The sequence below is a fragment of the Streptomyces sp. SID5643 genome (genome assembly GCF_009872555.1).
Classification (GTDB): domain Bacteria; phylum Actinomycetota; class Actinomycetes; order Streptomycetales; family Streptomycetaceae; genus Streptomyces; species Streptomyces iakyrus.
Genome location: NZ_WWIC01000251.1, coordinates 1 through 54,593, shown reverse-complemented (window position 1 = coordinate 54,593; position 54,593 = coordinate 1). Strand labels below are relative to the sequence as shown.

55 protein-coding genes and 6 pseudogenes are annotated in these 54,593 nt (G+C 70.9%); 32 read left to right on the top strand and 29 right to left on the bottom strand.

Annotation, left to right across the window (positions count from 1 at the left end; all coding sequences use genetic code 11):
- Positions 1-61: 61 nt before the first annotated feature.
- Positions 62-244, top strand: coding sequence for a hypothetical protein (locus tag GTY56_RS28175; protein WP_161368126.1), 183 nt, complete (start codon positions 62-64; stop codon positions 242-244).
- Positions 235-489, top strand: a complete 255-nt coding sequence (locus GTY56_RS28170; protein WP_161368124.1) for a nuclear transport factor 2-like protein — start codon at positions 235-237, stop codon at positions 487-489. Before GTY56_RS28175 ends, GTY56_RS28170 begins: the two co-directional genes overlap by 10 nt.
- A gap of 38 nt (positions 490-527) precedes the next feature.
- Here the strand turns inward: GTY56_RS28170 and GTY56_RS28165 are convergent, their stop codons facing one another.
- The 5 genes from GTY56_RS28165 to GTY56_RS28145 form a co-directional block, all read right to left on the bottom strand.
- Positions 528-1,019: a DUF2975 domain-containing protein gene (locus GTY56_RS28165; RefSeq protein ID WP_161368123.1), complete on the bottom strand. Its 492-nt coding sequence runs from the start codon at positions 1,017-1,019 to the stop codon at positions 528-530.
- A gap of 337 nt (positions 1,020-1,356) precedes the next feature.
- Positions 1,357-1,479 carry a hypothetical protein gene (locus GTY56_RS41210; RefSeq protein ID WP_272923401.1) on the bottom strand — a complete coding sequence of 41 codons (123 nt, stop codon included), beginning with the start codon at positions 1,477-1,479 and terminating at the stop codon, positions 1,357-1,359.
- Complete coding sequence (locus GTY56_RS28155) at positions 1,476-1,781, bottom strand: TetR family transcriptional regulator (RefSeq protein WP_161368121.1); 306 nt, start codon at positions 1,779-1,781, stop codon at positions 1,476-1,478. Before GTY56_RS28155 ends, GTY56_RS41210 begins: the two co-directional genes overlap by 4 nt.
- A 6-nt stretch (positions 1,782-1,787) precedes the next feature.
- Complete coding sequence (locus tag GTY56_RS28150) at positions 1,788-2,279, bottom strand: SRPBCC family protein (protein WP_161368120.1); 492 nt, start codon at positions 2,277-2,279, stop codon at positions 1,788-1,790.
- Positions 2,276-2,668 carry a metalloregulator ArsR/SmtB family transcription factor gene (locus GTY56_RS28145; RefSeq protein ID WP_161368118.1) on the bottom strand — a complete coding sequence of 131 codons (393 nt, stop codon included), beginning with the start codon at positions 2,666-2,668 and terminating at the stop codon, positions 2,276-2,278. The genes GTY56_RS28150 and GTY56_RS28145 overlap by 4 nt, the downstream gene beginning before the upstream one ends.
- A 185-nt stretch (positions 2,669-2,853) precedes the next feature.
- On the opposite strand from GTY56_RS28145, the gene GTY56_RS28140 reads away from it, so the two are divergent.
- Positions 2,854-3,294 (top strand): hypothetical protein, encoded by a 441-nt coding sequence (locus GTY56_RS28140; protein ID WP_161368117.1) that lies wholly within the window; start codon positions 2,854-2,856, stop codon positions 3,292-3,294.
- A gap of 100 nt (positions 3,295-3,394) precedes the next feature.
- On the opposite strand, the pseudogene GTY56_RS41420 reads toward GTY56_RS28140, so the two are convergent.
- Positions 3,395-3,559: pseudogene (locus GTY56_RS41420) on the bottom strand (transposase); the annotation flags it as partial.
- A 199-nt stretch (positions 3,560-3,758) separates the two neighbouring features.
- On the opposite strand from GTY56_RS41420, the gene GTY56_RS28130 reads away from it, so the two are divergent.
- On the top strand, positions 3,759-3,947 hold the full coding sequence (locus GTY56_RS28130; protein WP_161368115.1) for a DUF6223 family protein: 189 nt from the start codon (positions 3,759-3,761) through the stop codon (positions 3,945-3,947).
- A gap of 48 nt (positions 3,948-3,995) precedes the next feature.
- On the opposite strand, the gene GTY56_RS28125 is transcribed toward GTY56_RS28130, so the two are convergent.
- Positions 3,996-4,718 carry a dienelactone hydrolase family protein gene (locus tag GTY56_RS28125; protein ID WP_161368114.1) on the bottom strand — a complete coding sequence of 241 codons (723 nt, stop codon included), beginning with the start codon at positions 4,716-4,718 and terminating at the stop codon, positions 3,996-3,998.
- Positions 4,719-5,031: 313 nt separating this feature from the next.
- Between GTY56_RS28125 and GTY56_RS28120 the strand changes: the two genes are divergently transcribed.
- Complete coding sequence (locus GTY56_RS28120; protein WP_161368113.1) at positions 5,032-6,555, top strand: alpha/beta hydrolase; 1,524 nt, start codon at positions 5,032-5,034, stop codon at positions 6,553-6,555.
- Here GTY56_RS28120 and GTY56_RS28115 read toward each other — a convergent pair.
- Positions 6,518-6,976, bottom strand: a complete 459-nt coding sequence (locus GTY56_RS28115; protein WP_161368112.1) for an SRPBCC family protein — start codon at positions 6,974-6,976, stop codon at positions 6,518-6,520. The genes GTY56_RS28120 and GTY56_RS28115 overlap by 38 nt on opposite strands.
- 43 nt (positions 6,977-7,019) lie before the next feature.
- Positions 7,020-9,548, bottom strand: a complete 2,529-nt coding sequence (locus tag GTY56_RS28110; protein WP_237525073.1) for an AMP-binding protein — start codon at positions 9,546-9,548, stop codon at positions 7,020-7,022.
- 341 nt (positions 9,549-9,889) lie between these two features.
- Here GTY56_RS28110 and GTY56_RS28105 point away from each other — a divergent pair, with 341 nt between their 5' ends.
- Genes GTY56_RS28105 through GTY56_RS28095 form a run of 3 tightly spaced genes read left to right on the top strand, consistent with a single transcriptional unit; the run spans position 9,890 to position 13,624 of the window.
- Positions 9,890-10,936 carry an iron ABC transporter substrate-binding protein gene (locus GTY56_RS28105; RefSeq protein ID WP_161368110.1) on the top strand — a complete coding sequence of 349 codons (1,047 nt, stop codon included), beginning with the start codon at positions 9,890-9,892 and terminating at the stop codon, positions 10,934-10,936.
- Positions 10,937-10,973: 37 nt separating this feature from the next.
- Positions 10,974-12,569: an ABC transporter permease gene (locus GTY56_RS28100; RefSeq protein ID WP_161368109.1), complete on the top strand. Its 1,596-nt coding sequence runs from the start codon at positions 10,974-10,976 to the stop codon at positions 12,567-12,569.
- Positions 12,566-13,624 (top strand): ABC transporter ATP-binding protein, encoded by a 1,059-nt coding sequence (locus GTY56_RS28095; protein ID WP_161368108.1) that lies wholly within the window; start codon positions 12,566-12,568, stop codon positions 13,622-13,624. The genes GTY56_RS28100 and GTY56_RS28095 overlap by 4 nt, the downstream gene beginning before the upstream one ends.
- A 12-nt stretch (positions 13,625-13,636) precedes the next feature.
- Here GTY56_RS28095 and GTY56_RS28090 read toward each other — a convergent pair whose 3' ends face one another.
- Positions 13,637-13,873: a hypothetical protein gene (locus GTY56_RS28090; protein WP_161368107.1), complete on the bottom strand. Its 237-nt coding sequence runs from the start codon at positions 13,871-13,873 to the stop codon at positions 13,637-13,639.
- A 138-nt stretch (positions 13,874-14,011) separates the two neighbouring features.
- Positions 14,012-14,914: a class I SAM-dependent methyltransferase gene (locus GTY56_RS28085; protein ID WP_161368105.1), complete on the bottom strand. Its 903-nt coding sequence runs from the start codon at positions 14,912-14,914 to the stop codon at positions 14,012-14,014.
- 112 nt (positions 14,915-15,026) lie between these two features.
- On the opposite strand from GTY56_RS28085, the gene GTY56_RS28080 reads away from it, so the two are divergent.
- Genes GTY56_RS28080 through GTY56_RS28065 form a run of 4 tightly spaced genes read left to right on the top strand, consistent with a single transcriptional unit; the run spans position 15,027 to position 18,631 of the window.
- Positions 15,027-16,022 (top strand): branched-chain amino acid ABC transporter permease, encoded by a 996-nt coding sequence (locus GTY56_RS28080; RefSeq protein ID WP_161368104.1) that lies wholly within the window; start codon positions 15,027-15,029, stop codon positions 16,020-16,022.
- A gap of 11 nt (positions 16,023-16,033) precedes the next feature.
- Entirely contained in the window at positions 16,034-17,026 is a 993-nt protein-coding gene (locus GTY56_RS28075) for a branched-chain amino acid ABC transporter permease (protein ID WP_161368103.1), read from the top strand.
- Positions 17,016-17,888, top strand: coding sequence for an ATP-binding cassette domain-containing protein (locus tag GTY56_RS28070; RefSeq protein ID WP_202510837.1), 873 nt, complete (start codon positions 17,016-17,018; stop codon positions 17,886-17,888). The genes GTY56_RS28075 and GTY56_RS28070 overlap by 11 nt, the downstream gene beginning before the upstream one ends.
- A 2-nt stretch (positions 17,889-17,890) precedes the next feature.
- Positions 17,891-18,631, top strand: coding sequence for an ABC transporter ATP-binding protein (locus tag GTY56_RS28065; RefSeq protein WP_161368101.1), 741 nt, complete (start codon positions 17,891-17,893; stop codon positions 18,629-18,631).
- A gap of 22 nt (positions 18,632-18,653) precedes the next feature.
- On the opposite strand, the gene GTY56_RS28060 is transcribed toward GTY56_RS28065, so the two are convergent.
- The 3 genes from GTY56_RS28060 to GTY56_RS28050 all read right to left on the bottom strand — a co-directional run bounded on the left by GTY56_RS28060 (position 18,654) and on the right by GTY56_RS28050 (position 22,328).
- Entirely contained in the window at positions 18,654-19,901 is a 1,248-nt protein-coding gene (locus GTY56_RS28060; protein ID WP_161368099.1) for an ABC transporter substrate-binding protein, read from the bottom strand.
- A gap of 170 nt (positions 19,902-20,071) precedes the next feature.
- Entirely contained in the window at positions 20,072-21,448 is a 1,377-nt protein-coding gene (locus GTY56_RS28055) for a pyridoxal phosphate-dependent decarboxylase family protein (RefSeq protein ID WP_161368098.1), read from the bottom strand.
- Between the two features lie 304 nt (positions 21,449-21,752).
- Positions 21,753-22,328: a CGNR zinc finger domain-containing protein gene (locus tag GTY56_RS28050; protein ID WP_161368097.1), complete on the bottom strand. Its 576-nt coding sequence runs from the start codon at positions 22,326-22,328 to the stop codon at positions 21,753-21,755.
- A 102-nt stretch (positions 22,329-22,430) separates the two neighbouring features.
- Here GTY56_RS28050 and GTY56_RS28045 point away from each other — a divergent pair, with 102 nt between their 5' ends.
- Positions 22,431-23,603, top strand: coding sequence for an epoxide hydrolase family protein (locus tag GTY56_RS28045; RefSeq protein WP_161368096.1), 1,173 nt, complete (start codon positions 22,431-22,433; stop codon positions 23,601-23,603).
- 176 nt (positions 23,604-23,779) lie between these two features.
- Here the strand turns inward: GTY56_RS28045 and GTY56_RS28040 are convergent, their stop codons facing one another.
- From GTY56_RS28040 to GTY56_RS28030, 3 genes are all read right to left on the bottom strand, one after another.
- Complete coding sequence (locus GTY56_RS28040) at positions 23,780-24,166, bottom strand: hypothetical protein (protein ID WP_161368095.1); 387 nt, start codon at positions 24,164-24,166, stop codon at positions 23,780-23,782.
- Positions 24,167-24,252: 86 nt separating this feature from the next.
- Positions 24,253-24,711, bottom strand: a complete 459-nt coding sequence (locus tag GTY56_RS28035) for a hypothetical protein (protein WP_161368094.1) — start codon at positions 24,709-24,711, stop codon at positions 24,253-24,255.
- Between the two features lie 142 nt (positions 24,712-24,853).
- On the bottom strand, positions 24,854-25,453 hold the full coding sequence (locus GTY56_RS28030) for a TetR/AcrR family transcriptional regulator (protein WP_161368093.1): 600 nt from the start codon (positions 25,451-25,453) through the stop codon (positions 24,854-24,856).
- A 212-nt stretch (positions 25,454-25,665) separates the two neighbouring features.
- Here GTY56_RS28030 and GTY56_RS28025 point away from each other — a divergent pair, with 212 nt between their 5' ends.
- Both GTY56_RS28025 and GTY56_RS41205 read left to right on the top strand, forming a co-directional pair.
- Positions 25,666-27,195, top strand: a complete 1,530-nt coding sequence (locus GTY56_RS28025) for an FAD-dependent monooxygenase (RefSeq protein ID WP_237525072.1) — start codon at positions 25,666-25,668, stop codon at positions 27,193-27,195.
- Positions 27,196-27,290: 95 nt separating this feature from the next.
- A complete protein-coding gene (locus GTY56_RS41205; protein WP_272923400.1) occupies positions 27,291-27,419 on the top strand; it encodes an alpha/beta fold hydrolase in 129 nt (42 codons plus the stop codon).
- Positions 27,420-27,435: 16 nt separating this feature from the next.
- Here GTY56_RS41205 and GTY56_RS28020 read toward each other — a convergent pair whose 3' ends face one another.
- Positions 27,436-28,944, bottom strand: a complete 1,509-nt coding sequence (locus GTY56_RS28020) for a cryptochrome/photolyase family protein (protein WP_161368092.1) — start codon at positions 28,942-28,944, stop codon at positions 27,436-27,438.
- 243 nt (positions 28,945-29,187) lie between these two features.
- Here GTY56_RS28020 and GTY56_RS28015 point away from each other — a divergent pair.
- Both GTY56_RS28015 and tpg read left to right on the top strand, forming a co-directional pair.
- Positions 29,188-29,427 (top strand): annotated as a pseudogene (locus GTY56_RS28015) (telomere-associated protein Tap); the annotation flags it as partial.
- Between the two features lie 28 nt (positions 29,428-29,455).
- Positions 29,456-30,012, top strand: a pseudogene (gene tpg, locus GTY56_RS28010) (telomere-protecting terminal protein Tpg).
- A gap of 510 nt (positions 30,013-30,522) precedes the next feature.
- Here tpg and GTY56_RS28005 read toward each other — a convergent pair.
- Entirely contained in the window at positions 30,523-31,431 is a 909-nt protein-coding gene (locus GTY56_RS28005; RefSeq protein ID WP_161368091.1) for an SDR family oxidoreductase, read from the bottom strand.
- 36 nt (positions 31,432-31,467) lie between these two features.
- Entirely contained in the window at positions 31,468-32,244 is a 777-nt protein-coding gene (locus tag GTY56_RS28000) for an SDR family oxidoreductase (protein WP_161368090.1), read from the bottom strand.
- 79 nt (positions 32,245-32,323) lie between these two features.
- Between GTY56_RS28000 and GTY56_RS27995 the strand changes: the two genes are divergently transcribed.
- The 4 genes from GTY56_RS27995 to GTY56_RS27980 are packed head-to-tail and all read left to right on the top strand — an operon-like array spanning position 32,324 to position 35,890.
- The gene (locus tag GTY56_RS27995; RefSeq protein WP_161368089.1) at positions 32,324-33,196 is read left to right on the top strand and encodes an enoyl-CoA hydratase family protein; all 873 of its coding nucleotides are present in this window, start codon (positions 32,324-32,326) and stop codon (positions 33,194-33,196) included.
- A complete protein-coding gene (locus GTY56_RS27990; protein WP_346345604.1) occupies positions 33,193-34,059 on the top strand; it encodes a CoA transferase subunit A in 867 nt (288 codons plus the stop codon). Before GTY56_RS27995 ends, GTY56_RS27990 begins: the two co-directional genes overlap by 4 nt.
- A complete protein-coding gene (locus GTY56_RS27985; RefSeq protein ID WP_161368088.1) occupies positions 34,056-34,829 on the top strand; it encodes a CoA-transferase subunit beta in 774 nt (257 codons plus the stop codon). Before GTY56_RS27990 ends, GTY56_RS27985 begins: the two co-directional genes overlap by 4 nt.
- Positions 34,826-35,890, top strand: a complete 1,065-nt coding sequence (locus GTY56_RS27980; RefSeq protein ID WP_161368087.1) for an NAD(P)H-dependent flavin oxidoreductase — start codon at positions 34,826-34,828, stop codon at positions 35,888-35,890. Before GTY56_RS27985 ends, GTY56_RS27980 begins: the two co-directional genes overlap by 4 nt.
- A gap of 16 nt (positions 35,891-35,906) precedes the next feature.
- On the opposite strand, the gene GTY56_RS27975 is transcribed toward GTY56_RS27980, so the two are convergent.
- From GTY56_RS27975 to GTY56_RS27965, 3 genes are read right to left on the bottom strand one after another with little or no spacing between them, the layout of a single operon-like run.
- The gene (locus GTY56_RS27975) at positions 35,907-36,908 is read right to left on the bottom strand and encodes an acyl-CoA dehydrogenase family protein (RefSeq protein WP_161368086.1); all 1,002 of its coding nucleotides are present in this window, start codon (positions 36,906-36,908) and stop codon (positions 35,907-35,909) included.
- Positions 36,908-38,083, bottom strand: coding sequence for an acyl-CoA dehydrogenase family protein (locus GTY56_RS27970; protein WP_161368085.1), 1,176 nt, complete (start codon positions 38,081-38,083; stop codon positions 36,908-36,910). Before GTY56_RS27970 ends, GTY56_RS27975 begins: the two co-directional genes overlap by 1 nt.
- Positions 38,083-38,940, bottom strand: coding sequence for an enoyl-CoA hydratase (locus GTY56_RS27965; protein WP_161368084.1), 858 nt, complete (start codon positions 38,938-38,940; stop codon positions 38,083-38,085). The genes GTY56_RS27970 and GTY56_RS27965 overlap by 1 nt, the downstream gene beginning before the upstream one ends.
- A gap of 377 nt (positions 38,941-39,317) precedes the next feature.
- On the opposite strand from GTY56_RS27965, the gene GTY56_RS27960 reads away from it, so the two are divergent.
- The 4 genes and pseudogenes from GTY56_RS27960 to GTY56_RS27945 all read left to right on the top strand — a co-directional run.
- Positions 39,318-40,106 (top strand): SDR family oxidoreductase, encoded by a 789-nt coding sequence (locus GTY56_RS27960; protein WP_161368083.1) that lies wholly within the window; start codon positions 39,318-39,320, stop codon positions 40,104-40,106.
- Between the two features lie 15 nt (positions 40,107-40,121).
- Positions 40,122-40,748, top strand: a complete 627-nt coding sequence (locus GTY56_RS27955; RefSeq protein WP_524540151.1) for a TetR/AcrR family transcriptional regulator — start codon at positions 40,122-40,124, stop codon at positions 40,746-40,748.
- A gap of 48 nt (positions 40,749-40,796) precedes the next feature.
- Positions 40,797-41,954, top strand: a complete 1,158-nt coding sequence (locus GTY56_RS27950; protein ID WP_161368082.1) for an acetyl-CoA C-acetyltransferase — start codon at positions 40,797-40,799, stop codon at positions 41,952-41,954.
- Between the two features lie 167 nt (positions 41,955-42,121).
- Positions 42,122-42,334: pseudogene (locus GTY56_RS27945) on the top strand (restriction endonuclease); the annotation flags it as partial.
- A 121-nt stretch (positions 42,335-42,455) separates the two neighbouring features.
- Here the strand turns inward: GTY56_RS27945 and GTY56_RS27940 are convergent.
- From GTY56_RS27940 to GTY56_RS27930, 3 genes are all read right to left on the bottom strand, one after another.
- Complete coding sequence (locus GTY56_RS27940) at positions 42,456-43,304, bottom strand: MOSC domain-containing protein (protein WP_161368081.1); 849 nt, start codon at positions 43,302-43,304, stop codon at positions 42,456-42,458.
- Positions 43,305-43,342: 38 nt separating this feature from the next.
- Positions 43,343-44,059 carry an MOSC domain-containing protein gene (locus GTY56_RS27935; RefSeq protein WP_202510836.1) on the bottom strand — a complete coding sequence of 239 codons (717 nt, stop codon included), beginning with the start codon at positions 44,057-44,059 and terminating at the stop codon, positions 43,343-43,345.
- 295 nt (positions 44,060-44,354) lie between these two features.
- Positions 44,355-45,272 (bottom strand): aminoglycoside phosphotransferase family protein, encoded by a 918-nt coding sequence (locus GTY56_RS27930; protein WP_161368079.1) that lies wholly within the window; start codon positions 45,270-45,272, stop codon positions 44,355-44,357.
- 370 nt (positions 45,273-45,642) lie between these two features.
- On the opposite strand from GTY56_RS27930, the gene GTY56_RS27925 reads away from it, so the two are divergent.
- Positions 45,643-46,404 carry a hypothetical protein gene (locus tag GTY56_RS27925; protein ID WP_161368078.1) on the top strand — a complete coding sequence of 254 codons (762 nt, stop codon included), beginning with the start codon at positions 45,643-45,645 and terminating at the stop codon, positions 46,402-46,404.
- Positions 46,405-46,490: 86 nt separating this feature from the next.
- On the opposite strand, the pseudogene GTY56_RS40855 reads toward GTY56_RS27925, so the two are convergent.
- Together GTY56_RS40855 and GTY56_RS40850 are read right to left on the bottom strand one after the other, a co-directional pair.
- Positions 46,491-46,669, bottom strand: a pseudogene (locus tag GTY56_RS40855) (ABC transporter ATP-binding protein); the annotation flags it as partial.
- A gap of 57 nt (positions 46,670-46,726) precedes the next feature.
- Positions 46,727-47,021 (bottom strand): annotated as a pseudogene (locus GTY56_RS40850) (zf-HC2 domain-containing protein); the annotation flags it as partial.
- Between the two features lie 339 nt (positions 47,022-47,360).
- Between GTY56_RS40850 and GTY56_RS27920 the strand changes: the two are divergent.
- Positions 47,361-47,945: a DinB family protein gene (locus GTY56_RS27920; protein ID WP_161368077.1), complete on the top strand. Its 585-nt coding sequence runs from the start codon at positions 47,361-47,363 to the stop codon at positions 47,943-47,945.
- A 253-nt stretch (positions 47,946-48,198) separates the two neighbouring features.
- On the opposite strand, the gene ku is transcribed toward GTY56_RS27920, so the two are convergent.
- A complete protein-coding gene (ku, locus tag GTY56_RS27915; protein WP_161368076.1) occupies positions 48,199-49,293 on the bottom strand; it encodes a non-homologous end joining protein Ku in 1,095 nt (364 codons plus the stop codon).
- A gap of 424 nt (positions 49,294-49,717) precedes the next feature.
- Here ku and GTY56_RS27910 point away from each other — a divergent pair, with 424 nt between their 5' ends.
- The 5 genes from GTY56_RS27910 to GTY56_RS27890 all read left to right on the top strand — a co-directional run.
- The gene (locus GTY56_RS27910; protein ID WP_161368075.1) at positions 49,718-50,071 is read left to right on the top strand and encodes an STAS domain-containing protein; all 354 of its coding nucleotides are present in this window, start codon (positions 49,718-49,720) and stop codon (positions 50,069-50,071) included.
- Between the two features lie 687 nt (positions 50,072-50,758).
- Positions 50,759-51,760 (top strand): alpha/beta hydrolase, encoded by a 1,002-nt coding sequence (locus tag GTY56_RS27905; RefSeq protein ID WP_161368074.1) that lies wholly within the window; start codon positions 50,759-50,761, stop codon positions 51,758-51,760.
- On the top strand, positions 51,753-52,925 hold the full coding sequence (locus GTY56_RS27900; RefSeq protein WP_161368073.1) for an acyltransferase family protein: 1,173 nt from the start codon (positions 51,753-51,755) through the stop codon (positions 52,923-52,925). Before GTY56_RS27905 ends, GTY56_RS27900 begins: the two co-directional genes overlap by 8 nt.
- A gap of 81 nt (positions 52,926-53,006) precedes the next feature.
- Entirely contained in the window at positions 53,007-54,314 is a 1,308-nt protein-coding gene (locus GTY56_RS27895; RefSeq protein ID WP_161368072.1) for a sensor histidine kinase, read from the top strand.
- The coding region (locus tag GTY56_RS27890) for a response regulator (protein ID WP_161368071.1) at positions 54,311-54,593 on the top strand (283 nt) is incomplete at its 3' end. The genes GTY56_RS27895 and GTY56_RS27890, both read left to right, overlap by 4 nt.

The window sequence follows — 54,593 nt, the reverse complement described above, 5'->3', positions numbered from 1 at the left end:
GGCCGGAACTTACCGGTGGTAACGGCCCGCCGCCCGTCGCTTGCCCAAGCGAGACCGAATCTTGACCGACGGGTCCGGACCAGGCCGGGCGCCATGCGATCCCGGGTGGCGTCTGCTCTTCCGGCGGGAGTACGTCTGGGGCGCCGATACCCCCACCCCGGGCGACCGTTCGGCGCGGATCGGCATGCTGATCGCCGCTCAGCTCGGCGCGAAGGCCGCCAAGGGCGAGAGGAAGTGGGGCTGACGACGAGCGAGTTCGCCGCGTCCGCGGCCCCGGCCGATGCCGTGCGCCGCCCGTACCTGGCCCCGGCGGCCGGCGATCTGGCGGCGCTGCGGGCCACGCTCGCCGGCTGCACCGCGGCCCACCAAGGCACCGGCAGGCCGATCGACGTCCGGGTGGAGCACCACTTCGTGGTGCGCGGCGGCCTGATCGTCCGCTTCGAGCAGTCCACGGCCGCCGCGCTCGTCCGCGACGCGATGAGCCCGTGAGCTCCTTCTCGTGAGATTGGCCGTCGTCCCCTTTCTCGTCAGATCACCTCGTTCAACTCGGCCTGCATCCGCGATGCTTCGACGTCGCGCGCGACGGCCTGAGCGAGCAGCATCCGCAACACGAGCACGATGAGCGCGACGCCCAGGATGGCCAGGCCGACGCCGCCCATGATGACGGTGACGCCCGGATCGGCCTGCTGTCCCGGCGCATTGAGGATCGTGACGGCGAACCACACGAGGGCAGCCGCCACGATCGCGCCGATCACGGCGTCCACGTAGCGGAAGGCGGCCGGGGAGAACACGGTCCGGCGTCGCACCATCGTCACCAGTCGCCATACGCAGACCAGCACGACCTGGGCCGACATCAGGCCCAGGGTCGTGATCACGCGCAGCGGTGTCAGCGGGAGCGCCCCGTCCTCCGGGTCGCTCCCGCTGACCAACGTCCACACCATCAACGCCTGTACGAGCACGGTGCCGACGAGCAGCACCAGCAGCACAGCGCGCAGCACGCACAGTGGCAGCTTTCCCATGCCCCATCCTCCCATCGAGTTACGATGGGAATCTATCGAATTTCGATAAGTGAGGCAAAGGGGTGAGGCGCGAGGTCGGATGCCCCGAGGAGTGGCGCGGATCACGGCAGGTGGCGGGGAAGTGCGGAACAACGACACCTGGTTGCCCGTTGAACAAGCCGTGGGTGCGGATGGGACAGTGTCCCCGGGCCTCACCATTCGCCCACAGGGACGATCGTTCGGCTGAAGCCCTGTGGAGCCTTTCGCCGAGAGGCGACCGCCATCCGCGCCCACCACATGACCGCCCCGGCCGTGATTCCCCCGTCCGGCCGGGGCTTCCTCACGCCCCGGGCTCGCCTCACTTCTCCAGGACGAAGACAGGCTTGTGGCCGGCTCGACCGGAGGTCAGCACGTCGGCAATCTCGTCCCAGCCGTCGATGCCGCTGGTGACCGGCTCGGGGTGGAGAGTGCCCGCGGTCACCGCTTCCCGCTGGAGCGGATACGGTCGTCCGCGATCTCCTCGTCGGCGTAGATCGACCGCAGCGGTGTGCGGTGGATGCTGTCGGTGAGTTGCTGCACCTCGTGGCAGTAGGCGCCCAGGGCGAGTGCTTCACGGCTGGGGGAGTGGCGGTAGAGCGTGCCCTGTCCGACGCCCGCCTTCTTGGCGACCGCGCTCAGCGGCACGCCGGCAGAACGTGACAGTCCGACCAGGGCCACGTCCAGGATGTGCTCCCGGTTGCGCCGCGCGTCCGACCGCCGGGGCCCGGCCTTCCTCGACTCCACACGACTTCAGGCCAAGGACTCGAAGTACGCCTTCTGTGAGGGGTAGTAGTCCTCGAAGTCGGGCCGCTGCCCGTCCGTGCGCGCGGCGGTGAGCATGTCGAGGTAGTACTCCCAGCCCGGTCCGGTCTCGCCCAGGTGCTCCGTGGAGGCGAGATGCTGGATCAGGCGGAGCTCGGTGATGCCGTCGGATTCGGCCAGCAGCAGCTCCATCGACCAGGATCCCGCCTCGTCCTCCATCGAGACGGCGAGACGGCGCGGCGGCTCGCAGGCTTCGATCCGGAGCGGGCACCAGGGCGCCGACTCCTCGAAGACGAGCTGCACCTCGACGGCGCGGCCGGGCGCCGCCTCGCCGCGCCACGGGCCGAACCAGCGGGCGGTGCGCTCGGGCTCGGTGACACTCGCCCAGACGTCCTCGGCCGGGGCGCGGTAGATGCGGGTGAGGACGAGGTCGTGCCCCGTCGGCGTGGCGATGAGTCGTCCGGTGGGCTCCATGGTCATGCCGTGTCCTCCTCGGTGTGGCGCGCGGTGTGTCGATCCTCGGTGGGCCCGGCCCGGCTGCGGTCCCGTCGGGTGCGGTAGACCTCGGTCTCCAAGGCCGAGAGCTGCTGCGACCAGCCGGCACGCCGGGTGTCGAACTGGGCGAGCCAGGCGGCGAGGTCGCCCAGTCGGGTGTGGACGAGCGAGTAGCGCCGATGGCGTCCGATCTGCTGGTCGCGGACCAGGCCGGTTTCCCGCAGCACCCGCAGATGGCGGCTGACCGCGGGGCGGCTGATGTCGAACCGGGCAGCGATGTCGCCGGCCCTCAGAGGGGTGACACGCAACATCATCAGGATCTCCCGCCGTACGGGATCAGCGATGGCGTCCGCTACCTCGCTCAGTTCGTCCACCCTGAAAGCGTAACCTATAGGTTACGCTTTCAGGGTGGACCGCCGTCCTCCGTCGAACAGGGAGGACGGACCGCCGTTTGCGAGGTGGTCGCCCTGTTCCCGCGGCTCCTCGTCAGCCACCGATGGCGGCCGCTGACTCCAGGACGGCTGGCCTGACCCTGCTCGCTCGACGGTGAGGAGAGTAAGTGCCCGTTCTGATCAATGCTGTTGATGCCCGCCCGCGCGTGTACTACAGGACCATTCAGATCGGCCCCATCTTCTTCGAAGAAGCACCGGTGGACGACGACGTCGTTCAATTCCCCGGAGATGGGTGGAGCCTTACCTCCAGCGACAATGATTTCTACCCTTTGGTGCGTTTGCAGGTATGGGACGGGCCCGCTCCTCGGCCGCCAGGCGCTTGGGAGTACGAACGGGCTTTCCACGCCCCGATGGCGGATCGTCTGGAGGTCGTCGACCTGAATGGAGTTTCCTACGGCGAGATCGCACTGAGGCCGGGGCGCTATCACCTGCGTTTGCTCCGCCGTGGGCAAGATCATGTCGAGGCATCGCAGGCTCTCGACCCCTTCCCGCCTGAAGGGCCGCACGAGGATCCCCTTGAGGTGTGGGTCGTGCAGATGTGGCTGTAGGTCGTGTCTTCTGGTGAGCAGTGGTGCTGGAGCCGCTGCTGTCCTCCGCGATGTCCGGCAGGCCGACTCCGGACTACGGTCGTCCTGACAAGATCCGGCGTGGCGTTGGGTCCCGCCAGGTGAGGCCGGTCCGCTGCCGGCACGGAATCTGGTTGATCACCCAGCGGTGGCATTGCCGGCGTCCACCCCGCCCGTGATTCGCCGGCAAGTGCGGCTGCGGCCGAGCCCACTCTTCATCCGAATGATCTCCCGCCCCATGTCCCACGGGAGCAGTTCCGAGCAGGAGCGTCACACGACCCGTCGCCTAGCCTCCGTACAACTGTCGGATGTGTGGGCGCCCTTCGGGTCGGCCCCGCCCTTCGGGTGTAGTCGTCTTTCCAACCCTGTGGCCCGGCCGGCGTCGCCCTGTGGCAGCGATCGAGTCGCGCCCCGCCGCCACGCCCCCCGTGCGGCCACGCCCACGCATGACCGGCTCAGTCCTGTTGCAGAAAGGGGCCGGTCCGGTAGCCGTGACCGTCGGCGGGGCGGTCGCGGCCACCGCAGACGGCGGCCTCGGCATCGGCACCGGGCTCGGCGGCGCCTACTTCGCCATGCCCTTGGGCGTCATTTCCGTCGCCCTCGGACGGCAGGCCCGCTCCCGCCGAACCCGGTGACCAGGACCCGTCCCACCTGCTGTCTGCCACCCGCCGGGCAGCCCGGCCTCACTTCAGGTGCCGGTCCAGGAACCGGCAGCTGTCCTCCAGCTCGAACCACGGGGTGCCGGTGTGCCCTCCCGGATTCGCGTGCAGCGTCTTCTCCTCACTGCCGAAGGCGTCGAACAGGTCCAGGGCCCGTTGCCGGGGGTTGCCCTCGTCGTCCCACTGCAACAGGAACAGCAGCGGGACGGTGACCTGCCGGGCCTCCTCGCGCTGGGCACGGGGCACGTAACCACCGGCGAAGAAGCCCGCGGCCGCGATGCGCGGCTCGGCCACCGCCAGCCGGATGCCGAGGGCGGCCCACCCGCCGGAGTACCCGACCGGGCCGCCGATACCGGGCAGTTCGAGGAGGGCGTCCAGCGTGGACCGCCATTCCGGGACCGCGTTGTCGACCAGTGGGCCGACGAGGGACTCGAAAATCTCATCGACCGGCTCGCCGGCCCGCACCGCACGTCGGAGCTCGGCACGGGCCCGCTCGTCCGCGGCGGAACGGGGGCGGTCGCCGCACCCGGCGGCATCGATGGTGGCCACGGCGTAGCCGCGCGCCGCGGTGTACCGGGCCCGGGCCACCAGCCGCGCGTCCGCCTTGGGCAGGCCGTTGTTGTGGGCCATCAGAACCAGCGGGGCCGGTGTGGAACCAGGAGTCCACAGGGTGCCGGGAACCTCGCCGAGGGTGAAGGCGCGCTCGACGACACCCTCGTCGAGGAGCTGTTCAGAAGTGAAGTGCATGGTCGTGCCTTTCGGGAGGGCGCTTGAACGGCGCTCCCGGACGACCTATCGCCCGACCGTGACCCCGGAGAGGAGCACCCATGTCGACACTGCGTTCACGGGTACCACCTCCTCGTTCTCTCGCACGGCCTCCAGGGACAGTAGCAACGGTCCCCACGGCCTGCCACCGATGTCGCGCCCCTGAGCGGACCCTGACCCGACCCGGAAAAGCCCCTGACCGAGGCTCCACTCGGGCGCCGGCAGATCTACCGTGACGACGGTGCCCCGGCCGGCTCCGCACACCTGACACGAGCACTCTCTTCGAGGAGGACCCATGCCGTCAAGGCGCAGATCCTTACCCCCGCGGCGCATCGCCGCGCGGGGCACGGCCCTGGCCGTGGGGGCCGTCATGACCCTCACCGCCGGCCTGGCAGCCGCTCCCGCGGTCCACGCGGCGCCCTCTGTCACAGAACCCCTGCGATGGGCACCGTGTGACCAACCGGCGAAGCCCGGAGCCGAGTGCGCCACCCTTTCCGTGCCGGTCGACTGGGCCTACCCGGGCGGGCCGAGATTCGAGCTGGCCGTGGCGCGCCGCAAGGCCACCGACCCCGGCGCGCGCGTCGGCTCGATGGTGTTCGGCCCCGGCGGGCCGGGCGACTCGGGTGTGAGGATGGTGGTGGACCGTGTCAGCCGATTCAGCCCCGAGGTCCGCCGCAGGTTCGACATCGTCAGCTTCGACCCCCGCGGCGTGAGCGGCAGCAACCCGGTGACCTGCTCCGGAGACCTGCTCGCCCAGCGGCCGTCGCCGGTGCTGGAAAGCCAGGCGGACTTCGACGCCACCATGGCGTACAACAAGCGGCTCCGTGCCGACTGCCGGGCCCGCACCGGGCCGGTGTTCGACCACCTCGACACCGCCCAGACGGTCCGGGACGTGGACGCCCTGCGCGCCGCACTCGGCGAGCGGAAACTGACCTTCCACGGCAGCTCGTACGGCACGCTGCTCGGGGCGCAGTACGCCGAGACCTACCCGCGTCGCGTGCGCGCGATGGTGCTGGAGAGCGTCATGGACCACAGCGTCAGGGCCACTCGTGACTTCCTGCGGGCCGAGGCGGCCTCGGCCGCGGATTCCTTCCAGGAGTTCGCGAAGTGGTGCGACGGGACGGCGGACTGCGCGCTGCACGGCCGCGACGTCCGCGCCGTCTGGCGGGGCCTGCTGACCCGGGCCGGACGCGGTGAGCTGGAGGACCCGGTGAAGCCGGGCAGCGCGCTGTCCTCGACGGACCTGGTCAACAAGGTCGCGTTCCGGAAGTTCTACGAGGCCGACTACGCGGGCCTGGCGACGGCGATCGCGGCCATGCACGCGAGCGAGCCGCTGCCCGCGTCGCCCACCTCGACCGCGCCGCTGCCTCCGGCGACCCCCGTCTTCTGCTCGGACTGGCACCTGCCGGTGCGCGACCACCGGGCGTACGCCTCGCTCGTCGCCACGATGAACAGGACCGCGCCCGACCTGCCCTACCTGCTGCCGATCCACATGGTGGCGGCGTGTCTGGGCGCACCGACCGCCAACCCGCAGCACCGCCTGGACGTACGAGGCGCACCGCCCATCCTCGTGTCCAACGCGCTGCACGACCCCGCCACCGGTCACCCGTGGGCGGTCTCGGTGGCTCGGCAGCTCGGCCGCAGCGGCGTGCTCCTCACCTACGAGGGCCACGGCCACGGCAGCGTCACCAGCGGACCGTGTATGGAGAACGCCGTGGACAGCTACCTCACCGACCTGGAGGTCCCGTCACGGGGCACCCGCTGCCCCGCCCTGGACCCGGTCAGAGCGACGGGATCGCCGCCTCGGCCGCTGCCTTGATCCGGGCGGCGAAGGCGGGCGCGTCCTTGCGGGCGGCGGTGAGAGCCAGGCCGACGAGCAGCTTGCCGAGTCCGTGGCCCTCCAGAACGTTGTGGAGACGGACCCGCGTCCTGCCGTCGGCCAGCGGCTCCAGGTCGTAGCCGCCCTCGGCCACCGCCACGCTGTTCTTGGACACCTCCGTCCACCGGATCCGCGCCGGGGCGTCCAGCTCGGTGATGCGGAACTCCCTGGCCGTCTTCACGCCGGCGTCCTTGACCGTGCTGCGGAAGACCGTGCCCACGGCGGTCGGCGTCTGGGGAACCCGCTCGATCCTCAGCACCCGCGGGCTGAACTGCGGATCGTTGCGCCCGTCGGCGAGGTAGTCGAACACCGCCTCGACGGGCCGGTCGATCTCGGTGGTCGCTTCGAACTGTCCTGACATGAGGGCTCCTCGGTCACTGGGTCCGCGCGGTCGTGAAGGGCCGTCAGTGCGTCCTGCCGTAACGGCATCGAGACCCTACGGGAGCGCCGGGCACCCCGCGAGGCGACAAGCAGGCCATCGGGGTGCCGGCCCGGAGGGCGGAAAGAAGCCGGGGTGCCAGGCGGGTGGCCAATGCTCCGTACGCCACACCACAGATCAGGGAGAGCAGCAGGGCCGCCACGGGGGAGTGGTCCCGCAGGTGGGGATAGACCTGGAAGTGCGTCAGGTAGATGTAGAGCGAGCTGCCCGCCAGCACGCCCGCCAGCCGGTTGACCGGGTCGATGCTGGGCAGGGCGGGCACCCAGAGCAGCAGGACGAGGCCGCCGAGCACGATAGAGGTCCGCAGGGTCTGCTCCCCGGGGAAGAGACCGGGCACGGTGACGAGCGTGACCGCGGTCAGCCCCAGCCGCTGTCCCGCCGTACGGGCCCGGGCCGCCGCCCAGCCCAGTGCGAACAGGAAGAAGACCACGGTCGGGCTCAGGTGGAAGCGCACGTGCGCGAGGCCGAAGGGGTCGTAGCGGCCGACGAGCCCCAGGCCGACCAGTGCCAGGGCGAAGCCGAAGGGGGTGCGCCGCTCCGCGCGGTGCAGCCAGGGGATGGCCAGCAGAGCCGCCAGCCCGGCCAGGAAGTAGACCAGCGCTTCGACGAACCAGTAGCGCCACTCCGGGTCGGAGTTGTCCTGTTCGAAGAGGCTGTTGGCCAGGACGACGTTGGCCAGGTCGTACTCGCGGGTCAGCAGCAGTGCGAAGGCGATCCACACCATGCTCGGAACGGCGATGCGGGCGATGCTCCGCACCGTCCTGCGCAGACGCTCCCGGCGTTCGCCGACGGAGAGGTGGAAACGCGCGAAGTTGTATCCGGCGACGCCCAGCAGCACGTGGGCGCCGCCCTGGACCAGGAAGACGGGGATGTGCGAACCGACGACGAGGACGATGCCGACCGCCCGCAGGGCGATGCTCGTCTCCAGGCCGCGCCGCAGCCCGCGCCGCGGGACGGCCGGGGGCGTGCTCCCCGCGGTGTCCGGTGTCCGCAGCCGGCGGATCGGTGTGGTGTGCCAGTCGGAGGGCAGCACGCCCAGGACCTGCTCCAGCCGCAGTGACATCTCGACGTACGAGAGTGAGTCGCCGCCCAGACTCACGAAGCTGCTGTCCTCGGTGACGTCGGTCCGGTCGAGGATCTCGGCGTAGAGGACACAGAGGTCGTCGTCGCCCGGGACCGGCGCCGAGGCCGAGGCGTCACGGGTCAGCCGCCGTACCGCTTCGTAGTCGGTCTTGCCCGAGGCGAGCCGCGGAAGCTCGGCCACCGGCAGCACTCGTATGGCGCGCGGCGGCAGACCGCAGCCTTCGCTCACCAGCCGCCGTACGGCCGTCGCCTCCGCACCCGCCGTGCCCGCCGCGACGACGGTCAGTGCGTCGTCGTCGCCCACGCACGCCGCGCGGATGCCGTGCCCTTCCAGTTGCGTCTCGGCCCGGTGCGGGTCGAGACGCAGACCGAGGATCTTGATGAAGCGGCTGCGCCGCCCCACGATCTCGTACAGCCCGTCGGGGGCGCGCCGGGCGATGTCCCCGGTGGGCAGTTCCTCCAGGGTGCGGCCGAGAGCCAGGTCCGCGGGCGTCTCGGCGTAGCCGAGCATGACGTTGGGGCCCGAGTAGACGAGTTCACCGGTGTCGGGCGTTCCGATCCCGTCGACGGGGCGCAGCCGGAAGGAGCCTCCGGGGATCGGCACGCCTATGGCCTCCGGGCGCTCCTGCGCGAGCGCCGGGGGCAGATAGGCCATCCGGGCCGTCGCCTCGGTCTGCCCGTACATGACGAACAGCTCCCAGCCGGATCTCCGGCCCAACTCGGCGAACCTGGCGACTCGTTCGGGTGCCAGGCGGCCGCCGGCCTGGGTCACGTAGCGCAGGTGGGGCAGCCGCATGTCGGCGAAGCCGACCCGGTCGAGCAGGTCGAAGGTGTACGGCACCCCGGCGAGCGCGGTGCCGCGGGCCGCACGGAACTCCTCCCAGAAGGCGGTGTCGGCGACCGACCGCTCGGTGAGGATCACTCCGGCGCCGCGCAGCAGGTGACTGTGGATGACGGACAGGCCGTAGCAGTAGTGCGGGGGCAGGGTCGTGGCCGCGCGGTCGGACTGACGAATGCCAAGGTAGGCGGCTATCGACTCCGCGTTGGACTGGACGTTGTCCTGCGAGAGCCGGACCAGCTTCGGTGAGCCGGTCGAACCGGACGTGCTCAGCAGCAGCGCCAGATCGGGGTGGAGGGTGTGCGTGCTCGTCCGGTGCCGCTCGTCGAGGGTCCAGGTGCCGTGCTCGTCCGGGCGCGCGACGACGTCGGGGTCGTAGGCGGCGGTCAGAGCGTCGATGGTGGAGGCGCTGTCGCCGGGGACGAGCAGGACGGGGTGCCCGTCGGCGAGGGCCGCGAGGTGGACCACGAGAGCGTCGGCCCGGTTGGCGCCGGCCAGCAGCACGAGGCGGCGCGTGCGGCCGAGGCGTTCGGCGGTGGCCGCGACCCGCTCCGCGAGCGCTCGGTACGTCAACTCGCCCGATGGCGTGATCAATGCGGTGCGATCACCGTGAGCCGCGAGGTCACGCGCGAACGGCACACCCGGTCGACACGCGGGCGGCTGCGGAGACGGAGAAGGGGAAAGGCGCGGAAACGCCGTGGTCAAAGGGGCCGGAGCAGGTCGGGACGAGTCGATCACGGGCGCGCAACCTTTCTGCGGCAGCGTCCGCACAGAGCACTGTCCCTTGACGGTTAGGCAAGCTTTACCTTATTCATAGCATGCTCACATCTGGCTTGAAAGTATCGCTTCACCGCTCGCTGACCCGACGACGCAAACCCGCGGCGTACCGGCGAACCACCCAGGAAGGCACACACATGCGACGCCCCTCGGCTCGCCGGATCACCGCGCTCCTCGCGGCCGGCCTGCTCCTGCCCGTCCTCGCCTCCTGCGGCTCCGGCGACGACGAAGGCGGCTCCGCGCAGGGCGGCGACTCCGCCCTCGTCATCTACTCCGGGCGCAACGAGAAGCTGGTCAAGCCCATCCTGGACAAGCTGGAGAAGGCGGTCGGCGCCAAGGTCGAGGTGCGCTACGGCGACAGCGCCGAACTGGCAGCCCAGATCCTGGAGGAGGGTGACCGCACCAAGGCCGGGCTGTTCTTCTCGCAGGACGCCGGGGCCCTGGGCGCCCTGTCCAAGGAGGGCATGCTCGCGAAGCTGCCGCAGTCGAGCCTCGACGAGGTGGACAAGGCCTACCGCGGCGAGGCGGGCGACTGGGTGGGCCTGTCGGGGCGGGTGCGCGTCATCGCCTACAACCCGGACAAGGTCGCCGAGGACAAGGTCCCGGACCGGGTGGCCGACGTGATGAAGCCCGAGTGGAAGGGCAAGGTCGGCTTCGCGCCGACCAACGCCTCCTTCCAGGCCTTCGTCACCGGCATGCGCGTCCTGGAGGGTGACGACGCCACCCGGCTGTGGCTCAAGGGCCTGAAGGCCAACGGGAAGGTGTACACCAACAACCTCGCCACCCTCGACGCCGTCGAGTCGGGCGAGGTCTCCCTCGGCCTGGTCAACCACTACTACTGGTACGAGAGGGTCGCCGAGAAGGGCGAGGACAAGGTCGGCGCACAGCTCAAGTTCCTGCCCGGGAAAGACCCCGGCGCGCTCATCAACGTCGCCGGCGTCGGCGTCCTCAAGGACGGCGGCCAGGCAAAGACCGCACAGAAGGCCGTCGACTACCTGCTGTCCAAGGAGGCGCAGACCTACTTCGCCGACACGACCAAGGAGTACCCGCTGGCCGCGGGCGTCACCAGCAGCGTCGAAGGCCTGCCGCCGCTCGAGTCCCTGGAGTCCCCGGACATCGACCTGGGCAAGCTCGAATCCCTCCAGGAGACGCTGGCCATGCTCCAGGACGTCGGACTGGTCTAGGAAGCCGAGAAGACCCCTCAGAAACCCCGAGCCCGACGTGACCACACCGGTATCCGGAGGCCGCCCGGCCGGAGCACCCGCTCCCGCCGGGCGCCGCCCCCTGCGCAAGACGGACCGCGCCCCCGCCGGCCGCAGACCTCCATGGGTGCTGCTCGTCCCCGCCTGCGTCGCCGCGCTGTTCGCCCTGCTGCCCCTGGGCTACCTCGCGGTCCGCGCCTTCGAACGCGGTCCGCGCTACGCCTGGGACGTCGTCGGCGACGAGCGGACGCTGCAACTCCTCGCCCGCAGCCTCTCCCTGACCGCCGTCGTCGTGGCGGCCTGCCTGGTGCTCGGCGTCTCCCTGGCCTGGCTGACCGTACGCACGGCCCTGCCCGGGGCACGCGCCTGGTCGGTGCTGGTCACCCTGCCGCTCGCCGTGCCCAGCTACGTCGCCGCCTTCGCCTGGCTGGCCAGCGCACCGCGGACCGCCGGCTTCGCCGGGGCGGCACTCGCCCTCACTCTCGTGAGCTTCCCCTACGTCCACCTACCGGTGGCCGCCGCGCTGCGCGGGATCGACCCGGCTCAGGAGGAGGCCGCCCGCTCCCTGGGCCACGGACCGGTGCGCACCTTCCTGAGGGTCACGCTGCCCCAGCTGCGCCCGGCCGCCGCGGGCGGAGCGCTGCTCGTCGCGCTGTACGTGCTCTCCGACTTCGGCGCCGTATCGCTGATGCGCTACGACACCTTCACCCGCGCCATCCACACCTCCTACCGCGCCTCCTTCGACCGCACCCCGGCCGCCGCGCTCAGCGTCGTGCTGGTGGTGATGACGGTGGCGCTGGTCGCCGCCGAGACCCGCACCCGGGGACGCGCCGGCCATGCCCGGACCGGCGCCGGCACCGCCCGGCCGGCCGTCCCGGTGCCCCTCGGCCGCTGGCGGATCCCCGCCCTGGCCTGGTGCACGACGCTGGTGGCCGCGGCGGTGGCGTTCCCGCTCGGCACCCTCGGCTACTGGCTGGCCGTGGGCAACTCGGCGACATGGGACCTGGGCGCGCTCGGGGAAGCCGCCTGGACCACCCTCGGCGTCGCGGCGGCCGGAGCCGCCCTGACCACCCTGCTGGCACTGCCCGTCGGGGTGATCGCCGCGCGCCACCGGGGACGCGGAGCCCGGCTGCTGGAACAGGCCGCCTACGCCGGCCACGCGCTGCCCGGCATCACCGTCGCGCTCTCCCTCGTTTTTTTCGCGGTGCGCTACGCCTACCCGCTCTACCAGCAACTGCCCCTGCTGATCGGCGCCTACGCCGTGCTGTTCCTGCCGGTCGCGGTCGCCGCCACCCGCGCCGCCGTGCTCCAGGCGCCGCCCGTGCTGGAGGACGTGGCCCGCTCCCTGGGCCGTTCGCCCCTGCGGGTACTGCGCGAGGTGACCGTGCCGCTGGCCGCACCGGGTGTCGCGGCCGGTGCCGCGCTCACCTTCGTGGTCTGCATGAAGGAACTGCCGGCCACGCTGCTGCTGCGCCCCACCGGCGTGGACACCCTGGCCACCCGCCTGTGGACCGAGACCGGATCCGGCTCCTTCGCCGCCGCCGCACCCTACGCCGCGGCCCTCATCCTCCTGGCCGCCGTCCCCTCCTACCTCCTGGGCAGGCACCGCACATGACCGACCACGGCAACGAGCTCCGCATCGAGCAGCTCACCAAGTCCTACCGCTCCGGCGCCCCCGTCCTCCAGGGCCTGGACCTCACTGTGCCGGGCGGGACACTGGCCGCCGTGCTCGGCCCCTCCGGCTGCGGAAAGACCACTCTGCTCCGCGTCGTCGCCGGGTTCCTGCGGGCCGACACGGGCACGGTCGCGCTCGGCGGACGCACCCTCGCCGGACCCGGCGTGCACCTGCCGCCGGAACGGCGGCGCATCGGCATCGTGCCGCAGGAAGGCGCCCTCTTCCCGCACATGACCGTGGCCCGCAACGTGGCGTTCGGGCTGACCGGCCTCGACCGCGGTGAGCGCCGCCGCAGGACGGCGGACATGCTCGACCTCGTCGGACTGGCCGGGTACGGCGACCGCATGCCGCACGAACTGTCCGGCGGACAGCAGCAGCGCATCGCCCTGGCCCGGGCACTGGCCCCGCGCCCCGCACTCGTCCTGCTCGACGAACCGTTCAACGCCCTCGACAGCGCGCTGCGCGCCGGTGTCCGGGCGGATGTGCGATCCGCCCTGCGAGCGACCGGGGCCACGGCCCTGCTGGTCACCCACGACCAGCAGGAAGCCCTCTCCACGGCCGACCTCGTCGCCGTCGTACGGCAGGGGCGCGTCGCCCAGTGCGACACCCCCCAGGACCTCTACCGGCGCCCGGCCGACCCCTGGGTCGCCGGTTTCGTCGGCGACGCGGTCGTGGTCCCCGCGACGGTGCACGGGGGCGGCTCCGCGGCCACGACACCTCTGGGGACCGTGACCCTGACCGTCCCGTCGAAGGGCCGCAGCACGGGCACCGTCGTGCTGCGGCCCGAGCAGCTGCAACTGACCGAAGCGGACGCGGAGGAGGCCGTGCGGGGCACCGTCAGGGACGTCTTCTACTACGGCCATGACGCCAAGGTGACCCTGAACGTTCAGGGCGTCGACGACCCGGTCGACGTCCGCGTCGCCGGGCCGCTGCCGGTCGGACCCGGCCAGGAGACCGCGATCCGCGTCACCGGTGAGGCGACGCTGCATCCGTAGCCGGCCCTGCTGCTACCGCTCGCGCAGGTCATCGACCCCGGCGGCGAGCACGGCCGTCTTGTGCAGGTGCGTGCAGTACCTGCTCACGTACGCGTCGTCGATCGCCGGGAGGACCCGGTCGAAAACCGCCAACAGCCGTGTGAGGGCTGCGCGCTGCCGTTCGGCGAGGGGCCCCTTGAGAGCGCTCGCCGCGCAGCCGTAGGCGTCCGCGTCGAGCATCACCATGATGACGGCCGAGCACATGGCCATGCTGTTCTCGCCCCGCACGATGTCGCGCAGCGCACCGACGTACCGGTCGAAGCCGGCCGGCTTGTCGGTCTCGCAGGCCCGCTTCCAAAGGGCAGAACACAGCCGGAAGTTCAGTCAGACGGGATCCCGTGGGAGTGGTCATCCGGGACCGGCTTTGCCGAAGACGTACGCCGGATAGCACGTGCCGCGCCCGATGGCCTGGTGGGCCCGGACGATCGCGATGACCTCGTCCCACTCGCCGGCGTCGAGTTCCCTCAGGCCGGGCCACCGCACGCACAGGGCCCGTCGCCCGGCCCTGCTGGACGCGGTGCCGGCGAACAGGGCGGAGAGCCGGGCCGCCCGGTGGAGTACGGGGGTGGTCCAGTCGAGAACCCGTTGCGTGGTGAAGCCGGCGGCGGCTGCCATCAGCGGGTAGCGCTCGTACGGTTCGATGTCGTCGAAGCGCCAGGTGCCGCGTACGAGACCGTTCGGGTCGAGCGTTCCGATCGGCCGATCCCTGCGGGACGTGACGTCCACGAGGACGAGCCGCCCTCCGGGGCGGAGCAGTCGGAAGCTCTCGTTCAGGAACGACTCGCGGCCTTCATGGCCGAAGTGGAAGGCGGCTTCCAGGCAGTGCACGCGATCGAAGGAGCCGTCCGCGAGCGGGATGCCCGCCGCCTGGTGCGGCAGAGCCGTGGCGTCCGCGACGGCGAAGCGCGCGCCCGAGCGGCTGCCGAAGCGACGACGGGCCTGGTCGATCTGCGAGGGCTGGACGTCCACCCCCAGGGCCCGGCATCCGGCGGCGCCCAGCCGCGCCGTGGTGTCACCGCGCCCGCAGCCGGCATCCAGCACGAGCTGTCCGGGCCGGGCCTCCAGCAGCGCCAGCGACCGGCGGGCCAGCCGGCGCTGGAAGAAAACCGGCCCCGCAAGGGCGGCGACCGGAAGGGTGGGCCGTGTGAAGTAGCCGATGTTGGCCAGCGCGTCCCAGCCGAGATGCTTCAGGACCCGGAAGAGCACACTGTCGTCGCTGTAGGCACCGGTGAGGCTGCCGCTGTCGTCCATCCCGCATCCCCTGCTTCCCGTGGACACGACTGTGGTCCGCTTCCTGTCTCACCGCCGCGACCTGTATCTACACTGAGCTCATTAGGGATGTTCCTGACCTACCGGAACCATCATGCGCCGTCAGCGGATGCTCGTACCGGTCCTCACCCTGGTCCTCGTCATGGTGCCCGTGGCCTCTGCGCGGGCACAGGGTGAGGAAGTCCCGCGCGGGCCCACCTTCGCCGCGCGCGCTTTGCAGGCGCTGATCGACGGCATCCAGTTCGGAGTGATCATCGCGATCACCTCGGTAGGACTCTCGCTGATCTTCGGGACCATCCATCTGATCAACTTCGCGCACGGCGAGTTCGTCACCATCGGTGCCACCTTCGCGTTTTTCCTCAACGTCTCCCCGGCCGGTCCCGGATGGCACCTGATCCCCGCCGCCCTCGCCGCCGTGGTCTTCGGCGCCCTGCTAAGCGGGGCCGTCGAGCGCGGTGTCTGGCGCCCGCTGCGGGCCCGGGGCACCGGGCTGATCAACATGTTCATCGTCACCATCGGGCTCTCGCTGCTGCTGCGCCACGTCGTACTCGTGCTGTACGGAACCCGGCCCGCCTCCTACGCCCAGTACGACATCCAGAGCGCCCTCGACCTGGGCCCGGCCGGTATCACCCCGCGGGACCTCACCGTCACCCTGCTCTCCGTACTGGTCCTGCTCGGCACCGCCGCGCTCCTGCAGAAGACCAGGATCGGAACGGCCGTCCGGGCCGTCTCCGCCAACCGGGACCTCGCCGAGGCGTCGGGCATCGACGTCCAGCGGGTGGTGCTCTTCGTGTGGATGCTCGGCGGAGGGCTGGCCGCGCTCGGCGGGGTCTTCTTCGGTCTGGTGGAGATCGTCACCTGGGACATGGGCTTCAAGCTCCTGCTGCTCATGTTCGCGGGCATCATCCTCGGCGGCCTCGGCTCCGCCTACGGTGCGATGGTCGGCAGCCTCGTCATCGGCATCGTCGCCCAGATGTCCACCCTGTGGTTCCCGGTCGACCTGCAGTACGCGTGGGCGCTGCTCGTCCTCATCCTCGTCCTGCTCGTCCGGCCGCAGGGCATCCTCGGCCGGGCCGAACGCATCGGGTGAGGGGGCGTGCCATGGACTTCTCGGCCATCGTCTCCGACGCCCTGCGCTCGGGAATCGGCCCCATCGCCGCCGTCTACGCCCTCGCCGCCATGGGACTGAACCTGCACTTCGGCTACACGGGCCTGCTGAACTTCGGCCAGGTCGGATTCATGCTGGTCGGCGGCTACGGGCTCGCCATCACGGTGTCGACGTACGACGGCCCGATGTGGCTCGGCGTCCTGGGCGGCATCGCCTGCGCGATCGTGCTGGCCCTGCTGCTCGGCCTGCCCACGCTGCGGCTGCGCGCCGACTACCTCGCGATCACCACGATCGCGGCAGGGGAGGCGCTGCGGCTCTTCTACCGGTCCAGCTGGGCCGAACCCGTCACCGGCGGGGTGTTCGGGCTACAGCGCTTCGCCAATGACTTCTACGCCCTCAGCCCCATCGAACCCGGCACCTACGGCGTGTGGCTCGTGCGGTTCAGCTCCCGCGACCTCTGGGTGATGATCGTCGGCTGGGCACTGGTGCTCGTGGTCGGAGGACTGCTCGCCCTGCTGATCCACAGCCCCTGGGGGCGGGTCATCCGGTCCATCCGTGAGGACGAGGTCGCCGCACGCAGCCTCGGCAAGAACGTCTACTCCTACAAGATGCAGAGCCTCGCGCTCGGCGGCGTCATCGGGGCGGTCGCGGGCATGATGCAGGCCATCCAGGTGCAGTCGGTGAACCCGGACAACTACGACCCGGGCGTCACGTTCTTCCTGTACACGCTGCTCGTGCTCGGAGGCGCCGGACGGATTCTCGGGCCGGTCGTCGGATCGATCCTGTTCTGGTTCGTCCTCAGCTTCCTCGACAGCGCGCTGCGCCAGGCCATCGATGCCGGGCACATCTCGCCGGACCTCATCAGCACCTCGGAGGTCGGCGCCGTGCGCTTCGCCCTGGTCGGGGTCGCCCTCATCCTGCTGGTCGCCTTCCGGCCGCAGGGCATTCTCGGCAGCCGGAAGGAGATGCTGCTCAGTGGCCGCTGACCCGGTCGTGCCCCACCCGGGCCGGCTCTCCGCGATCCATCCCGAGCCCGGGGTGCGCAAGCCCGACCCCCTGCTGGTCCTGGACCAGGTGACCCGCACCTTCGGCGGCCTGGTCGCCGTGCGGGTCGAGCACCTGGAGGTGCAGCGCGGGGCCATCACCGCGCTCATCGGGCCCAACGGCGCCGGCAAGACCACGCTGTTCAACGTGGTGAGCGGGTTCGACCGGGCCGACGGCGGCCGGTGGTCGTTCGAGGGGCAGCCGCTCACCGGCTCCCCGGCACACCGGGTGGCGCGCCGGGGACTGGTCCGTACGTTCCAGCTTTCCAGAGCGCTCGCCCGGCTGACGGTGCTGGAGAACCTGCTGCTCGCCGCGCCCGGGCAACGCGGCGAAGGGGCGCTGCCCGCGCTGCTGCGACCGCTGTGGCGCGGACAGGAGCGGGAGTCCGAGCGCCGGGCCGACGAACTGCTGGACCGGTTCCGGCTCGGTCCCCTGCGCGACGACTTCGCCGGCACCCTCTCCGGCGGGCAGCGCAAACTGCTGGAACTGGCCCGAGCGCTCATGACCCGGCCGGTGATGCTCCTGCTCGACGAACCGATGGCCGGAGTGAACCCCGCGCTGGCCCAGTCGCTGCTCGGACACATCACGCGGCTGCGGGACGAGGGACTGACGGTGTGCTTCGTCGAGCACGACATGGACGTGGTGATGGGCATCAGCGACTGGGTGGCCGTCATGGCCGACGGCCGCCTGGTCGCCGAGGGCCCACCCCACACGATCGGCCGGAACGCCGCCGTCGTGGACGCCTACCTGGGCAGGCGGCACGACGAGCCGGAGGCCACCGGCGAACAGGGCGAGGAGGAGTAGCGATGTCCGCCGAGGAACAGGCGCCGGTGCTGGCGGCCGACGGGATCGTCGCCGGTTACGTGCCGGGCGTCGACGTCCTGCGCGGATGCAGCGTCGAGGTGCGGCCGGGCGAGGTGGTCGGCGTGATCGGCCCCAACGGTGCCGGCAAGTCGACCTTGGTCAAGGCCGTCTTCGGGCTGCTGCGAACACGCGGCGGGACCGTGCGGCTGCACGGCGAGGACGTCACCGGACGGCCCGCGCACGAGATGGTCCGGAGGGGCGTCGGCTACGTGCCGCAGTTGCAGAACGTGTTTCCCACGCTGACCGTCGAGGAGAATCTGCGGATGGGCGTCTATCTGCGGCCCAAGGACCAGGCGCGGCGGGTCGCGGCGGTCGAGGAGCTCTTCCCCCTGCTGGCCGACCGCCGCAAGCAGAAGGCCGGCGCCATGTCCGGGGGCGAGCGCCAGATGCTCGCGATGGCCCGCGCCCTGATGATGGAGCCGCGGCTGCTGTTGCTCGACGAGCCGTCGGCCGGCCTGTCGCCCCTGCACCAGGACCACGTCTTCGACCGGTGCAGAATGATCAACAGCGCGGGCGTCGCCGTGCTCATGGTCGAGCAGAACGCCCGCAGGTGCCTCCAGCTCTGCGACCGCGGCTACGTCCTCGACCAGGGCCGCAACGCGTACACCGGCACGGGCACGGCCCTGTTGCACGACGAGAAGGTGATCGAGCTCTACCTCGGCACCCTCGCCCGCGTCCGTTGATCTCCGCCGGCGGTCCTCTCCGTCACTCCTCGGCCCTGCTGGTCTCGGTGCGCAGGGTCTGGAGCTTCCCTGCGTCGTCGTAGCCGTACACCTCGATCGACGCCTGGCCGGGTTCGCCCTTGTCGGTGAAGTCGAGCGGGCCGCTCACACCGTCGTAGTCGATGTCCTTGCCGTCGGCGAGCAGCTCCTTGCAGGCGGCGAACGAGTTGCACTTCTCGCCGTCCTTGGTGATCCCGTTCATCTCCTTCACGTACTCGCCCGGATCGTCGGACTCCGCCTTCTCGGCGGCGAGCGCGATCGTCGTCGCGCAGTCGAACACCTGCGGCGCGAACTGCAGCTCCTTGAGGTCCGGCGCGAACTCCTGGAGGTCCTTCACGTACTGCTCGTTCGAAGCCGAGGCCGGCGCGGTCCCCTTCATCCCGGAGAGCCTCTCGGGCTGGCCCGGGGCGACCAGCGAGGGCAGTTCCTCGCTGCGCAGGCCGTCTGCGCCGTAGACGCCGATCCGGTCGGGCCCGAGTCCGGACTCGATCATGCCTTGAAGGATCTGGGTGCCTTCCTCGAAGGCGATCACCACGGCGGCGTCCGGATCGGAGTTCTCCACCTGCTGGACGACCTGGTCGAAGTTGCTCGCCTTGGGGTCGTAGGTCTCGGCCAGCGTCACCGTCGCACCGCGCTCCTCCAGCGTCTTGCGGGTGGCCTCCATCAGGCCGCGCCCGTAGTCGTCCGCCCGTGCGACCAGGGCCACCCGGTCGTGACCGTCGTCGCGGACGACATCGGCCAGGATGGGACCCTGCAACGCGTCGCTCGGGACGGTACGGAAGTAGAAGCCGTCGTCCTCGTAGTCGGTGAAGGTCGGCGCGGTGTTCGACCCCGAGCACTGCACCACGCCCGCACCGGTCACCCGGTCGATGAACGCCAGCGACATGCCGGAAGCCGCGGCGCCGACGATCGCGTCCACGCCTGCCGCCAGGACCCGGTCGGCCGACTGTGCGGCCACCGCCTCCTGGCCCGCCTCGTCACTGGAGACCACGGTCGGCACGGACTTGCCCAGAACCCCGCCGGCGTCGTTGATCTTCTCTATCGCGAACTTGAGGGACTCGATCTGCGGCGGGCCGAGGTAGGCCAGCTGTCCCGTCTCCGGCAGGACGTAGCCGAACTGGAGCTCACCGTCGCCGGGATCGGCCTGGGCGGTGCCGGTCGTACCGCAGACGGCTATCACAAGAGCGGCCGCGCTCGCGAAGATCGCGGACCGCCGTATCGACGCTTTCATCTCCGCCTCCGCTCATACAGGCGGCGGTGGTCGACTGGCCGGCCATCGCCCGCCATCTCTACATGAGGTTAGATCTCATCCGGAGTCCGGAAAAGCATGAAACGTACATTTTTTCGATTGGGTGCACTCAGCCGGCCTCGACGTCACGGAAGAGGCGGAGGCCGCCAGGGTCACGACGCCCGCGTCAGCCGCACGATCGCCGCGATCGACCGGTCGACGTCGGCCTCCGTCGTGGCCTGGCCGGAGACCGAGATGCGCATCAGCCGTCGGCCGCGCCAGGTGGTGGCGCCCATCCAGCAGGTGCCGTCGTCCTGCACGGCCCGCACCACCCGGTCGGTGCGGGCGTCGTCGCCGAAGTCGACGAGAACCTGGTTGAGCATCACGTCGTTGACCACATCGAAGCCCGCCGCGGTGAGACCGTCGGCGAAACGGCGGGCGAGGGAGCAGCAGCGGTCCACGAGCGCGGCGACGCCGTCCCGGCCGAGTTCACGCAGTGCCGCCCAGGTGGCGAAGCCGCGCGCGTGACGGGAGGACTCGGCGGTGTAGTCGGCGCCACCGACCGGAGCGCCGTCGGCGCGGGTGAGGTAGGAGGCGGTGTACGCCAGGGCATCGGCGTGGACGGCGGGGCGGGAGCAGAAGGCGTAGCCGCAGTCGTAGGGCACATTCAGCCACTTGTGGCCGTCGCAGGCCCAGGAGTCGGCCAGTCCGACCCCGTCGACGAGGGGGCGGGTCGCCGGGCTCGCGGCCGCCCACAGGCCGAAGGCGCCGTCGACGTGTACCCAGCCGCGGTGGGCGTGCGCGACATCGCAGGCGGTACGGAGATCGTCGCAAGCCCCGGTGTTCACGTTGCCCGCCTGCGTGCAGACGATCACCGGGGTGTCCGGATCGGATGCCAGTACGCGGCGGAGGTCCTCGGTGTCGAGGGCGCCGCGTCCGTCCGTGCGGATCGTCTCCACGCAGTCGGTGCCCAGGCCGAGCAGCCGCAGCGAGCGGTCGATGGTGGCGTGACGCTCCTCGCCGGCGACCACCCGCAGGCGCGGGGCGCCGCCCAGCCCCTTGCGCGCGACGTCCCAGCCGGCCCGGGTGAGCAAGTGCTGCCGGGCTGCCGCCAGCCCCGCGGTGTTGGCCGCCTGCCCTCCGGTGACGAACCCGGCGGACGCCGTGGCGGGGAGGCCGAGCAGGTCTTTCAGCCAGGCGCCCGCCGCCTCCTCCGCGGCGAGGGCGGCGGGGGAGAGCGCGGCGTTGAAGGCGTTCTGATCCCACCCGGCGGCGAGGATCTCAGCGGCGGTGGCCGCGGGCAGCGCCCCGCCGACGACGAAACCGAAGAAGCGCGGTCCCGCGGTCGCGACGAGTCCTGTCTCGGCGGCGGCCACCAACTCGTCGATCACCGTGAGCGGGTCGGCGGGGGAGTGGTCCAAGGGGCGGGAGAAGGCGGCGCGCAGGGCCGCGTGGTCCACGGGGCGTGCCACCGGGCGCCCGGGCAGCGAGCGGCGGTAGGCGGCGGCATGCTCGGCGGCGTGACGGATGACCCTGGTCAGCTCGTCCATGCCCGGACCGTAACCGCCCGTGCCGGCGGCCGGGAACGGCCAATGGGGGGAAACTGGCCTGTTCGGGAACCGGTTAGGGCGAGACGGTCCGTCTTGTTTCGGTGAGGGCATGGCGTTCCCCTGTGAACCTCACTCGGCCGATCCCTGCCCGGTGACGCTGTTCCGGGTGGCGCGGTGGCCGCATGCTGATGTGCTCGCCCGATCGTGGAATCCCGGTTGCTGAGTCGCGCGACGACCGGCCTCAGCTGTCACATGCCCAACTGATCGTCTCTGCCGCGGACATGGGGGCGGCCGTGCCCTCAGCTCACTCCGCTGATCCGAGGGCCTTGCGCTGGTTGGCATGGAAGCGCGCCTTCTTCTGGCGATTCCCGCACGTGTTCATGTCGCACCATCTGCGGGTGCGACTTCGGCTGGTGTCGAAGAAGGCGGCCCGGCAGGTCGGTGATGCGCACAAGGCCAGTCTCCCGTCCCGTTCGCCGGCGATGACGCTGATCGCATCGGCGGCGATCACGCTCAGGGCGTCTTCCACACAGGAAGCCGAGCCGAGCCGCCACTGCCGCTTTCCTTCAGGCGTGAGGATCGCGGCAGCCCGCCCTTCGACACTGCGGTCATTGATGACGTGGACGGCGGATTCAGGGAGCGGACCCTGCATCGCGGCCGCTGTCGCGGCGGCGTGAATCGACTCCCTCAGTTCCCGGGCGGCGTCGAGCTGGGCAGTGGTGCAGGAGCCCACGTCGAGGCCACTCACTGCCAGCCAGTCGACGAGTCGGTGCGGCGTGGGAATGCGCTCCACGGCGTTGCCGTGACGCTCCGTCAGGGTCGCCGTGAAGCTGGTCGCCAGCACCTTGCCGAGACGGAAGTCAGGGAACTCATCACGCATGGAACCACCTTAGCCGGTTGCGGTCTGACGTGACGATCTGTTAGAACCGTCTTAGCTGGTTCCTTACAGTTCGTAGCCGGTTCCGCGATGGCAGGAGTCCTCATGCCCCGTCCGACCAGTGACGTGCAAGCATTCGAAAGCCAGGCAACCGACGCCGACCTCGACGATCTGCGCGCCCGACTCGCCGCGGCGCGACTGCCGGAGACCGAGACGGTCCATCGCCCCGCGCCCGACCCTCGCCGATGGGAGCAGGGCGTTCCCCTCGCCGACCTCGTGGATGTCGTGAACTACTGGCGCACCGGGTACGACTGGCGGGCGTTCGAAAAGCGTCTCGCCCGTATCGGCCAGTTCCGCACGACCATTGACGATCTGGGCATCCACTTCCTGCACCGCCGGTCCGCCCGCGCGGATGCCACTCCGCTGATCCTGACGCACGGCTGGCCGGGCAGCATCGCCGAGTTCATCGATGTCGTGGACGAGCTGGCAGATCCGAAGGACGCGGACGCGCCGGCGTTCCACGTCGTGGTCCCGTCGCTGCCCGGCTTCGGTTACAGCGACAAGCCGGTTGCCACCGGGTGGGGAACCGAGAAGATCGCTGCCGCATGGGTGGAACTGATGGGACGGCTCGGCTACAGCCGGTTCGTGGCCCAGGGCGGCGACTGGGGAGGCAACATCACCACGGTTCTCGGCGGCAGGTTCCCGGCGCAGGTTCTCGGCATCCACACGACGTTCGCGGAGGCACCGCCCGGGGTGACAACGGACGGGCTGACCGCGGTCGAGCGCAAGTGGACCGAGGAAACACACCACTTCTGGCGCCACCGCGCCGCGTACGCGAAGCAGCAGGCGACCCGGCCGCAGACCATCGGCTACTCGCTGGTCGACTCACCGGTCGGCCTCCTTGCCTGGATCCTCGACAAGTTCGCCGAGTGGTCGGACACCGAGGACAGCCCGTTCGAGAGGATTTCCCGGGACCGCATTCTGGACAACGTCACCCTCTACTGGCTGACGCGGACCGGCGCATCGGCGGCCCGCATCTACTACGAAAGCCACAACTCGCTGGATCCCGAACTGCGGGTCGACGTCCCGTCAGCCATCAGCATGTATCCCCGCGACATCGAGAAGTGCCCACGTCCCTGGGCGCGGGAGCGGTACCGGCAGATCGTCCGATGGAGGTCACCCGAGACCGGCGGACACTTCCCGTCGCTGGAGGTGCCCGAGTATTTCGTCAAGGACCTTCAAGAGGGCCTTGCGGCCGTGCTGGCTGCTTCCAGGTGAACTCGGCTCGGTGGAACCGGCACTCGATGACCGGCGGCCCGGCTCGGGACCGTTCGTGCAACGGGGTCTGCGCCTCTCGGCCGACGGAAAGGCGGCGACCGAGCTGCTGCTCCCGAGTCCGGGCCGTGGCCGCCTCGGAGTGTGGTGAGACGGCCCGGGCGGTCGAGGTGCCGGCGTCAGCAGGGCTGAGGGATGCCGTTACCGATGTGGGTGGGGACCGGGTCGGTCTCGCTGTAGATGTCCGTGTCCTTCATCCAGCCCCACTTGCCGTTGTCGGCCTGCGTCCAGAGCCAACGGTTCGGGTGCGGGCCGCCGACGTAGGCGCCGGTGTCCCTGCGGCACTCGAACCAGCTCGGGTTCGAGTACATCTTGCCGACGGGACGGCTGGTGTCGGGGGTGGCGTAGACCGTGGCCCCCGAGACGTTGTTGCAGTACATCCGCATGCCGCCATCGCCCCACCAGCACGGGTTCGCTGCCTCGGCCGTACCGGAGAAGACGGTGCCCAGAGCGGTGAGTGCCACGCCGGCGACGAGGGCGGAGAGCTTGCGCGTGGGTGCTTTCAAGGTGATCCCCCTGTGGTGGAGTCGGTCAGATCCGGGCCGTGGGGCCCGTGAGGTGGTCTGTGCCGCTGGAGAAAAGCGTGCCGCTGCTACCAGATTCCGCTCTGGATGTACGGGTTGACGGCCCTGAGGTTGCTGTCGTAGCCGGCCCTGAACACGTAGTTCGGGTCGGACTGAGTGAGCCACCCGGACGTGTGCGCATAGCCCGTGCCGTCCGACAGATACGTGCCGTCGGCGAAGGACCAGGTTCTGCCGCCGTCCCTGCTGATGTCGAGCCAGATCCAGCCGCGCGGGTCCCAGCCGGAGCCGACGAGCCGTCCCCAGCCGTACTGGTAGCCGTTGTAGTAGCCGGAGCGGAGCTCGATGCCGATGGTGCCGCGCTGGTTCGGGGCGTGTGTCACGCGGTTGGTGGTGGCCATCACCTGGTCGGTGTTGATCGTTGCGGCAGCGGCGTTGGCAGGCGTCGCGAGGGCCGCGACACCCAGCGCGCCGAGCGATCCCGCTACCGCGGCGGACCCCGCCGACCTGAGCAGAGTCCTGCGGTCCATGGAGTGGCTCATGGATTCCCCGTTTCGAAGGTGAAGGCGCTGACCTGCGGACAGCGCCGTGCGCCGACCCTAGCGAGGAAGCGGGCGCTGAACTCCTGACACATGTCAGGGCAGAGCCGGCCGGGGATTCGCTCGGCGAGCCTCAGGGACTCGGCGCGGTCAGGTACCGCTGGATCGTCGGTGCCAGCCACGCCACGATCTCCGCCCGCGCCAGCCCCACCGCCGGCGGCATCCGCAATACGTACCGTGTGAGCGCCAGGCCCAGCAGCTGCGAGGCCATGAGCGCCGCCCGTGCCGGGACCTGCTCGGGGCCGGGGCACACCTGCCGGGTGACCGGCAGCAGTTGGTCCCGCAGGATGCCCTGCATGCGCTCCGCCCCGGCCTGGTTGGTCACACCCACCCGCAGCAGGGCGGTGAGAACCTCGTTGTTCTCCCACATGTCGAGGAAGTGCTCGACGAGGATCCGCCCCGCGTCCTGCCGGCGGTCCGCCCCGCTCACGTCCGGCAGTCGTAGGTCGATGGCGACGGCCGCCGCGAAGAGGCCCTCCTTGTTCCCGTAGTACCGCATCACCATGGACGGATCGATGTGCGCGTCCTTGGCGATGGCGCGGATGGTGGCCCGCTCGTACCCGTCGGTCGCGAAGCGCTCGCGGGCCGCCGTGAGGATCGCGCTGCGGGTGGCGTCCGAGCGGCGGGGAGTGCTGGAGCCGGGAGTCGCGGAGGTGCTGTCGCTGCCTTTCATGCCAACAAGCGTAGGCCAACAAATGTAGGTCACAGGTGCAGGTCACAAGTGCAGGTCAGCAAGTGTTGGCCAACAATCGTTTGCCAACAGCTGTTGACGTCTCTTCGGATGCGGCACTACCTTTGTCAACGAACGTTGGCCAACATCTGTTGGCAGGTGATGCGAGCACCTATGAGTCGATGGCAAGCAAGCGTTGGCAACAGGAGGCCACCATGAACGGCACCGCCACCCACCGCACCGTGATCGTCGTCGGCTCGGGCCCCACCGGCCTTCTCCTCGCCGGCGACCTCGCCACAGCCGGCGTCACCGTGACCCTCGTCGAGAAACGGCCGCGCAAGATCAGCAACCTCTCCCGCGCCTTCGGGGTCCACGCCCGGACCCTGGAGCAGCTCGACGCCCGCGGGCTGGCCGACGAACTCCTCACCACCGGAGACACCATCACCGGCCTGCGGCTCTTCCGTCGCCTCTCCCTCGACCTGAGCACGTTGCCCTCGCGTTTCCCGTTCCTGCTCATCACCCCGCAGTACGAGGTCGAGCGGCTCCTGGAGCGGCGGGCACGGGAGGCTGGGGTCGAGTTCGCGTACGAGAGCGAGGTCGTGGGGCTGCGACAGGACGACGACGGGGTCGACCTCGACGTGCGCGGCGAGGACGGGGCGGTCGTCACCCTCCGGGCGGCCTATGTCGTCGGCGCCGACGGTCACCGGAGCGCCGTACGAGAGGCCATCGGCCTGGACTTCCCCGGTGTCTCCGTCATCAAGTCGCTGATCCTGGCCGATGTCCGGCTGGCCGAGAAGCCCGAGGGCGTCCTCACCGTCAACGGCCGCGGCGACGCCTTCGCGATGATCGCCTCCTTCGGCGACGGCTGGTACCGCGTCATGGGCTGGAACCGCCGCAACGAGGTCTCCGACGACGCGCCGCTCGACCTCGACGAGATCAGGGAGATCACCCGCCGTGCCCTGGGCGCCGACTACGGCATGCACGATGCGCGCTGGCTCTCCCGTTTCCACAGTGAGGAGCGCCAGGCACCGCACTACCGGGTCGGGCGGGTCTTCCTCGCCGGGGACGCCGCGCACATCCACTCGCCGGCCGGCGGACAGGGCATGAACACCGGCCTCCAGGACGCCGCCAACCTGAGCTGGAAGCTCGCCGCGGCCGTCCAGGGCCGGGCGCCCGAAGGGCTCCTCGACAGCTACGAGGCCGAGCGGCACCCGGTCGGCAGGGCGGTGCTGCGCAGCAGTGGCGGACTGGTCCGGCTGGCCCGTGCGCGGAATCCGCTGGTGCGTGCCGCCCGCGCCCTGGTCTCCGCGTTCGTCGGCATGGCGCCGCCCGTCCAGCGCAAGGCTCTGGGCCAGATCACCGGGATCGGCTACGCCTACCCCTCCCCACGCGGCGCCCACCGCCTCACCGGCACCCGCGTCCCCGACGTCGCCCTGAAGAGCGGCCGGCTCTACGAGGCGCTGCGCGGCGGCCGGTTCGTGCTGATCACACCCGGGACGTACGAAGGCCCCGGTGCACGGGAGGGGTGGCTGACCGCGGAACGCTGGGCGGGTGACCGCCGTACGGCCGTCCTCGTACGGCCCGACGGATACGTGGCCTGGGCGGCGGAGGGCGCGGACGCGGCGGGGATCGAGGAGGCGGTGGCCCGGTATCAGGGCCAGGTGCCTCTCGCCGGATCGTCCGGGCGTCGCGGGGGCGCTGGGTCAAAGGCGGTCGAGCGGCGACGTGCCTCACGGCCGGACTGAATCGAACGACGGGGCCCAGCAGAGGCGTTGGGTGCACCGACGGCGCCTTTCGAACGCGGCCTCCTGCTTGCGACCACGACCACTCGGAAATCGCGGTGATCGCCGAACGGCTCGTCACCGGCATCCCCGGTGCCCGGGGCGAGACGATCCCGGACGCCGACCACTACCTGCCACTCCGTACCCCCGAACGTCTCACCGAGCTGCTGCTGTCGCACTTGCCCTGACACGCACCACGGGCGGTCAGGGTGCCCCGTCGCCCCGGTCCCGCTCCTGGCGCAGCACGTCGTCCAGGTCACCGAGCCGGTCCAGGCCCTGCACCGCGCGCCGCATCCGGGCGTTGCCCGACAACCGGTGCCTGTGCCGGTGAAGGAAGGCCCAGTAGCCGGCGGTGAAGGGGCACGCCCGCGGGCCGGTGCGGTCGGTGGGCCGGAACGCGCAGCCGTCGCACAGGTCGCTCATGCGGTGGATGTAAGCGCCGCCGGAGGTGTACGGCTTGGTGGTCATCCGGCCCCCGTCCGCGTACTGGGACATGCCCACCACGTTCGGCACCATCACCCAGTCGTAGCCGTCGACGAAGCAGCGGTGGAACCAGTCGGTGACGGCGGCCGGGTCCCAGCCGCGCTGAAGGGCGTGGCTGCCCAGCACCATCAGGCGGGGGATGTGGTGCGTCCATCCGGTGTCACGGACCTGGGCGAGCGCCGTGGCCAGACAGCGGGCGGTGACCGCGTCCGCGTCGAGTTCGCCGAAGTAGGCCGGCAACTCCCGGGTGTGCCCGAGTGCGTTGCCGTTTCGGTAGTCCTCGCCGAAATGCCAGTACAGCTGCCAGACGTACTCCCGCCAGCCCGCCACCTGCCGGACGAACCCCTCGGCGCTGTTCACGGGGACGCTGCCCTGCCGCCAGGCGCGCTCGGCGTGTTCCACACACTCGGCGGGGTGCAGCAGCCCCAGGTTCATCGAGGACGACAGCAGACTGTGGGCCATCACCGGATCTCCGGCCAGCATCGCGTCCTCGTACGGTCCGAAAGAGGACAGCCGGTGCGCCACGAAGCGGCGCAGCGCCGACAGTGCCTCGCGCCGGGTGGCGGGGAAACGGCGGGGGCCGTCCCGGCCGACGAACCGCACCCCGTCCTCGCGCTCCCACCGGTCGAGGTCCTGGCGCACCTCGGCGTCGATGTCGTCCTCCCGCGGCCGGTACGGCCCCGGCACGTCCAGTGCGGTGGCGCCGCGCGGCGGAGGCTCGCGATTGGCGTGATCGTGGTTGAACCGGCCCCCGGCGGGGCGGCCGCCGTCCATCAGCAGGTCGTGCCGTTCACGCACCCAGTGGTAGAAGTTCTCCTGGAGCAGCCGCCGTCCGCCGAGTCCCTCGGCCCAGCCGGCGAATTCCTCGTGCGGGACCAGGAAGCCGCGGGCGGGCAGCACCCGCACCCCCGGCAGGGAACGCACCAGGCGCAGCGCCGCGTACGAGGTGGGGTGGCACACGGTCACCCCTCCGTCGCCCACCGCGCGGCGCAGACCCTCGCGGTAGGTCTCCGCCCGCACGTACGTCATCCGCTCGCCCAGCTCCGCCGCGCGGTGCCGCATCGCCGAGAGCACCAGATGGGCCTTGGCGCGGTGGAATCGTCTGCGCCGGAAGACCGACTTCGCCTCGACCATCACCACGGGCGCCCCGCGGTCGGGGCCCTCCTCACGGGCGGGGGTGAGGAAATGCGGGCCGAGCTGGTCGCCGAAGAGCCAGTGCGGGGTGGACATGCAGGGAGCCTTCCGTCAGGGGCGGGGCATGCGGAGGGTTCGCCCACCGGAGCGGTACCGGATGCGGCGAACCGGAGAGCACCCCCCGTACGGGTGCTCAGTGGTTCTCTCCTGGCGACTGCAATGCCCTGACAGGTGTCAGGAAGACGTCGGCGATCAGGGTGAGTACGTTCCGGGGAATGTCGCAGTGCATCGCCCTGTGCCCCACCACCGGTGGGCGCCCGACCTGACCTGTTCGTTGCCCTGGCCGTCGCCTGGGCATGCGTCGTCTACCCCAGCCCCGGCCCCTCACCGCTGGACTTCCTCCCGTACGCCGCCTCCGGCAAGCCCCAGCCCGGCGGCTTCCGCCTCGGTCCGAGCCCGGGCATGGCGAAACTGGAAGGCGTCCAGGAGATGCTCTGGGCGGTCGACCTGATGGAGAAGGGCCTGAACCCCTCCCGCCACGTCAAGGGCGGCGACGCCGTGCTGGACGACGGCGAGTAGAGATCGAGCCGGGAAGGGAACCAGCACCGTGGGAGACATCGAGGACGCGATCGAGCGCGCCGACCAGGAGTCCTTCACCCGCCGACCGCCCAAGACGCTCAAGGGCCGGATCAACTTCCTGATGAGGCAGCTGAAGACGACACGGGCCGTCGCAGCGGAGCTCGGGGTGAGCCAGCGGTCGGTGGAGCGCTACCGCACGGGTGAGCGCAAACATCCGCCGTAGGCGATCCAGCAGAGGATCGATGCCGCCGTCCGGTCCCGCTGGCAGCCCCAGGTCCGCAGACGCCGGCGTGCGGAGGCCGCCACCAGGCGCGGTATCACGGTGGAGACAAGAGCCCGTTTTGGCTACACGGCCCCGGTCGGCACAACCGACGACGGCCGCTTCCGTCGTCTCACCGTGCATCTCCCCCCGGCGTACGCCCAGCAGCTGTTCGACGCCCGTGAGGCCGGCGCCACCGACCAGCATCTGCGCCAGATCATCGCCGACGGTTTCAGGACCACCTACTTCCAGGACGGCGGAGCCCGCGCCTGGATCTTTCCGAGGTAGCCATCAGCGACATCGACTACATCGACTTCGACTACTGAACGCGTCATGCGCCGGCGGGCCGGCCCGAACCGAACCCCCGGCGGTCCGACGCTCGTGGGACTGGCGGGGGTAGGTGAGGTGGTGTGCGGGCCTCGAGCTCCTGTGCGCCCGGCGGGCACCCTGCCGGTCACGCCCGGCACGGCGCACGGTTCGACCCATGGGGGATACCGGGGAACTGGAGTGCGCAGGCCGTGGTGACGGCAGGTGCCCGCAAGGAGCGGTGCTGACGATCGATGCCGGAATCGGGGTGTACCGGTGCGATGACTGCCGGCACTACTGGGGGCTGGACGAGACGGAGCCGGGCCGTCGTCCGGAGGCGGACGACGGGCCGACACGCCCCTTGGGCGATCCGGACGAGGCAGGGCACCGCGGGACCGCCGCATGAGACCGGTGACCGCCGCATGAGACCGGTGACCGCCACCATGGCGCGACTCATCATGCGGCGAAGTGCCCCCCGCTAGGGGGGGGCGGTGCCCGCCTCATCAGGAAAGCCCCCCCATCCACGGAGCTCACTGGGCCCCGTGCACCGGCTCCGGAGTCGTCGCCTCCGAGAGGAGTTTCAGCGCGGTCTCCCCGGCCTCGGCCGGGGACCACCGGGCGCCTTTGTCCGCCGTCGGACCCGGGCGCCACCCCTCCATGACCGTGATGCGACCGCCCTCCGCCTCGAAGACCCGCCCCGTCACACCGGCGCAGGCCGCGGAGCCGAGCCACACGACCAGCGGGGACACGTTCTCCGGGGCCATGGCGTCGAAGCCGGTGTCCGGGGCCGCCATGGTCTCCGCGAACGTCGCCTCGGTCATCCGGGTGCGCGCCGCCGGGGCGATGGCGTTGACCAGGACGCCGTAACGGCCCATCTCAGCGGCGGCGACCAAGGTCAGCCCGATGATCCCGGCCTTGGCCGTGGAGTAGTTGCCCTGGCCGACACTCCCCGACAGCCCCGCTCCACTGGTGGTGTTGACGACCCGGGCCGCCGGTGCACGGCCCGCCTTTGCTTCGGCACGCCAGTGGGCCGCCGCGTACTTCAGCGGAAGGAAGTGCCCCGTGAGGTGGACGCGCAGGACGGCGTCCCAGTCGTCCTCGCCCAGATTCACCAGCATGCGGTCGCGCAGGAACCCGGCGTTGTTGACCAGGGTGTCGAGGCGGCCGTAGGTCTCGACGGCGGCGCGGATCAATGAGGCCGCGCCCTCCGTCGTGGCGACGTCCCCGCCGTGGGCGACCGCCTGCCCTCCGCGGGCAACGATCTCGTCGACGACGAGCTGGGCGGGCCCCGTACCGGAGCCGGTCCCGTCCGGGCCGACGCCCAGGTCGTTCACGACGACCTTCGCCCCCTCGGCGGCGAGGGCGAGGGCGTGCGCCCGGCCGAGTCCGCGCCCCGCCCCCGTGACGATCGCGACACGTTCGCTGCACAGTCCGGACATGGTCTGGGTCCTTCCGCTGGAAGTCGGGAAGCGGGTTCAGCTGTGGGCGGTTGCTGCGTCGAGGAAGGCCGGGCGTTCACCTCCCCCATGGACGAGCAGACTCGCACCGCTGATGTACGCCGCGCGATCGGAGACGAGGAAGACACAGGCGTCGCCCACCTCGTCCGGGTCGGCGAGCCGGCCGAGCGGCACGGTGCGGCCGACGGCCGCGACGCCGTTCTCGTCGCCGTAGTGCAGACGCGACAACTCGGTGCGCACCATGCCGAGGACGAGGGTGTTGACCCTGACCAGTGGGGCCCATTCCACGGCCATGCTGCGGGCCAGCTGCTCCAGCCCCGCCTTGGCCGCGCCGTAGGCCGCCGAGCCCGGTGACGGACGACTGCCGCTGACACTGCCGATCATGACGATCGACCCGCCGCCGGGCTGGGCGCGCATCAGCTCGTAGGCGGCGAGGGAGGCGGTCAGGGGAGCGAGCAGGTTCAACTCGACGACCCGCGCGTGCCGTTGGGCCCCGCCTTCGTCGAGCGTCCGGTACGGCGTGCCCCCGGCGTTGTTGACGAGGACGTCCAGCCTGCCGTACTCGCCTCTCACATCCGTGAAGAAGGCGCCGACGGCGTCCGCGTCACGCAGGTCGACCGGCAGGAACCGGGCGGTGCGCCCCGCCGCTTCGACGGGCCGGTCCGCGGGGCGCCGGGCGCAGGTCACCACCTCGGCTCCGGCCTCCAGCAGGGCCCGGGTGATGCCCGCGCCCACGCCCCTCGTGCCGCCGGTGACCACCGCGACGCGTCCGCTCAGGTCGGTGATCGTTGCCATGGGGGACCTCCCGCGAGGCGTACTCCGCTGCTACCTTCGTGCCTAACAAACGTTTGGTGGAAAGGTAGCTGATGCGCTCATGGGTGTCTCCACCACAAGCCCCGAAGAGGGCATCGCCGTCATCACCGTCGACTTCCCACCGGTCAACGCCCTTCCTGTACAGGGCTGGTACGACGTGGCCGCCGCGGTGCGCGCGGCCGGGTCCGATCCGGGCGTGCGCTGCGTCGTCCTCACCGCCACGGGGCGCGGGTTCAACGCCGGCGCCGACATCAAGGAGATGCAGCGCACCGAGGGGTACACGGCGCTCGTCGGCACCAACCGCGGCTGCTACGAGGCGTTCGCGGCGGTCTACGACTGCGAGGTTCCGGTGGTCGCCACGGTGCAGGGCTTCTGTGTGGGCGGCGGTATCGGCCTGGTCGGCAACGCCGACTCGATCGTGGCGAGTGACGACGCGACCTTCGGGCTGCCGGAGCTGGACCGGGGTGCGCTCGGCGCGGCCACCCACCTGGCCCGGCTGGTGCCCCAGCATTTGATGCGGACGCTCTACTACACCTCGCGGACTGTGACGGCCGACGAACTGCACCGCCACGGCTCGGTCTGGCGGGTCGTCCCGCGCGAGCGGCTGCACGCCGCGGCGATGGAGCTGGCCAGGGAGATCGCCGCCAAGGACGGGCTGCTCATCCGCCTTGCGAAGGCGTCGATCAACGGCATCGAGCCGGTGGACGTCCGCCGCAGCTACCGCTTCGAGCAGGGCTTCACGTTCGAAGCCAATCTCAGCGGCATCTCGGACCGGTACCGCGAGGCGTTCGTGTCGTCCCGGGCATCCAGGCCGTCCCGCTCATCCGACCCGTCCGACCCGTCCACGTCGTCCGAGCCGCCCAAGTCCTCCAAGTCGTCCAAGTCGTCCAAGTCCTCCAAGTCCTCCAAGTCGTCCAAAGGGGGATCGTGTTGAGCGACAAGACGATGACCGCCGAACAGGTGGTCGGCCGACTCCGTACCGGCATGACGCTGGGCATCGGCGGCTGGGGATCGCGCCGCAAGCCGATGGCCCTGGTCCGCGCGCTGCTGCGCTCCGGCATCACCGACCTGACCGTGGTGTCCTGCGGCGGTCCCGATGTCGGCCTGCTCGCCGCGGCGGGACGGATCCGCCGCCTCGTGGCCCCGTTCGCCACCCTGGACTCCATCCCCCTGGAACCGCACTTCACCGCCGCCCGGCAGCGCGGGGCCTTCGACCTGGTGGAACTGGACGAGGCCATGTTCATGTGGGGTCTGACCGCCGCCGCGCAGCGTCTGCCCTTCCTGCCGGTCCGGTCCGGCCTCGGCTCCGACGTGATGAAGGTCAACCCTCACCTGCGCACCGTCACCTCGCCCTACGAGGACGCCGAGGAACTCGTCGCGGTCCCCGCACTGCGCCTGGACGCCGCGCTCGTTCACCTCAACAGGGCGGACCCGCAGGGCAACGCGCAGTACCTCGGCCCCGACCCGTACTTCGACGACCTCTTCTGCCAGGCCGCTGCCGCCTCCTACGTCTCCTGCGAGCGGATCGTGGACACCGCCGACCTGCTCAAGGAGGCGGGCCCGCAGACCCTGCTGGTCCAACGGGCCTTCGTGAACGGCGTCGTCCAGACCCCGAACGGAGCGCACTTCACCTCCTGCGTCCCGGACCAGGACCGCGACGAGGCGTTCCAGCAGGCGTACGCGCGCGCCGCCCGCGACCCGGAGGCCTGGCAGAGGTTCACCGAGCGGTTCCTGTCCGGCGACGAAGAGGCGTACCAGGCCGCCGTCAAGGCCTTCCACGAGGAGCGGCAGTCATGAGCAGCGGTGCGACGACCACCGGCGTGACGCGCGCCGAGTACTGCGTGGTGGCCTGCGCGGAGGCATGGCGGCACGCCGGGGAGATCCTGGCGAGCCCCATGGGCACCGTCCCCGCCATCGGCGCCCGGCTGGCGAAGCTGACGTTCGCGCCCGACCTGCTGCTCACCGACGGCGAGGCGCTGCTCATCGGCGACGTCCCGGCGCTCGGCGCCCGCGCCCAGGTCGTGGAGGGCTGGCTGCCCTATCGTCGGCACCTGGCTCTCGTGGCCACGGGACGGCGGCACGTGATGATGGGCGCCGGCCAGATCGACCGCCACGGCAACCAGAACATCTCCTGCATCGGCGACTGGGCCCGCCCCGCCCGGCAGCTGCTGGGCGTCCGGGGGGCCCCCGTCAACACCCTGAACCATACGACCAGTTACTGGGTGCCCAAACACTCCCCGCGCGTCTTCGTGGAGCAGGTCGACATGGTGTGCGGAGTCGGCTACGACCGTGCCGCCGAAGCCGGCCCGTCGGCCACCCGCTTCCACCACGTCCCGGAGGTGGTCAGCAACCTGGGCGTCTTCGACTTCGCCACCCCGGACCAGTCGATGCGGCTGCGCTCACGGCACCCGGGGGTCACGGTCGAGCAGATCCTGGAGGCCACCGGTTTCGCCCTCGCCGTCCCGGACGAGGTGCCGTGCACCCGCGAGCCCACCGCCGAGGAGCTGCGCCTCGTCCGGGAGGTCATCGACCCGGACGGCGCCCGCGACCGTGAGGTGCCCGCATGAGCGACACCGCGATCAGCACGGCCCTCACCGAACTCGTCGGAGTGCGCACCCCCATCGTCCAGACCGGCATGGGGTGGGTCGCCGGGCCCCGCCTCGTCTCCGCCGCGGCCAACGCCGGAGCCCTGGGCATCCTCGCGTCCGCCACCATGACCCCGGAGCAGCTCCGCGCGGCCGTGCGCGACGTCAGGTCCCGCACCGACGCGCCCTTCGGAGTCAACCTCCGGGCCGACGCCTCGGACGCGGGGGAGAGGGTGCGGATCATCGTCGACGAGGGCGTGAAGGTGGCCTCGTTCGCTCTCGCACCGCGACCGGAGCTGATCGCCCGTCTGAAGGGCGCGGGCGTGGTCGTCATCCCCTCGGTGGGCGCCCGGCGGCATGCCGAGAAGGTCGCGGCGTGGGGAGCCGACGCCGTACTGGTGCAGGGCTGCGAGGGCGGCGGCCACACCGGCAGCGTCGCCACCACGGTGCTGCTGCCGCAGGTCGTGGACGCCGTGGACGTCCCCGTGATCGCCGCCGGCGGTTTCCGGGACGGCCGCGGACTGGTGGCGGCGCTGGCCTACGGCGCCGCCGGAGTGGCCATGGGCACACGCTTCCTGCTCACCTCCGACAGCACCGTCCCCGAGCCGGTCAAGGCCCGCTACCTCGCGGCGGGCGTCCAGGACGTCACCGTCACCACCAAGGTCGACGGCCTGCCCCACCGCATGCTGCGCACCGACCTGGTGGACGCGCTGGAGCGGTCCGGCCGCGCGGCCTCCCTGCTGCGCGCCCTGCGGCACGCCTCCGCCCTCAGACGGGAGTCGGGCATGAGCTGGGCCGGCCTGGTGCGCGACGGCCTGGCCCTGAAGCAGGGCAAGGACCTGACCTGGAGTCAGGTCCTGCTGGCCGCCAACACCCCGATGCTGCTCAAGGCCGCGATGGTCGACGGCCGCACCGACCTCGGCGTGATGGCCTGCGGCCAGGTCGGGGGGATCATCGACGACCTGCCCTCCTGCGCCGAACTCGTCGACGGCATCATGGCCGAGGCACACGCCACGCTCGGCGGGCTCCCGGCCGTCATGTGACGACGGGCCACCGGCTTCACCGCACCGCACCGCCCGCCAGTACTCGCGCTCGGCACACGGCCGGAGTGCCCCAGGCGGTGCGCAGCGGGCGGGCCTTACGGATCAACAAGGACAGGTCCGGTTCCTCGGTGTAGCCGACAGCGCCGTGGAGCTGGAGAGCGGTACGGGCCGCCCCGTACGCCGCTTCGCAGGCCGACACCTTCGCCGCGGCCACCTCCCGGCCCGCCGCCGGATCGTCAGCCGCCAGGCCCAGCGCGGCGGCGTGGACCAGCGGCTGGGCGAACTCCAGCGCGATAAGGGTGTCGGCCAGACGGTGCTTCACCGCCTGGAACGAGCCGACGGCCACCCCGAACTGCGTGCGCTGCCGCACGTACTGCACCGTGCGTTCCAGCAGTGCCCGTCCCAGCCCGAGGGCCTGCGCCGCCGTCACCAGCGCCGCCACATCGGCGGCGTACGCGGCGGCCGCTGTCACCGCGGGCCCCTGCGCGAACACGACTCCGCCGAGCGGACGGGCCTGCCTGCGCGCCGGATCGGCCGACGGTTGCACCGGGCCGTGCGACTCCGCGAGCCGTACGGTGTCGCCGTCCACGACGAACACGGCGTCCGCGGCGTCGGCGTCCAGTGCGTACGGGCTGCCCCACGGAGACAGGACGCACAGGGACACCACGGCCTTGCCCGACGCGAGCTGCGGCAGCCAGACGTGGGCGGCGTCGCCCCCGAGCCGTCCCAGCAGGGCACCGGCGGCGGCCGTCTCGGCCAGCGGCCCGGGCACGGCATGACGGCCCAGCTCACCGAAGGCGACGGCCAGTTCGATGGGCAACAGCCCCACACCCTCGTGCTCCTCCGGAACGGCGAGGGCGAAGACGCCGGCCTCCGCGAGCCTGCCCCACAGGGCACGTCCGGGTCCTTGGTCGCCGGACGCCCAGGACCGTACGACGCCCGGGATGCCGGCCGATCCCAGCATGCCGTCCAGCGTGCGGGCGAATTCCCGCTGCTCGTCGTCGAGAAGGAAACGCATCACCGGCGTCCCTTCGGCAGGCCGAGCAGCCGCTCGGCGATGATGTCGCGCTGGATCTCGTTGGTGCCGGCGTAGATCGGTCCGGCCAGCGAGAAGGTGTAGCCATCGGCCCAACTGCCGTGCGCGGGCGCCTCGGTGGCCTCGTCGGACAGCTCGCCGCAGGGGCCGAGCAGATCGAGGGCGGTCTCGTGCAGGGCGATGTCCAGCTCGGACCAGAAGACCTTGTTGAGGCTGGACTCGGCACCGATCGCTCCACCCGCGGCGATGCGCGAGGCATGCGCGTAGGTGAATAGTTGGTAGGCCCGCGCGCCGATCACCACGTCGGCGACCCGATCGCCCAGTGCGGTGTGACTGGAGCCGGGGCTCGCGGTGGAGTGCCACAGCGAGGCGAGCCGGGCGGCCGCGGCGGTGAAACGCCCGGGGCTGCGCAGGGTCAGCCCGCGCTCGTTGCCGCTGGTGCTCATGGCAACCAGCCAGCCCTGCCCCGGCTCGCCGATGACGTCCTCGTCCGGCACGAAGACGTCGTCGAGGAACACCTCAGCGAAGGCGGGCTTGCCGTCAAGCCGCCCGATGGGCCGCACGGTCACCCCGTCCGCGTCCAACGGGAACATCAGGTACGTGAGGCCCCGGTGCGGCCGGTCCGCGTCCGGGTCGCTGCGGAACAGCCCGAACGCGCGGTCGGCGAAGGCCGCCCGGGACGACCACGTCTTCTGCCCGCCGATGCGCCAGCCGCCCTCCGTCCGTACGGCGACCGACCGCAGCGAGGCCAGGTCGGACCCCGCCTCCGGCTCGGACCAGGCCTGCGCCCAGATCACCTCACCGCTCGCCATGGACGGCAGGACGCGCGCCCTCTGCTCGTCGGTCCCGTACGCGAAGAGCGTGGGGGCGAGCAGGTTGATGCCGTTCTGCGAGACCCGGCCGGGCGCGCCGGCCCGGTAGTACTCCTCCTCGAAGATCAGCCACTCCAGCAGGGAGGAACCCCGGCCGCCGAACCGTTCGGGCCAGGAGACGACCGACCAGCGGTCGGCGAACAGGGTGCCCTCCCACTCCCGGTGGGCGGCGAACCCCTCGGCGGTCTCCAGCGACGGCAGCGGCACGCTCGGCACACGGGCGGCGAGCCAGTCCCGTACCTCGGCGCGGAAGGCGTCCTCGGCGGCGGTGAAGTCGAGGTCCATCAGCGGCGGGCCTCCTTCATCGCGCGCACGTCCATCCCGCCGAGCGGGTCGTCGCCGGTCTCGGCGTTGTGGGCATGGGCGAGATGATGCAGCCCGAAGACCGAGTCCAGCCCCGAGTGCAGGCCCTGGAGGTCCTCCGCCTGATTGACGGCGCGCTTCGTCAGCGCCAGCCCCATCCGAGGCATCGCGGCGATCCGCTCCGCCAACTCCAGGGAACGCTCGGTGAGTTCCTCGCGAGGCACGACCCGGTTGATCATGCCCACCTCGTAGGCGCGCCGCGCGCTCATCCGGTCACCGGTGAAGAGGAACTCCTTGGCGATCCGCGGCGGCATCACCCACGGGTGGGCGAAGTACTCGACCCCCGGGATGCCCATGCGCACCACCGGGTCGGCGAAGAAGGCGTCCTCGGAGGCGACGATCAGGTCGCAGACCCAGGCGAGCATCAGCCCGCCGGCCACGCAGGCGCCCTGGACCGAGGCGATGACCGGCTTGGGCAGCTCGCGCCAGCGCCGGCACATGCCCAGATACACCTCGGACTCGCGGGCGAAGCGGCTCTCGGCGCCCGACGTGCGCGCGTGGTCCCACCAGAGTCCGGCCTTGCGGTCGAACGGCAGGTGCGCGTCCCGCTCAGGGGTGCCGATGTCGTGGCCGGCGGAGAAGTGCTTCCCCGCTCCGGCGAGGATCACGACCTTCACCTCGTCGTCGTCCGCCGCACGGTAGAAGGACCGGTCCAGGGCGTAGGTCATCGCGGAGTTCTGGGCGTTGCGGTACTCGGGCCGGTCCATCGTCACCAGGGCGACGGCGCCGCGACGCTCGTAGCGGACGGGTTCGGGGGGTGCAGTGCGGGCGGCGGACATCCGCAACCTCCTTCCCTAACAAGTGTTTGGTAGGTTAACGTACGGCTCGTCAGCCGTCGAGAGCCGCCGGGAGCCGCGCATGAGCACCGCGGAGGAGGACCACGCCGCTGTCCGTACCTGCCCGCGCTCCCACCCCACCGGCGATGTCGTGGCCCAGCGCGGCTGCGGCGAACCGGTGCCGGGAGAACGTGGCGCCGGCCGGCGGTGGTGCGGTCCCCGGACACACCTCCCCTGGAAACGGCACATGCCCGCAGCCGGACGGCCCTGCGCCGGCCGTTCCCCTTCTCCCGCTCGGACCCGACCTGCACCGGCTCCCACCAGATCCGGCGGAACTTCACCGCCGAGTGCGCCCTCGGCCTGCCGAAGGAGGTACGCCCATGACATCGGCCCCACCGCCGTACCTGCCCGGCCATCAGCTGCTCGCCGACCGCTCCGCCGTCGTCACGGCCGCCGCCGGTGCGGGGATCGGCGGCGCCACCGCCCGGCGGCTGCTGGAGGAAGGCGCACGGGTCGTGGTCTCCGATGCCCACGCCCGCCGTCTGAAGGAGTCCGCGGCGGAGCTGGCCGCCGAGTTCGGCACGGACCGCGTCACCGCACTGCCCTGCGACGTCACCGACGACGACCAGGTCACCGCGCTGTTCGCGCACGCCGAAGAGCACCACGGGCGCCTGGACATCGTGGTCAACAACGCGGGCCTCGGCGGCACCGCCGACCTCGTCGACATGACCGACGAACAGTGGAACAAGGTCCTCGACGTCACGCTCAACGGCACCTTCCGCTGCACCCGCGCGGCACTGCGCCGCATGAAGGCCGCGGACGCCGGCGGCGTCGTCGTCAACAACGCCTCGGTGATCGGCTGGCGCGCACAGCGGGGACAGGCCCACTACGCCGCCGCGAAGGCCGGCGTCATGGCCCTCACCCGGTGCGCCGCGGTGGAGGCCGCCGCCTACGGAGTGCGGGTGAACGCCGTCTCCCCGAGCCTGGCCATGCACCCGCACCTCGCCAAGGTCACCACCCCGGAGCTGCTGGAGGAACTGACCGGCCGGGAGGCCTTCGGGCGCTGTGCCGAGCCGTGGGAGGTGGCCAACGTGATCGTGTTCCTGGCCAGCGGCTACTCGTCGTACCTGACCGGCGAGGTCCTGTCGGTCAGCAGCCAGCACCCGTGAGGCGAGAATGGTCCCGTGCCGAAAAGCAGCAACAGCGCCCACAAGAAGAACACCGTGAGCCCGCCCGAGCGGCGTGAGGAACTCCTGGCCATCGCGGCCCAGGTGTTCGCCGCGCAGGGCTACAACGCCACGACCGTCCGGAAGATCGCGGACGCGGCGGGGATGCTGGCGGGCAGCCTGTACTACCACTTCGACTCCAAGGAGTCGATGCTGGACGAGATCCTCTCCGGCTTCCTGGACGAGCTCTGGGCCCGGTACGACGCCGTGCTCGGTGCCGGGCTCGGCCCCAGGGAGACGCTGGAGGCCCTCGTGACCGAGTCCTTCCGGGAGATCGACCGGCACCTCGACGCGGTCGCCATCTACCAGAAGGAGTCCAGACACCTCGGGACCCGGCCGCACTTCGCCTACCTCGTCGAGTCGCAGCAGAAGTTCGAGAAGGCGTGGCTGGGCACGCTGGAGCGGGGAGTGGCCGCCAAGGTCTTCCGCGCCGACCTGGACGTACGGCTCACCTACCGCTTCGTGCGCGACACGGTCTGGGTCGCCGCGTCCTGGTACCGGCCGGGCGGGCGGCACAGTCCCGAGGAGATCGCCCGTCAGTACCTGTCGATGGTGCTGGAAGGCATCGCACTGCACGACTCATAGACAGTCCCGCCCACCGCGGACACCCGCGGACCCGGAGGAGGAGACGCCATGGCCGAGGCCTACATCGTCGAAGCAGTGCGCACCCCGGTCGGCCGACGGGGAGGCGGACTGTCCGCCGTCCACCCGGCCGACCTCGGCGCACACGTGCTGACCGCGCTGATGGAACGCTCCGGCGCCGACCCGGCCGCCGTCGAGGACGTGGTGTTCGGCTGCCTCGACACCGTCGGCCCGCAGGCCGGTGACATAGCGCGCACCTGCTGGCTGGCCGCCGGGCTGCCGGAGGAGGTGCCCGGCGTGACCGTCGACCGCCAGTGCGGCTCCTCGCAGCAGGCTCTGCACTTCGCCGCCCAGGGCGTCCTGTCCGGCACCCAGGACCTGGTCGTGGCCGGCGGCGTGCAGAACATGTCGCAGATCCCCATCGCCTTCGCCACCCGCCAAGCCGCCGAACCCCTGGGCCTGACCGAGGGCCCGTTCGCCGGCTCCGAGGGCTGGCGGGCCCGCTACGGCGACCGGCCGGTCAACCAGTTCCTGGGCGCCGAGGAGATCGCCCGCAGGTGGGACATCACCCGGGAGGCCATGGAGGAGTTCGCGTTCCGCTCCCACCGGCGGGCGATCCGGGCCATCGACGAGGGCCGCTTCGACCGGGAGACGGTCGCGTACGGCGCCGTGACCCACGACGAGGGCCCGCGCCGCGACACCAGCCGGGAGAAGATGGCCGGACTGCAACCCCTGGTGGAGGGCGGCCGGCTCACCGCCGCCCTTTCCTCGCAGATCTCCGACGGCGCATCGGCCATGCTCCTGGCGTCCGAGCGGGCCGTGCAGGAGCACGGTCTGACCCCCAGGGCCCGCATCCACCACCTATCGGTGCGCGGCGAGGACCCGATCCGCATGCTGACCGCCCCGATCCCGGCCACCGCGTACGCCCTGAAGAAGTCCGGGATGACGCTCGACGAGATCGACCTGGTCGAGATCAACGAGGCCTTCGCACCGGTGGTCCTGGCCTGGCTGAAGGAGACCGGCGCCGACCCCGAGAAGGTCAACGTCAACGGCGGGGCCATAGCCCTCGGCCACCCGCTCGGAGCCACCGGCACCCGGTTGATGACCACACTCCTGCACGAACTGGAACGCACCGGTGGCCGCTACGGCCTGCAGACGATGTGCGAGGGCGGCGGCCAGGCCAACGTGACCATCGTCGAACGCCTCTGACAAGGTCACCGACTCGGCAGCGGATTCCGGACGCTGACGCGTGATGCCTCCCTTCGGTTGGGCTGGCGATCAGTCGGTCAGAGGGTGGTGTGTTCCCATTCCAAGGGATTGGCGTGGATCTGCTGCAGAAGCCGGGCGAAGAGGGTGCCGTCCAGAAGGACCTCGCCCAGTACCTGATGCGCCGCGACGGTTGCCAGGACGCGGAGCGGGTCGGTGGGGGCGGTGACCTGGGTGCGGACGTGAAGGCCACCGACCCGCTCGGGCGGCGCTGGGTGATCCAGTGCAAGCACCGTCGTAACGGCGCCCGCGGCTCGGCCGTGAGCACACCGGATCTGCAGGCCCTCAACGGCACGGCCCGGCGAGCGGGACCAGCGGAGCTAGCGACGTGGGAGGCCGGTCACCCTGGCTCCATCGGCGATCGCCGGCGGGCACGATGGGTGAACGGTTGAGCGCGGTCCTGAGGGGCGACCGGACGCTGCCCCTCGCCATACCTACGGCCGGCTAGCGGGCATCTACTCGGGTGACCGTGTCGCCGACGCGCACCACACCGGGTTCCACGACATCCAGGTAGATGCCCACACAGGAGAGCCGGCCCAGGTCGAGGACGGGAATGCGGTGCTCGCCGGCGACTGTGTGCATGATGCGGGGGTCGGGTGGGAGGTCGTCCTGGCCGAGGGTGGGGACCACGCACCGGGGTGTGGGCACCATGGCACGCAGCAGGGCCTCGCCGACGCGCAGCTGCGTACCGATCCAGGCGTCCTCGGCGAAGCTCGGCTCGCCCGGGATGTCGATGACGATGTTGGGGCGGAAGCGGCGGGGGTCGAAGTCCCCGACCGGGTAGGCCGAGCGCAGGCGGGCCAGCGTCGCGGTGGTGACGAGGTGGAGGCTGCCGAAGTCGAAGAACGTTCCCGGTGCCGCCCTGCCGGAGGTGATGGTCGCACCGGTGGTGTCGGTGGAGGCCGTGGAGCGCAGACTGTCGGGGATCCCTCCGCGGTAGCCGGGCACGGCGCGCTCCAGCCGGCCGCCGTGTTCGGGCGGGGTGTGCGACAGCATGACGCGGCGGCCCAGCAGTGCGGACAGCCGCGCGTCCAGGTCAGGGCTGCCGGCGTTCAGCTCGGTTCCGTCCGGCAGTTGCACCGTGATGGTCCGGCCGATGCCCAGTCTGCTGCGGCAGGTGAGCAACGGGCCCCACTTGCGCGGGTGTTTGGCGCTGCCGACCATGCCCCCCTCGTCGAGGACTGCTGCCATCCGGTCTCCGTGCAGGCCGCGTTCGGTGATCACCGCGTCGGTCAGTGTCTCTCCCACCATGGACTTCACCGGGTATCGATGCAGGGCCGTTACGGTACCCACGGGCTGTTTTCGTTCCTCTCGTCCTGCTGGTGATGGTTTCAGGGCTGTGCCACGGTCACGGGGTCGCCTGCGGTGATGGTGCCTGGTGCGGTCACGGTGCCCAGTGCGTCCAGACGCATGGCGTGTGTCCGGGCGATGGTCTTCAGCACGAACGGGGAGTGCGGCAGGCCCGGCTGGGATTCGTTGACCATGACGCAACGCTCGCTGGAGCGCACGAATGTGACACACACGGCGGTGCCGATACGGACGGTGGAGCCGAGCCACTGGTCCTCTACGAACGCGGGCGTGCCGGGTGGTGTGCGGATGAGGAGGTTGGGCCGGAAGCGGCGCTCGTCGACCGGGGTACCCGCCAGGGTAATGCGTAGCCAGTCGAGGGTGGCGGTGCTCAGCACACTCAGCGCAAGCTGGTCGAAGTGTGAAACGGCCCCCTCACGGGCCACTTCGACGTCCTGGCGTTGCAGGTAGTGGCGCAGGTAGGCGGTGGCATCGGCCACCGGGACCCCGGCCGGATCGAGCAGCTCGGGTTCGGTCAGGAGGTCGGCCTGCGGGTAGCGCGAGCGCAGCCGCAGCAGGCCGGGCATCCTTCGGAACCGGCGGGTGTTCTTGCCCGAGCCGAACCTGCCCTCGGCGTCCCGCACGGCATACAGCCGGTCACCCGCCAGGCCCCGCTCGTCCACGTCGGCCGAGGCCAGCCGTTCTCCTCCCGTGGACTTGATCGGATATCGCCAGATCCGCTCGACGGTGCCCAGCCTCATCTCCACCCCCCGGCCGGCCTACGGCCGGCGCTCTGCTCCCTGCCCCTCAGTGGACTTGCGTGACCCACACCCACCCCGGAACCGAGTCGAACGGCGCCACGCACACACCGCAGTGCCAGGCGCGCCTCCAGCCCTTGATGTGCTGTAAGGCTGGTTGACGAGCTGTCAATGTGCCCCGCGGTATGTCACCGAGGAGGTGAGACACCGGCAGGGCACAGGAACGCTGGTCGATCCATTCCGGCCTGACGGGACGGACGCGTTCGCCAGGTTCGCGCGTTCGGCATGGCGAGCGGGATCATGGCCGGGATCGGTATGAGTACCAGTCCTGAAGAACACGATCGAGTGCCGCCCGGCCTGCGGGCCCCCAGTTCGGCTTGCCGCCGGGAAGGCCCCGGTCTCCGTTCTGCCCCATGAGCATCAGGAAGAGGCTCTTCATGGCGGCCAGCCCGCGGGCGCGCCGGATCGCAGCCTCGTCTGCATTCCCGTACGTGTCGAAGAACCGTGAAGCGGTGCCCGAGGGGAGCAGGACCCATGCGGCCGCGAGGTCCCATGCCGGATCGCCGGCGAACAGGGCACCGAAGTCGACGATGCCCGAGAGCGTTCCGCCCGAGACGACGACGTTCGCGGGATGAAGGTCGCCGTGCACCCAGAGCGGCGGGCCCTCCCATGCGGGCGCCGCAACAGCGTCGTCCCAAACGGCCCGGACATCGTCGGCGAGGTCTTCGGGAACGACGCAGTGGAAGAAGTGGTCGAAGCCGTCCGTGCACTTCTCGGGGTGAGCGCCGAAGTCCGAGCTGACCGGCGCCTCGGCGGGTGCCTCCACGTGAAGTGCCCGGAGAAAGCCCGCCAGTGTGTCGGCCGCGTGGGCGCCGCGGCTGATCGAGCCGTGGTCCAGCGGCTCGCCGGGAACCCACGTCATCACGGTCCAGTGCTTGGGGAAGCGCTCGGACGGTTCACCCAACCGCACCGGGGTCGGCACCGGGAGCGGCAGGCGCGGGGCAAGCACCGGTAGCCACCGCCGTTCCTTGAGCTGGAGTTCCGGGGTGGGGTCCATGCGCTGCATACGCACGGCCAACTCGTCCCCGAGGCGCCACATTTGGTTGCCCCAACCGCCCGCCACCTCGCGGATGGCCAGCCCTGCAAGGTCTGGGTGTTGCTCCCGCAGCAGGTCACGGACCAGGTCTGCGGTGATCTCGATCTTGGAGGTGGTCATGCGAACCCACAGTATCGGGGCGGACGAGCAACTCTCGCTCCCCGGAAATCAGGCCACTTGATCTTCCCTGCGCGTGCGGTAGCCGCTGTTGGCCGCGACCGGGCTGTCCCAGTCACAGCACGCCCGCCACATCGGGCCCATGACGCTGAGGTCGCCAGGCCGACGCCCATCGCCGCTCCTTGGAGGACCGGAAGCTCCAGGCTCCTCGGACGGCCGACCCGGCCGGCCCCGCCAGTCGACAGCACCGGCAACCGGAGCCGCCCGGTCAAGGGGAGCCAACATGTCTCGAGGCAAACCCGAACTGCCGCCCTGAACGGAAGCTTCCCGAATCGACAGGACAGCCGCGAGCGGGCTGCGCGATCATAGGCCGATGACCACGAGACCGGACCATCTCAGTCTGAGCATCATGTGCCCGCCCCCCGACGAGGGCGTCTTGGAGGTCCGCCCGATCGTCAATGGCCGGGATCTTCTGGCCGAGGTGGTCTCCGGTGGTGTGGGCGGCTCTCGTTACCTGGGCGTGGGCCCCAGGAATCTGCTGGCCCAGGACGGGCTGTTGCATGCCACGGCGATGCCCCATGAGGTTCGTCTCGCCTGGTCCGGGTGCGGCGTGGAGGAGTGCTGTGGCGCGCTGTACATGACGGTCACGCGTGACGGAGACGAAGTTGTCTGGGCCGGGTGGCGCGACCTGGCCAATCAGGACCTCGACCTGCCGGAGCTTCGGTTCATCGCCGGTCAGTACGAGGCCGAGGTCCTGCGAGCCGAAGAAGACCGCAGTTGGGAGTGGCCGGCAGGAGCGGTTGCGCGGCTGCTCGAGGCAGGGCTGAGACGGCGTGGGGACTGGCTCGTCAGGTGGGACTGCGAGTTGGAAGGTGTCTGGGCCTCCCGCAAGGAACCCGACCGAATCCACGTCGTCCTGGGGCACCCCCGTGCCGGGGCCGATGCAGGTCTGCCCTGGCTGCAGTTCGGGATGACGCTCCTAATCTCCGCGGACGCCCCCTCGGTCCAAGCCGAGCGCCTTGAAGCGCGGTTGACGGCGGGCGACCCCCGTGCCACCGCCGAGGTCTGGGGAGGCTCGCACGATGCCGAGCAACTGGGCTACCCATGGCCGCCGGTCGTCCCGCTGTCCATGTGAACGGCAGAGAGAGGCGGGGTGGGGCCTCCCCGTGCCATTGGCATCCACTCGCAACCGCCGCCTCTCGATACGCAGGACACGGGCGTTCACCAAGTGCCCCTTCCCTGCGGTTCAGCAGCAGGGTCTGGTAGCCGCGCTCCAGGGGGCTGTCACCCAGTTGTTCGGGACCGCCCACCGAGGCCAGTTCGTCCGGAGGGCCCTGGAAGACCAGCCGGCCCTCGGCGAAGAGCACCACGTCGGTGCAGGGGACGGCGACGTCCTTCACCGGCCGCACTCACGGCGGACGTCATGTGGTGTCCCCTTCCCAAGTTCCTTGCGAAGGTCATTCATGAGCTTCCAGCACGGTGTACGCGCCTTCGCGGGCGATCACGACACCGATCCCGATCGCGAGGATCACCCCCCCACGCGGGCAAACCGCCCGTCTGCAGAGCGAAGGTCGTACGGCTGGTGGCCACGGTCGGCGCCACGAAGCCGGCGGCCCAGACAGAGGCCAGCACGACGGCTGCGCGGGTCACACCGATGACACCGCCGAGCGCCAGGGTCGTCGAGGTGAAGGCCATACAGGGCAACAGCCACTGGGCCACCATCACCCCCGTCGCCCAACCGCCCACCAGCAGCCCGCCGCGCGTCAGACCGCCACCGCAGGGGCTTCGGCCGGCTCGGTGAGGATCGACGAGCGGCGCCTACGGTCTCGGCCTGCAACGCCTGTTCCTGGATGGCCTGTCGCAGGATCAGAGAACAGCACCGAACAGCATGCGTGCAGTCCACCTGCGCGGTAACCGTCGCAGGCCGGGTCGGCCACGAGCCGTCACGCACCCCAACCCCATGTCCCTCTGACAGACAGTCATTCCCGCGCGCTCATCGTGCCGGGAGCCCCAAGCCTCGGCTCTGCCGGCCGTTGCGGACCATGTACGGGATCTTGAGACCACGAACAACCCATGGAAGGCTCATGCCACATGATCGATGAATTCGCAAAGGACAACCTGCACGGGAGGCTGCGGCGGGACCGCAAGGCGCTGCTCTGGAAGCTCGACGGCCTGTCCGAGTACGACGCCCGCCGGCCTTTGACAGCGACCGGGACCAACCTCCTCGGGCTGATCAAGCACGTGGCCGGCGTCGAGGCCAGGTACTTCGGAGAGGTCTTCGACCGTCCTTCCCCGGAGCTGCTGCCCCGGTGGCAGGACCACGACGGCAGCGATATGTGGGCGACGGAGGACGAGACCCGCGATCAGATCATCGGGTTCTACCGGCGCACGTGGGAACACGCGGACGCGACGATCGACGAGCTTCTCCTGGACGCCCCCGGCCACGTGCCGTGGTGGCCGGATCCTCGTCCCAACACGAACCTGTTCGCCGTCATGGTCCATGTCCTCGGAGAGACCAACCGGCATGCCGGACACGCCGACATCCTGCGAGAAGGCCTCGACGGCCGGACCGGGATGCGCCCCGAACACGAGGAGCGGATCGACGAGGAAGCCCGTGCGGCGCACTGTGCGAAGATCGAGCAGGCCGCCAGGTCGGCCCCATCAGCCGAGGCTTAGTCGCACATACCAGGCAGCCTGACATCAGCTCACCTACCAGCGCTTGCGATGTCCGAACACCCGGCCACCTGATAGGCCCCCCGCCACCCGATGTGGGCGTTCATTCCTTGCCTTCGTCGAGCAACGCAACAGAGTCGAGACAGAACCGGGCCCATCCCGGGGCCGCGCCGAGCGCCCAGCCGGGCCGCATGTCGGGCTGGTGGACCCGGGTGCTGAGCATGGGTTCGGGCAGGTTCCACGGGGTATTAGCGGGTCAGGCAGCGCTCTTCTTCTTGCGGCGGCCTCCTGCACGGCTGAGAGCGTCGATGAGCTCTTGCCGGCTCATCTTCGACCGGCCGGGCAGGTCCTGCCCGGTGGCCCGCTCGTACAGCTCTGCCTTGCTCAGCTGCCGCAGCTCGTCCTTGCCCGCCGCCCGCTCGCGCCCGGACGCGGACGAGGCACGGGCGGCCTGCGGCTGCTCCTTCCGGGCGGCGGCCTTCTCCGACGCTCCGGCGGCAGGCTTTCGTGCCGTCTTCCGTGCCGTCTTCCGTGCCGTTTTCTGTGCCGAGTCTGGCCGCTTCCTCTCGCCCCCGCGCGCTTGGTCGATGCTGCCCTGGAGTGCCTGCATCAGGTCGACGACGTTGGTCGCCGCCGGCGCCTCTTCAGCCGCAGCGACCTCCTGACCCTCGGCCTTTGCCTTGACCAGCTCGCGTACCTTCTCCTGGTAGGTGTCGCGGTAGCGAGAAGGCTCCCAGGGTCCGCTGAGGGAATCGACCAGCTGGAGCGCCATGTCGAGTTCCTTGCCCTTGCCGGCACGGCCGGAGGGCAGTTCGGGCAGCTCCTTGCCCGGGTCACGGACCTCATCGGCCCAGTGCAGGGTTTGCAGCACCAGGACCTTGTCCTCCGCGCGCAGCGCGGTCAGGTACTGCTTGCCGCGCATCACGAACGTCGCGACCCCGACCCGGTTCGACTGCGCGAGCGCCGCCCGCAGGAGCTCGTAGACCTTGGTGTACTCCTTGCCGCGCGGGGCGAGGTAGTAGGTGCGGTCGAAGTAGACCGGTTCGATCTGTTCGAGGTCGACGAAGTCGGTGATGTCGATGGTCTGGGATCGGCCCGGCGCGATCTCGTCCAGCTCGTCCGGCTCCACCAGGACGTACTCGCCCTCGCCCACCTCGTAGCCCTTGACGATGTCGCCGGTGCCGACCTCGTCACCGGTGCGCTCGTTGACTCGGCGGTTGCGGATCCGGTCGGCGGTGCCGCGCTGGAGCTGGTGGAAGTGGACGGTGTGGTCCTCCGTCGCCGAGTACAAGCCGACTGGCACGCTGACCAGCCCGAAGGTGATCACGCCAGTCCAGATCGCGCGTGCCATGAGCGCCCACTCTCATCCCATACCGCCGGCCGGCCAGTCGGGGGCCCGTCGGCGAGAGTGCGTGCCGGGCGTCGTGGGGCCACCCCGAACATGGTCTGTCTCTCATGAGACACCGCCGGCCGGCGGCGCGCACCTTGTGATCGGGCCCGACGCGAGGTGAGACCTGCACGTCCTCACGGGGACGAATCGGCCGGGCGACGGGTTTCACAGAACGTTTCCCTGCCGGCTGATCGCGGTCATGGGGGGAACTGTGCGACGGTGGATGGACGCCGAGACCGGCCGGCCCCCTTCGGGTGCCGGTCTTTTGGGGAAGTCGGGCGTTGCCCCCATCCCGGGCACCCGGCCCCCGCCATCGTCGTCCATCCCCTCCAAGGGGGTGCTTCGCCTTTGGGCTCGCAACCCCTGAAAGGGGGGCGCACCCCGCATGAACATCACCACCACGATCGACGGAACCACCGCACGCATCTCCCCGAGCGGAGAGCTCGACTTCGACACCCTGCCCCCGCTTCGCGCCACCGTCGACGCCCTGCCGCCGCACGTGACCGACCTCCAGTGGGACCTGGGCGGTACGGTGTTCATGGACGTCACCGGCCTCAACTTCCTCTTCGCCCCGGGGCCGCACGACAGCGCGCCGGGCCGCCGTACGACCGTCACAGGACTGAACCGCCAGCCGCTCTGGCTGCTGCTCCTCGCTTCCGAGGTGCGTCCCACCGGCTTCGACCTCTCCCGCCTGATCCCCGACACACCACCGACCGATGTTCGACCCGCAGCCTTCTGAGCGGCGGCGCGGTCGCGAGGTGGCCTCTTGCCGTGACCAGTACCTATGGGCCCGCCGGGTCCGGCGGGCGCCGGGTGGTTACGGAGCTTCGGCCACCTAAGTCAAAGTTCTCGACATTTGTCCATCGCAGGGAGGCGGCGAACACGTCGACCAGGTCGCGGGGCGGTTCGCGGTCGGCGAGGGCGCGGACCTTGGTCCTGATCGCGTCCTGATCGCGTCCTCCTCCGCGAGGACGGGCCCGTACAGGCTCTGGGCGACCGGCCGCCAGAAGGATGTGCCGCGATCGCATCCGCCGCGGGGCAGGTCGTCGCGCAGTCCCTCGTGCAGGACACTGCGGTACAGGGCCCATGCACTGGCGAGGCTTGCTCATGTCACCCTCGGCCTCCGCCCGGAGAGTTCATGATGAGCCGGCATATTTTGACGCTGGCAAGACGCTCGTGACGCTCATTTGAGGAGTGCTCGTCCACGTGACTGCTCCGGCCGATCCCCGGCGGTCGATCGAGGGCGAACCGGCCCTGCGAAAAGGGGCGTTGGCGCCGACAGGGTGCCAACCCACCCCCTACCCGTAGTACTTCAGAGCTACAAGCAGGGATCACTCCCTGGCGGGACGCGGGTCACTGGGCGTGATCCGTAGCTTCGGTGCCGCAAGCACGACAGGCATCAGGCACGGAAGGAACACCGTCCGCCATGGCGCTCCGTACCCGCAGGGGCCGTACCCGCAGGCACCGTCTGCGTCGCGCCCTGCTCGCCGCCCTGGTCGCCGCCTCGGTGGCCGTGCCGGTATCGGGCGCGGCGAGCCCCGCGCACGTCCCGGCGCCCGCACCGACCGTCTCCGGACCGCCGACGGCCGCCACCCCGGCCGCGCTCGCCGAGCGGTACGCCGCGTCGCGCCGCGACATCGGGGCGGCCGGGCGCGTGGCCGCCGCCCACGGCGATCGCAAGCGGGCCGACGCGTTGCGCGTCATGGCGCATCCGGCACGCCAGTTCCTGTCCTTCGACGGCCGCGAGGGAGGCCGGACCGTCGAGGTCGTCGGCGACCTCGCCCGCGCCGAACGGATCGCCGTGGTGGTGCCGGGCGCCGGCGTGCTCGTCGACAACTACTGGCGCTTACTGGGCGGCGCGAAAGCGCTGCACAAGGAGCTGGGCGACCGGTCCGCCGTCGTCGGCTGGCTCGGCTACGAAACACCGTCCACGGTCAGCATGGCGGCGGTGACCTCGGGGCGTGCCGACGGCGCCGCTCGTGAACTCCGCGGGTTCCTCGCAGAGTTGGAGATGCTCAAGCCCGCTGCCCGGACCTCCCTCGTCTGCCACTCCTACGGCAGCGTCGTCTGCGCCCGCGCCGCCTCCACCCCGGGGCTCGCCGATGTCGTCCTGTACGGCAGCCCCGGCACCGGCTACGACAACGCCGCCGCGCTGAAGACCCGGGCCACCGTCTGGACGGGCCGCAGCTCCGGCGACTGGATCGCCGATGTGCCGCACGTGCGGATCCCGCTGCTCGTCACCGAGATCGGGTTCGGGACCGATCCGGTGTCGGAGGAGTTCGGCGCCAAGCGGTTCCCGGCGGGCGACGGCGGGCACAGCGACTATCTGAAGCCAGGCTCCGTGCCGCTGAAGAACATCGCCCGGATCGTCCGCGGACTGGACCTTGAAGACCCGTCCGTGCGCACTTCGGGAGGCCGTCGTGCGTGACTTCGTCCGGCGCGTCGAATCCTCGACTCCTCCCGACCGCGACCGTGCTGTCGACGCCCTGCGCGCCTTCGCCATCGTGGGCGTGGTGCTCGGCCACTGGCTCGTGACCGCCCTGATAGAGGACAGCGGCACCCTGCGGGGCGCCAGTCCGCTCACGTTCATGCCCCACCTCGCCCCCGTCTCCTGGGTGTTCCAGACGCTCGCGGTGTTCTTCCTGGTGGGCGGGGTGGTGGGGGCGAAGGGGTACGCCTCCGCCCGCGCGCGCGGCACGACTTACCGGGAGTGGGTCGGCGCCCGCATGATCAGGCTGTTCCGGCCGGTCGCCGTCGTGCTGGGCGTGTGGGCCGTGGCGGCGGTCGCGATGCTCGCCGCCGGAGTGAACGAGAGGACGGTGCGCGCACTGTTCAAGCTCGTGTGGTCGCCGCTCTGGTTCCTGCTGGTGTTCGCGGCGCTCACGGCGATGACCCCGCTCGTGGCGAAGCTCCATCCGCTCTGGCCGCTCGCCGTCGTGCTGCACATCGACGTGATCCGGTTCGGGCTGGCGGGCCCGGCCTGGCTCTCCTCGGTCAACGTGGTGGCCAGCTGGCTGGTCCCGTACTGCCTCGGCGCGGCCTGGTCCAGGGGCGGTCTGCGCAGCCGCACGACGCGCTGGTCGCTGCTGTTCGGCGGAGCCGTCACCGCCGCCGGGCTGATCCTGTGGGCCGGCTACCCCGCCTCCATGGTCGGCGTGCCCGGGACGGAGATCTCCAACCTCGACCCGCCCAACCTGGCGACGGTCACGTTCGGGATCGCCCAGTGCGGTGCGGCCCTGCTGCTGCTCGGCCCGCTGCGGCGGGTGATGCAGCGGCCCGCCGCCTGGGCCGCGGTGGCGGTGGTGAACCTCTGCGCCTTGACCATCTTCCTCTGGCACCAGACCGCGATGATGATGGTGACCGCGCTCGGCCTCCCGGCGAGCGAGGCGCTGACGGGCCTGCACACGGTGCCGGACGGCGGCGGCTGGGTGCTCGCGAGGCTCGCCTGGCTGCCCGCGTTCGCGGTGGCGCTGGCGGTCTGCGTCGCCGCGTTCCACACCTACGAACGAGGCGGGCCGGCGAAGACACGGCGAAGCGGCCGGATCGTTCGCGGGGGACACCCGGACCCGGCGAAGCTCGCACGGCGTGCCTGAGGAGCATCGCGGCTCCGGCACTCTCCGCCGGACACCCCTGAGGAGACACGACTTGAGGAGACGCGCCCTACTGTGTCCTGCATGACGACATCGGACAGGGCGGAGCGGTTCGTGGCAGGCCTGCGGGCGCTGCCGCGCGCACTGCAGGAGGACCTTTGGACGAGGACCGCCGAGCCGAGGCCCACAGCCGGGGGTTCGCGGTGGCAGCGGGGACTCGCCGTGACGGTGGCGGTGCTGCTGGGTGCCGTCATCATTGCGTCCAACGGCAACAAGTACGCCTGGGCCTACCAACTGCGCGAACTCGGTTACGTGCTCGCTGTGGCCCAGGCGGCGATGCTCGTCGTCGCGTTGTACCGCCCGATCCCCGCCTGGTGGGGGGCGACGATGATTCAGCTGGCCCTTCTGGTGGCGTGGTTCGAGATGGCCGACACCGTCGGCGGCAGAGAGTTCCCCTGGACCGGCTCCGAACTCATCCTCCAGGCATGGGTGCTGTTCCTCGTCGCGCTCCGGGCCCGCCCCAGAACGGCGGTGGAGACGCTGGTGATCGGCGCGGTGCCGTGTCTGGCCTTCGCGTTCGCCACCGGCCACGGCGATCGAGCCCCCCTCGCAGCCGCGGTCCTCGTGATCGCCACGGTCGTCGGCGCCTCGCTGCGCGGCCGCCAGGTGGCCCGTACCCAACTGGTCGAGCTGGAGGAACTCACCGCCGAGGAGCGGGCCCGGCGCACGCTCCTGGAGGAGCGCAACCGGATCGCCCGAGAGCTGCACGACGTGGTCGCCCACCATATGTCGGTCATCTCCATCCAGGCGCAGGTCGCCCCGCACCTGGTCGAGAACCCGTCCGACGAGCTGAAGGAGAACCTGGCGAGCATCCGGGAGAACGCCAAGGAGGCGCTGACCGAACTGCGTCAGGTGCTCGGCGTCCTTCGCTCCGAGCACGCCGTGTTGGAGAACGAGCGGCACGCCCCGCAACCCACCCTCGACCGGCTGGACGAGCTCGTCGGCAATGTGCGCGGCGCCGGGCTCACCGTCACCACGCACACCACGGGCGAGCGGGCCCGCCTGTCCTCGGGCGTCGAGTTGTCGGCGTTCCGTATCATCCAGGAGGCACTGAGCAACGCGATGCGGCACGCGCCGGGAGCGGAGGTACGCGTGGAGATCGACCACCGGCCGACGGCCGTCACGATCAGGGTCGCCAACACCGCACCGGACCGGCCCACTCCGCCCTCGCCGGGCGCCGGCCACGGTCTGCTGGGCATGCGCGAACGCACCGCGATGCTGGGCGGCACGCTCGCTTTCGGCGCCACCCCCGACGGGGGGTACGAAGTGATCGCTGAGTTGCCCGCCAAGCTCCCCGCTCAGCAGGCCGACCTTGTGGAGGACACCGCATGACCACCATCCGCGTGCTGATCGCCGACGACCAGATGATGGTCCGCCAGGGATTCACGGTGTTGCTCAACGCCGAACCCGACATCGAAGTCGTCGGCCAGGCCGTGGACGGTAACGACGCGGTGGCCAAGGTCGGCGAACTCGCCCCCGACGTCGTCCTGATGGACATCCGGATGCCCGGGCTCGGCGGCATCGAGGCGACGCGCCGCATCACGGCGCCACCGGAGGCCACCACCAAGGTCCTCGTCCTGACCACCTTCGACCTCGACGAGTACGTGTACG

What these genes read in the sequence shown, in the direction of transcription:
- GTY56_RS28165 (WP_161368123.1), bottom strand. Translation starts at nt 1,019, where the DNA reads ATGGGAAAGCTGCCACTGTGCGTGCTGCGCGCTGTGCTGCTGGTGCTG.
- GTY56_RS28150 (WP_161368120.1), bottom strand. Translation starts at nt 2,279, where the DNA reads ATGACCATGGAGCCCACCGGACGACTCATCGCCACGCCGACGGGGCAC.
- GTY56_RS28130 (WP_161368115.1), top strand. Translation starts at nt 3,759, where the DNA reads ATGACCGGCTCAGTCCTGTTGCAGAAAGGGGCCGGTCCGGTAGCCGTG.
- GTY56_RS28125 (WP_161368114.1), bottom strand. Translation starts at nt 4,718, where the DNA reads ATGCACTTCACTTCTGAACAGCTCCTCGACGAGGGTGTCGTCGAGCGC.
- GTY56_RS28120 (WP_161368113.1), top strand. Translation starts at nt 5,032, where the DNA reads ATGCCGTCAAGGCGCAGATCCTTACCCCCGCGGCGCATCGCCGCGCGG.
- GTY56_RS28115 (WP_161368112.1), bottom strand. Translation starts at nt 6,976, where the DNA reads ATGTCAGGACAGTTCGAAGCGACCACCGAGATCGACCGGCCCGTCGAG.
- GTY56_RS28105 (WP_161368110.1), top strand. Translation starts at nt 9,890, where the DNA reads ATGCGACGCCCCTCGGCTCGCCGGATCACCGCGCTCCTCGCGGCCGGC.
- GTY56_RS28095 (WP_161368108.1), top strand. Translation starts at nt 12,566, where the DNA reads ATGACCGACCACGGCAACGAGCTCCGCATCGAGCAGCTCACCAAGTCC.
- GTY56_RS28090 (WP_161368107.1), bottom strand. Translation starts at nt 13,873, where the DNA reads ATGGCCATGTGCTCGGCCGTCATCATGGTGATGCTCGACGCGGACGCC.
- GTY56_RS28085 (WP_161368105.1), bottom strand. Translation starts at nt 14,914, where the DNA reads ATGGACGACAGCGGCAGCCTCACCGGTGCCTACAGCGACGACAGTGTG.
- GTY56_RS28080 (WP_161368104.1), top strand. Translation starts at nt 15,027, where the DNA reads ATGCGCCGTCAGCGGATGCTCGTACCGGTCCTCACCCTGGTCCTCGTC.
- GTY56_RS28075 (WP_161368103.1), top strand. Translation starts at nt 16,034, where the DNA reads ATGGACTTCTCGGCCATCGTCTCCGACGCCCTGCGCTCGGGAATCGGC.
- GTY56_RS28065 (WP_161368101.1), top strand. Translation starts at nt 17,891, where the DNA reads ATGTCCGCCGAGGAACAGGCGCCGGTGCTGGCGGCCGACGGGATCGTC.
- GTY56_RS28060 (WP_161368099.1), bottom strand. Translation starts at nt 19,901, where the DNA reads ATGAAAGCGTCGATACGGCGGTCCGCGATCTTCGCGAGCGCGGCCGCT.
- GTY56_RS28055 (WP_161368098.1), bottom strand. Translation starts at nt 21,448, where the DNA reads ATGGACGAGCTGACCAGGGTCATCCGTCACGCCGCCGAGCATGCCGCC.
- GTY56_RS28050 (WP_161368097.1), bottom strand. Translation starts at nt 22,328, where the DNA reads ATGCGTGATGAGTTCCCTGACTTCCGTCTCGGCAAGGTGCTGGCGACC.
- GTY56_RS28045 (WP_161368096.1), top strand. Translation starts at nt 22,431, where the DNA reads ATGCCCCGTCCGACCAGTGACGTGCAAGCATTCGAAAGCCAGGCAACC.
- GTY56_RS28035 (WP_161368094.1), bottom strand. Translation starts at nt 24,711, where the DNA reads ATGGACCGCAGGACTCTGCTCAGGTCGGCGGGGTCCGCCGCGGTAGCG.
- GTY56_RS28030 (WP_161368093.1), bottom strand. Translation starts at nt 25,453, where the DNA reads ATGAAAGGCAGCGACAGCACCTCCGCGACTCCCGGCTCCAGCACTCCC.
- GTY56_RS28025 (WP_237525072.1), top strand. Translation starts at nt 25,666, where the DNA reads ATGAACGGCACCGCCACCCACCGCACCGTGATCGTCGTCGGCTCGGGC.
- GTY56_RS28020 (WP_161368092.1), bottom strand. Translation starts at nt 28,944, where the DNA reads ATGTCCACCCCGCACTGGCTCTTCGGCGACCAGCTCGGCCCGCATTTC.
- GTY56_RS28005 (WP_161368091.1), bottom strand. Translation starts at nt 31,431, where the DNA reads ATGTCCGGACTGTGCAGCGAACGTGTCGCGATCGTCACGGGGGCGGGG.
- GTY56_RS28000 (WP_161368090.1), bottom strand. Translation starts at nt 32,244, where the DNA reads ATGGCAACGATCACCGACCTGAGCGGACGCGTCGCGGTGGTCACCGGC.
- GTY56_RS27995 (WP_161368089.1), top strand. Translation starts at nt 32,324, where the DNA reads ATGGGTGTCTCCACCACAAGCCCCGAAGAGGGCATCGCCGTCATCACC.
- GTY56_RS27985 (WP_161368088.1), top strand. Translation starts at nt 34,056, where the DNA reads ATGAGCAGCGGTGCGACGACCACCGGCGTGACGCGCGCCGAGTACTGC.
- GTY56_RS27980 (WP_161368087.1), top strand. Translation starts at nt 34,826, where the DNA reads ATGAGCGACACCGCGATCAGCACGGCCCTCACCGAACTCGTCGGAGTG.
- GTY56_RS27975 (WP_161368086.1), bottom strand. Translation starts at nt 36,908, where the DNA reads ATGCGTTTCCTTCTCGACGACGAGCAGCGGGAATTCGCCCGCACGCTG.
- GTY56_RS27970 (WP_161368085.1), bottom strand. Translation starts at nt 38,083, where the DNA reads ATGGACCTCGACTTCACCGCCGCCGAGGACGCCTTCCGCGCCGAGGTA.
- GTY56_RS27965 (WP_161368084.1), bottom strand. Translation starts at nt 38,940, where the DNA reads ATGTCCGCCGCCCGCACTGCACCCCCCGAACCCGTCCGCTACGAGCGT.
- GTY56_RS27960 (WP_161368083.1), top strand. Translation starts at nt 39,318, where the DNA reads ATGACATCGGCCCCACCGCCGTACCTGCCCGGCCATCAGCTGCTCGCC.
- GTY56_RS27950 (WP_161368082.1), top strand. Translation starts at nt 40,797, where the DNA reads ATGGCCGAGGCCTACATCGTCGAAGCAGTGCGCACCCCGGTCGGCCGA.
- GTY56_RS27935 (WP_202510836.1), bottom strand. Translation starts at nt 44,059, where the DNA reads ATGAGGCTGGGCACCGTCGAGCGGATCTGGCGATATCCGATCAAGTCC.
- GTY56_RS27930 (WP_161368079.1), bottom strand. Translation starts at nt 45,272, where the DNA reads ATGACCACCTCCAAGATCGAGATCACCGCAGACCTGGTCCGTGACCTG.
- GTY56_RS27925 (WP_161368078.1), top strand. Translation starts at nt 45,643, where the DNA reads ATGACCACGAGACCGGACCATCTCAGTCTGAGCATCATGTGCCCGCCC.
- GTY56_RS27920 (WP_161368077.1), top strand. Translation starts at nt 47,361, where the DNA reads ATGATCGATGAATTCGCAAAGGACAACCTGCACGGGAGGCTGCGGCGG.
- ku (WP_161368076.1), bottom strand. Translation starts at nt 49,293, where the DNA reads ATGGCACGCGCGATCTGGACTGGCGTGATCACCTTCGGGCTGGTCAGC.
- GTY56_RS27910 (WP_161368075.1), top strand. Translation starts at nt 49,718, where the DNA reads ATGAACATCACCACCACGATCGACGGAACCACCGCACGCATCTCCCCG.
- GTY56_RS27905 (WP_161368074.1), top strand. Translation starts at nt 50,759, where the DNA reads ATGGCGCTCCGTACCCGCAGGGGCCGTACCCGCAGGCACCGTCTGCGT.
- GTY56_RS27895 (WP_161368072.1), top strand. Translation starts at nt 53,007, where the DNA reads ATGACGACATCGGACAGGGCGGAGCGGTTCGTGGCAGGCCTGCGGGCG.